This window comes from Maricaulis sp. (genome assembly GCF_017642925.1).
GTDB lineage: Bacteria > Pseudomonadota > Alphaproteobacteria > Caulobacterales > Maricaulaceae > Maricaulis.
This window is the reverse complement of sequence record NZ_JAEPOL010000012.1, coordinates 1-55,406: the sequence shown is the minus strand read 5'-3', so window position 1 is coordinate 55,406 and position 55,406 is coordinate 1. Positions and strand designations below refer to the sequence as shown.

Here is a 55,406-nt window from a genome sequence, read left to right as displayed (position 1 = left end):
GCGCTGGACGCGGGCAACAGCCTCGCCGACTTCGGTCACCGCACCGGACCCGGCACCGGTCACCCCTGTCGTGGAAACGTAATAAACGAAGCCCGACGTGTTGGCGACAACGGTCGCCAGACGCTTGTCGTCGGTGGTCGGGGTCGCCAGGCGGATCAGGGCGATGGAGTATTTGCCCAGTGCGGCGCGCAGCTCGTCGTCTTCCTCCGGCGGCACGTCGACGCAGATCAGCCCGTCCACACCGGCCTTTGCCGCGGCCTTGGCAAATGCCTCCCAGCCCATGTGATGGATCGGGTTGGCATAGCCCATCAGGACGATCGGCGTGTCCTTGTCGGTCTTCCGGAATTCCGCCGCCTGGGCGAGCGTGCCCTTCAGCGTCATGCCGGCTTCCAGCGCCCGCAATGCGGAGGCCTGGATCGCCGGGCCGTCAGCCATCGGATCGGTGAAGGGCATGCCCAGCTCGATCACATCGGCGCCGGCCGCGGGCAGGGCGTTGAGCAGCGCCTGGCTGTCGCCGTCGCCGGCCATCATGTAGGCGACGAAACCGGCCCGGTTATAGGCAGACAGTTCGGCGAAGCGGGTGTTGAGGCGGTTGGTCATCTAGAGCTCCACCCCCAGCATGCGCGCCACCTGGGGCACGTCCTTGTCGCCGCGGCCGCACATATTCATCAGGATGACGCCATCCTTGCCCAGCTCCTTGGCGAGATCGCGGACGCGCGCCAGGGCGTGGGCGGGTTCCAGGGCCGGGATGATGCCTTCCAGCTTGGTGCACAGCTGGAACATTTCCATGGCCTCGGCGTCGGTCGCCGAGACGTATTCGGCGCGCTTCATGTCGTGCAGGAAGGCGTGTTCCGGACCGATGCCCGGATAGTCGAGCCCGGCCGAGATGGAGTGGGCGTCGATGATCTGGCCGTCATCATCCTGCAGAAGATAGGTCTTGTTGCCGTGCAGGATGCCCGGCTTGCCGCCCTTCAGCGAGGCGGCGTGCTTGCCGGTCTCCACGCCTTCACCCGCGGCCTCCACGCCGATCAGGCGGACTTCCTCATCCTCGATGAAGGGGTGGAAGAGGCCCATCGCATTCGATCCGCCGCCGATACAGGCGACGCAGGCATCCGGCAGGCGTCCCAGGCGTTCCTTCATCTGGGCGCGTGCCTCACGGCCGATGATCGACTGGAAATCGCGCACCATGGCCGGATAGGGGTGCGGACCGGCGACCGTGCCGATGACGTAGAAAGTGTCCTTCACATTCGTCACCCAGTCGCGCAGCGCCTCGTTCATGGCGTCTTTCAGCGTGCCCGTGCCCGAAGTGACCGGCACGACTTCCGCGCCCAGCAGCTTCATGCGGAAGACGTTCGGTGCCTGGCGCTCCACATCCGTGGCACCCATGAAGACGGTGCAGGGAATGCCGAAACGTGCGGCCACCGTGGCCGTCGCCACACCATGCTGGCCGGCGCCGGTCTCGGCGATGATGCGCGTCTTGCCCATGCGGCGGGCCAGCAGGACCTGGCCGAGACAGTTATTGATCTTGTGGCTGCCCGTATGGTTCAGCTCGTCGCGCTTGAACCAGACCTGGGCGCCGCCGAATTCTTCGGTCAGGCGTTCGGCGAAATAGATCGGGCTGGGCTTACCGACATAATCCTTCAGGAAGAGGTCCATCTCGGCGCGGAAGTCCGGATCCGCCTTGGCGGTCTCATAGGCCTCTTCCAGCTCCAGGATCAGCGGCATCAATGTTTCGGCGACAAAACGACCGCCATAATCGCCAAACCGGCCACGCGCATCCGGCCAGGCCGAGAGCGCATTGGGACGTGTATCGGCGGACACGGGTTCGCTCATGGCTCGGCTCCTTGGTTGGTGCGCACTGGCGCGGTCAGACCGCCAGGGCTGCGGCAAAAGCTTGCATCTTCGCGGCGTCCTTGACGCCCGGTGCGCTCTCTATGCCGGAAGACACATCGACCGCGCCGGCCCCTGCAGCCGCGACAGCGGCGCAGACATTGGTTGCATCCAGCCCGCCGGACAAGAGCCAGGGCACGGAAATCTGCAGCGATTTCAGCAGAGCATAATCATAGCCCGTGCCGTGGCCGCCCGGACGGTCGGCGCCCTTCGGCGGTTTGGCATCGAACAGGATCATGTCGGCGATGCGGTCAAAGGCTTTCACGGCCTCCAGATCGGCCGCCTCGGCGACGGGCAAGGCCTTGATAACGCCCCGCTTTGCGTAGGCGCGGGCCTGCACGACGCGTTGCGGTGTCTCGGACCCGTGCAGCTGGATCCAGTCCGGATGCATGGCGTCGCGAATACGCGCCAGGAGATCGTCATCCGGATTGACGGTCACCGCGACCGTTTCGCTGGCTTTTGCCAGATGGGCCAGTTCGCCGGCCAGCGACGGGCTGACATGGCGCGGGCTCTTCTCGAAAAAGACATAGCCGGTCCAGCGCGCTTCGGCCTGCTCGGCCGCAGCGACATCCCGCCCCGTCTTCAATCCGCAGAACTTGATATCCGTCATGCCAGACCGGTTAGCGCGTCAAAGGGCCGTTGGGAAGCGCGACACAGCGTTGCGCTACACGGTCTCCCCCGCATCGGGGAAGGCCGGGGCGGGCTGGTTGAGGCAGAAAGCCATCGGCTGGAACAGCATCCACTCCACGAAGGACCGGATTTTCGGCTCCCGCGCGCGATTGCGGTCATAGACGAGATAGTGGGCCACCTTGTGGTCCAGCTCGGCCTCGAAGGGCCGCACCAGTATCCCGGCCGCGATCTGTTCGGCGAAGTAGAGGGGCGACACGGCAACGGCGGCATCTCCGGCCGCAATCGCTGCCGCAATCTCCATCGACTGGGTTTCCAGCTCCAGCGCGGCACGTTCGGGCAGGCCCGATGGATCGGCACCGGCATTGTCGAACCAGTCGCGCCACCAGGACATCGGCCCGAACAGGCGCAGTTTCAGGAGGTCGGCGGGTGTGTCGATCGGGCCGAACCGCTCGACGGCGCGGGCCGGAACCAGCGGGGTGATTGTGTCGGCGAACAGGAAGCGGGCCTCCAGCCCGTCCCAGCGGCCATGGCCCAGCCGGATGCCGATATCGGCGTCGCCGCCGGCGATGTCGACCACTTCGGAGCGGCTGTCGATGCGCACCGCGAATTCGGGATGGGCGATCTGGAAATTGCCGATCCGGGGGACGAGCCAGTTCGAGCAGAAGGTCGGCAGAGCTGTGATGGTCAGTACGCTGTCACGATCCTCCCGCACCTCGCGGAAGGTGCGTTCGAGCATGCGGAAGGCTTCCGACGTGCCCTGCGCCAGCTGGCGGCCGCGTGCCGTAAGCTCCACATGCCGCGCTTTGCGCTCGAACAGGGCGAAGCCGAGCCGGTCTTCCAGCAGCTTGATCTGATAGCTGACCGCAGCCTGGGTCATGCCGAGGGCTTCGCCGGTCCGGGTGAAGTTTCCCAGCCGGGCGGCGGCCTCGAACACGCGGATGGCGTGGATGGGCGGAAGGTGGTGCGGATTAGTCATAAGTTCACCTTATCAAAGCCCATCAAAATCGCGTTGGTCAAGGGCGTTGCGGGTGCCTAAATCATGGTCACGCTTATGACGGAGATGGTCATGACCCTCGCTGAACTGATGATTGAACACACCCCGCCCCGGATTGTGGGCAGTACGCACGAACGCCGCAGCATGAGCTGGACCGGCTGGCTGGTGCCCCGCTTTGAATGGCTGTCCGGCCATGAGGACTGGAACCGCAAGATCTGACGGCTTGCCGGTGGCCCGATGCCGATGGGCTGCCGGCCGGGGCGGCGGGATCCGGACTTTCGTGATGCCGATGACGAAGGCCGGTGTTCTGCCCGGATGCCGGAGACCGGACCCGCCGCCAAATCCTCCCGACCCGAAAAGCTTCGTTCCCCCGAAGAGTTCCCGCCTACGACAAAGGGCCCGGCAATCTGCCGGGCCCTTTGTTCATGCAATCGGATTGTCGTTTATTCGGCGAGTTCGGGATGGGTCTCCCGGGACGCATCCACCCGCTCGCGCAGCTCCTTGCCGGTCTTGAAGAAGGGTACGTGCTTCTCCTTCACGGCAACGCTTTCGCCGGTCCGCGGATTACGACCGACGCGGGCCGGGCGGTGCCGCACCGAAAACGCACCGAAACCACGCAGCTCCACGCGATCACCCTCGGCGAGCGCGTCCGTGATCCCGTCGAGGATCGTGTTGACCACCCGCTCCACATCGCGGTGGTAAAGATGGGGATTGGCTTCGGCTAGTTTGTCGATCAATTCCGATTTGATCATTGAGCACCTCCGCACCAGAAAATCCGATCCTTGCGCCTGCGGACCCAGCCGTCAATGCGCAGCCACAAAAAAACGGCCGGAGCGTGAGGCTCCGGCCGTTCTTTCTGGTTGGATCAGGACGACTAGTTGTCGCCCTTCTCGCCCTCTTTCTCGCGCAGCGCGGCGCCGAGAATGTCGCCGAGCGAAGCGCCGGCGTCAGAGGAACCGTACTGTTCGACGGCTTCACGCTCTTCGGAGATCTCCAGCGCCTTGATGGACAGGGAGATGCGGCGCGAGGCCTTGTCGATGTTGGTGATGCGGGCATCGACCTTGTCACCGACCGCGAAGCGTTCCGGACGCTGTTCCGCACGATCGCGGGACAGGTCGGACTTGCGGATGAAGGACTTCATCGAGCCGTCGTCGCCGAAGGACACTTCGATACCACCCGAGGTGATTTCGGTGACCGTGCAGGTCACGGTGTCGCCGCGGGACACGCCGGACGAGTCCATCGGGTCGCCGCCGAGCTGTTTGATGCCCAGGGAGACGCGCTCCTTCTCGACGTCGACGTCGAGCACCTTGGCTTCGACGACATCGCCCTTCTTGAAGCTCTCGATGGCTTGCTCGCCGGACTGCTCCCAGGAGATGTCCGACAGGTGCACCATGCCGTCGATGTCGCCTTCCAGACCGACGAACAGACCGAATTCGGTGATGTTCTTGATCTCGCCCTTGATGGCCGTGCCGGACGGGTGCGTTTCCGCGAAGACTTCCCACGGATTGCGCTGGGTCTGCTTCACGCCCAGGGAGATGCGGCGCTTCTCGGCGTCCACGTCGAGCACCATGACCTGGACCTCTTGCGAGGTGGACAGGATCTTGCCCGGATGGACGTTCTTCTTGGTCCAGGACATCTCGGACACGTGGACGAGGCCTTCGACGCCCTCTTCCAGCTCCACGAAGGCACCGTATTCGGCGATATTCGTGACGCGGCCCTCGAAGACGGCACCGACCGGGTATTTGGCGGCAACGCCTTCCCACGGGTCGGACATCAGCTGCTTCATGCCGAGCGAGATGCGCTGGGTTTCCTTGTTGATCTTGATGATCTGGACTTTGACGGTCTGACCGACTTCCACCACTTCGGACGGATGGCCGACGCGGCTCCAGGACATGTCGGTGACGTGCAGCAGGCCGTCGATACCGCCCAGGTCAACGAACGCACCATAATCGGTGATGTTCTTGACCACGCCGTCGCGGGCTTCGCCCTCGGCCAGCTGGCCGACGAGTTCGGCGCGCTGTTCGGCACGGCTTTCTTCCAGCACGGCGCGGCGCGAGACCACGATATTGCCGCGCGGACGGTCCATCTTCAGGATCGCGAACGGCTGTTCCTGGTTCATCAGCGGGCCGACATCGCGCACGGGGCGGATATCCACCTGCGAGCCCGGCAGGAAGGCCGAAGCGCCGCCCAGATCGACGGTGAAGCCGCCCTTGACGCGGCCGACAATGGCGCCGTTGACCGGTTCCTTCTTGTCGAAGGACTTCTCGAGACGATCCCAGCTTTCTTCGCGGCGGGCTTTGTCGCGCGACAGAATGGCATCGCCGAGCGCGTTCTCGATGCGCTCGAGGTAAACTTCGACTTCGTCACCCGCTTTGGGGGCTTCCGAGCCCGGGCCCGTGAATTCGCGCAGCGGGATACGGCCTTCGGTCTTCAGGCCGACATCGACCACCACGAAATCGTTTTCAATCGCGGTCACGGTACCTTTGACGACCTGGCCTTCCGCGAGATCGCGGCCGGCGAGGCTCGCCTCAAGCATTGCGGCGAAATCGTCGGTCGTCGGGGTGAGAGATTCTGTAGACATGTTAAAGGGTTGCTCCGATGCAGCGACAGTATTGTGTCTGTCTGTCCTGTCGCCGCTTGGCCGTTTCCGGCCGGTTGGACGTTGTACAAAAGGGCGCCAGTCCGGACCGCCACAACGATCGTCGTCACGGAAATCGCGTCTGGAACACCCGGCTATTTCGTTGCGCTAGCGGTGGAAGCGTCACGCCTTTTGGCGCTTTTCCACAATACGGATCGCTGTTGCAACGGCCGCGTCTATACTCAAGGAAGACGTATCAAGCAAGGTCGCGTCGTCGGCGGGCTTCATCGGTGCGTCGGTGCGCTCGGCATCGCGGGCGTCGCGCTCGCGCGTCTGTTCGAGCATCGTCTCGAAATTCAGCGTCTCGCCCTTGGCCCGCAATTCCTCCCAGCGGCGGCGGGCGCGGGTCTCGGCATCGGCCGTCACGAAGAGCTTCACCTCGGCATCCGGACAGATCACCGTACCGATATCGCGGCCGTCCAGGATCGCCCCGCCCGGCTGTGTCGCAAAGGCGCGCTGCAGGTCGAACAGCGCCTCGCGCACTTGCGGAATGGCCGCCACGCGGGACGCCATCGAGCCGGCCTCGGCCGTGCGGATCCGGTCCTCGTCGATTGCGGCCAGGTCGAGCTGTGCGGCCAGCCGGGCGCAGGCTTCGGCGTCTTCCGGGTCGATCCCGGCCTCGATGACGGCCAGACCCGTCGCCCGGTAGAGCGAGCCCGTGTCCAGATGCGGCAGGCCGAAATGATCGGCCAGCGCCCTGGCGATCGTGCCCTTGCCCGAGGCGAGTGGTCCGTCGACGGCGATGATCATGTCACGCCGGCTCCAGCTGCACGCCCAGCTCGGCCATGTGCGCAAAGAAATCGGGATAGCTCGTGGCGATCATGGCGACATCGTCGACCGACGCGCCCTCGCGCGAGGCCAGGCCGAGCACCAGCCCGCTCATCGCCAGGCGGTGATCGTGATGCGTGACCGTGCGACCGCCGCCCTTCACGCCGCCCAGGCCTGCGCCATGGACGGTCAGGCTGTCCTCACCCGTCTCGACGTGGACTCCGCTGGCACGCAACAGCTCTGCCGTTCCTTCGAGGCGGTCGCTTTCCTTGGCGCGCAGCTCGGCCAGGCCGGGCATGAAGGTCGTGCCTTCGGCAAAGGCGGCGGCGACGGCGAGGATCGGGTATTCGTCGATCATGGCCGGTGCCCGTTCGGCCGGGACCTCGATACCGCGCAGCGCGCTGGTGCGTGCCGTGATCGTCATTGTCCGCTCGCCGGCCATGTCGGGACCCGGCTCGACCGTCAGCTCGGCTCCCATCTCGCGCAGCGTCTCGATCAGGCCCGTGCGCGCGGGATTGTCCATCACGCCGGTCAGCGTGACCTCCGAGCCCGGCGTGATCAGCGCTGCCACGATCGCGAAGGCCGAGGAGGACGGGTCGCCGGGGACATCGACATCGCAGGCGGTCAGCGCCTGCGGGCCGGCAAGGCGGATGGTGGAGGCCGGGCCGTCGCGCTGTACGTCGATCGAAGCGCCAAAGGCGGCGAGCATGGTTTCCGTATGGTCCCGCGTGATCTGCGGCTCGTGTACGCGGGTTTCACCGTCAGCGCTCAACCCGGCCAGCAGGATCGCCGACTTTACCTGCGCGGAAGCGACCGGCGGCGTGTAGTCGATACCGCGCAGCTTGCTGGGCGAAAGACGAGCCGGCAGCCGGCCGTCACTGGTCTCGAACAGGGCGCCCATGGTTTCCAGCGGATCGGTCACCCGGCGCATCGGGCGCGAGGACAGGCTTTCATCGCCGATAAACTCCGCGGCCACGCCACGGCCCGCGACCGCCCCCATCACCAGGCGGACCCCGGTGCCGGAATTGCCGAAATCGAGCGGTGCGTCGGGCGTCGCAAAGCGGCCGCTGGTGCCCAGCACGGTCCAGGCGCCCGGGCCCGTTCGCTCGACACCGGCGCCGAGCGCGGCCATGGCTTTTGCCGTGTTCAGCACATCTTCGCTCTCGAGAAGCCCGGTGATCCGGGTTTCGCCGCGGGCGAGGGCGCCGAGGATCAGCGCGCGATGCGATACGGATTTGTCGCCGGGAGCCTTCAGGCGGCCGGACAGCGCTTTGGCCGGCAAGGCCGCAAAAGGCCCGCTTCGACGGGACGGAATTTCGCTCATGAAAGGAAAAACTGGGTTTGAGGTGACAAGACGGCGATCAGGTTTTGACAGAGCGCGATGATCGTGGCAACGGGTCCGGCCGAAATTCGAATCTGGTTGTGAAGGGAAGTCATGGCCAAGCCAGAACTGGGAAGTAAGCGCGCCTGCCCGAGCTGCGGCGCCAAATTCTACGATCTGGGCCGCCGGCCGGCCCGTTGTCCGAAGTGCGAGACCGAGTTCGATCCCGAACTCGAGGATCCGCGTCTGAAGTCAGCGCCGGCCCCGGAGCCGGAAGACGACGAGACGCCGGTCAAGAAGGCGCCTGCCGATGATGACGGTTATGGCGACGAGGACGACGACACGCCGGAAGTCGACGCCGAAGCCGATCGCATCCCTGATGATGACGACGATGATGACGACGAGAACGGTTCCGGCCTCAGCGACGATCTGCCGGACGATTTCGACGATGACGATGTCAGCGACGATGATGATGACGATGACTCGACCAAGGTCCTGATCGACGACGAAGACGACGAGGATTTCGCCGGCTTCTCGATCGAGGATGAAGAGGATATCTAGGTCGTTCCGGTCATCTGCATTTGACGCGCACAAGAGGCTTGATCCCGGGGAAAACCGGGACTAGTTTCCGCGCTCCTCGCCGGGACCCAATCCGGCGGACGGGATAAGGGGCCATAGCTCAGTTGGGAGAGCGCTTGAATGGCATTCAAGAGGTCGGCGGTTCGATTCCGCCTGGCTCCACCACCCTCCTGATCTCACGGCAGTCCGCTTCGCGGACGCCTCCGATGGGGCGGCCTGACCGGCCGGCGCGCGGTCGCGCTTGCGAACCCTGCGGGTTCGTACCTGGTCGTCCAGCTCCACCATCCTTCGCTCCCCCGGACTTGATCCGGGGTTCGGCTAGGCAAGCCGCGCAGTTTCCTCGAGCGAAGGATGCCACGCCGAAGCCTTGGCGTAGGAGGCTAGAGGAAAAGTCCTAGCACCATCAAACCCCGCCCTCCGGCGGGGTTTTTGCGTTTCCGGCCTCGAGTTCCTGTTTGAGCTGCTGCCGCTGGCCTTCCAGCCCTTCGGGATAGTCGGCGACATCGCCGTATTCGAGAAAACCGTCATAGCGCCGGTGGGTCCCCGCCACCCGTGCGGCATGTTTGATGGGGCACCAGTACTGTTCGGTCCGTGACGCGATTTCCGCCACATAGGCCAGCACGCCGTTGGCGTAGGCACAGTAGAGGCAGTTCAGCTTCTGGATCACATTGAGGTAGGGCAGCTTGTGCCGGTCGAAGACGACATAGTCGCGCCGGCGGACACGGGCGAGGCCGTAAACCCTGAAGCAGATGGACTGGTACAGGCTGGCAAAGGCGTCGAGCGCCGTAATCGGCAGGACGACGGCGTAGATGAAGGGCGCCGTGAGCACGGCCATGACGCCCGAGGCAAAGAGATAGCGGTGCAGTCCGATCTTCAGTGCCTGCTGCCGCTTGCGCACGCGGCGCGAAATCACGATCCGCCCCTGGCGCATGCGGTACCCGAAGGCGCGACGCCGTTCGGCGAGCCGGTCCTCCAGCTCCGTTTCAAGCGTGCGAATTCTGGCAATCAGGTCGTCGATCTCGGCTCTCATGGCGATCTCCGCAGCGTGGCGGCTCGCATGATAGCGTGATCGGGCTGGCTTGTCTGACGTCCAAACGGGCTGTGACAAAAAGCCTGACGGCCCGGACGAGGCGAACTCCGTCCAGGCCGGTTATCAGGCTGCGTCTGTCGCCGGCTCGCCAGCGAGAACGGCATGGATCGCCTCGCTGTCGGGCGCGGCGCGAAGCCGCTGACGCACATCCTCGCGGCGCAGGAGCCGGGAAACCCGGGCCAGGGCCTTGAGGTGTTCCGCGCCGGCTTCTTCCGGCGCGATCAGCATGAAGATGAGATCGGCAGGGCGGCCGTCGATCGACTCGAAATCGACCGGCGTCCGCAGGCGCGCGAAGATGCCGACCACGGAATCAATGCCGGCCAGACGGGCGTGCGGAATCGCAACGCCCTGGCCGACACCGGTCGAGCCGAGCCGTTCGCGCTGGAGGACCGCGTCGAAAATCGCGCGGGCCGGCTGACCGGTCAGGTCAGCCGCCAGCTCGGACATGGCCTGCAGGGCCTGTTTCCGGCTGGACGCACCCAGATCGACATGCACCCCCCCGCTGGGGATCAAATCAGCTAACGCCATGCTTCGCTTCTCGTTGCTGGGCCGGTTGCTACTCGGCCGGCTCCGGTCGGTCAACTCGGGAGGGGTCGACCCAGCCGATATGCCCGTCAGGGCGGCGATACACGATGTTCAGACCGCCATTGGCCGCATTGCGGAACATCAGGAAGGGCGAGTCCGCCGCATCCAGTTCCAGCGAGGCCATGCCGACCGTCAGCGTACGCACTTCGCCCGGCCGCTCGGCAATCACGATCGGCTCCGGTGCACCGTTTGCAGGCGCGCCGTGATCCTCGTCATCATCGAAATCATCGTCATTCCAGGTATCGGGACTGCCCTTGAGCACGACAATCTGAAGCGACTCGGCCGGCAGTTCGGCCTTGTTCGCATTGTGGTGGTTCTTCAGTTTCCGCTTGTAGCGGCGGAGGCGCTTCTCCAGACGCTCCATCGTGTTTTCCGCTGCCTTGTAGGCGTCGTCGGCTTCGCCGTGAGCCTGCAGCATGGCGCCCGAGGGCAGATGCACCGAGCAGTCGACGCGAAAGCCGATGCCTTCGCGCGAGATCGATACATAGGCTTCGCCCGGACGATTGAAGTATTTGGATACGCCGTCTTCAACCCGCGACAGGATCTGTTCCCGCAGCGCGTCGCTGACGTCGATACCCTTGCTGACCACCTGTATTTGCATGCGCTCCTTCCCGCTGGCCATACACCAGCACGTGAGGCGTTGACATCACGGTGCCGCCCCTCCCCGGAAAGCGGGCGGAACCTAGTCGCGGGGTGGGCCGGGAGTCAATGCGTGTGTGCTCCGGTCAGCCGACGAACCGCGACTGCGGCGGACGGGGGTCCGCCGGGGCGCTTGTTCAGGCCTTCCCTAGCCAGCACGTTTCAAAATTCGACGACGCTGGACCGAGGAGGGGATGTTGAGCGCCTCCCGGTATTTGGCCACAGTCCGGCGTGCGATTTCAATCCCTTCGTCACGCAAATGTTCGACGAGCTTATCATCAGATAATACGTCTTCGGCGGTTTCCTGGTTGATCATGGTCTTGATCCGGAAACGGACGGCTTCGGCCGAGTGGGCGTCCCCGCCGCCTGCAGACGGGATGGCGGAGGTGAAGAAATACTTCATCTCGAACATGCCGCGCGGTGTGGCGACATACTTGTTCGAGGTGACGCGGCTGACGGTCGACTCGTGCATGCCGATCGCATCGGCCACCGTCTTCAGGTTCAGCGGACGCAGATAGGCGACGCCGTGGGCCAGGAACATGTCCTGCTGGCGCACGATCTCGCTGGCGACCTTGAGGATGGTGCGGGCGCGCTGGTCGAGGCTCTTCACCAGCCAGCTGGCATTTTGCGAGCACTCGGTGATGAAGGTCTTGTCGGCTTCCGAGCGGGCGACGGCCGTGATCTCGTTATAATAGCGGTTATTCACCAGGACGCGCGGCAGGGTGTCGGAGTTCAGCTCGACCTGCCAGCTGCCGTCCGGCGACTGGCGGATGAACACGTCCGGTTCGACGGCGCGGGTCGTGTCCGACGAGAAGGCCAAGCCCGGCTTGGGCGTAAGGTCGCGGATCTCCGCGATCATCTCGTCCAGGTCCTCATTGTCGACGCCGCACAGGGATTTCAGGGCGGCATAATCGTGCTTGGCCAGGCGCTCGAGATTGTCCAGCAGCGTCGCCATGGCCGGATCGAGCCGGTTCTTGTCCTTCAGCTGCAGGGCGAGGCATTCGGTCAGGTCGCGGGCCATCACACCCACCGGGTCGAAGCCCTGGGTCAGTTCGAGGACCGACTCGATCCGCGCGCGCTCGACACCGAGCTGTTCGGCGATCTCGTCGAGATCGGCGCGCATATAGCCGTCATCATCGGCCAGATCGATGAGGTGGGCACCGATCAGCTTGTTCACCGGATCCGCGGTCGCCGTCGCCAGCTGGGCGTGCAGATGTTCGGACAGGGACAGTTCGCGCGAGGAATTGGCAATCGCGTCATAGTCTTCGCCGGGCGCACCGCCGCCGCTGCTGCCCGTGGGAGACCAGTTGCCGGCACCCAGCGCATCGCCGGTGCTGCCCGTGCTGTCGACACCGGACAGGTCGGACTTCGAGTCATCGCCATGGATGACGTCCGAATCGGCATCGATGGAATCATTGGCATCGGCAGACGGGGACGACAATTCCAGCTCGCGCGGCTCGCCTTCGCCTTCCTGGCGCAGCGATTCGGTCGAGCTTTCGCTTTCGTCGCGTTCGAGCAGCGGATTGCGTTCCAGTTCGCCTTCGACGAACTCGGCCAGCTCGATATTGGAGAGCTGCAACAGCTTGATGGCTTGTTGGAGCTGGGGCGTCATCACCAGGGACTGGCCCTGGCGCATGTCCAGCTTCTGCATCAATCCAGCCATGTGAACCTCTGTTTGGTACGTTTCCTGCAGAGGTTAATCAGGCAAAACTTTCTCCGAGATAAACGCGACGCACGTCCGGGTCGGCCCGGATCTCCGCCGGCGAGCCCTCGAACAGCACTTCACCCTCGTGGATGATCGTTGCTCTGTCAGTGATTTCAAGGGTTTCGCGGACATTGTGGTCGGTAATGAGAATCCCGATTCCGCGCTCGCGCAGGAAGCGGATCAGGTCGCGGATATCGGTGATTGCAAGCGGATCGATGCCCGCGAAGGGCTCGTCGAGCAGCATGAAGGCGGGGCGAGTCGCCAGGGCGCGGGCGATTTCCACCCGCCGTCTTTCACCGCCCGACAGCGAGGGCGCCGGGGCGTCGCGCAGGTGGGCGATGCGCAGTTCTTCCAGCAGCTGGTTCACCAGTTCGTGGCGCGCATCCCGATCTTTTTCAACGACTTCCGCGACAGCCAGCACGTTCTGCTCGACCGTCATGCCGTGAAAGATCGACTTTTCCTGGGGCAGATATCCGATGCCCAGCCGGGCCCGCTGATACATCGGCAGACGGGTGATGTCCTCGCCGTCAAGGAGAATTCGGCCGTAATCCGCCGCCACCAGTCCGGTAATCATATAAAAACACGTGGTCTTGCCGGCGCCGTTCGGGCCGAGCAGTCCGGCGACCTCGCCGCGTTCGAGCGAGACCGATACGCCTTTCACGACCGGGCGCTTGCCATAGGCCTTGCCGATCTTCTCGACAACGAGGCCGTTGCCGGTGGCGGTTTCGGGCGCAGGGGCCGGATGGAATTCGCTGAAGGCCATGCCGGTTCTATCCGTCCGTCTCTTCGGTGCCGCCGCCATTGCCTTCACCTTCATCCGGGGTGGCGGTCTCTTCATTGCCGCGCGGATGGATAACCATGCGCACACGGGCGCCGTCGCCGGCCTCGCCGAAGGAGGAATTGCCGGTCACCAGATCGGTCACGAACCGCGTTGCGGTAAACACGTCCTCGCCCTGGGTGATGACGACATCGCCGGTCAGGGTGATGGTTTCCTCGGCCAGAAGATAGACGCCGCGATCGCCGCGCGCCCGCTGTTCCGGCGTGGTGTAGAAGACATTCCCGGTCGCCACGATGCGCTCGATATTGCCCAGATTCCCCGTCGGGCCCGCGCCGGTGCTCTCGCCGTCGAAGAACACCTCGATCCGGTCGGCCCGCAGGCTGCTGGTCCCCTGTACGACATTGACATTGCCGGTCCACACGGCCCGGTTCTCCGGATTGAACAGTTCGGAATGGTCGGCCTCGATGTCCAGCGGCAGGCGGGAATCGCCGATCTGCGCCAGGGCGGACGATGTCAGGGCGCCCGATGTCAGTGCGGCCAGGACGAGGGCGACCCGTGCGGCGGCGCAGGCCCGGAGTGCTGTCAGTCGCATCATTCGCTTCCTTCTTCTTGCGCGGTGCGCGACAGGTCGGTGCGCTCCTGAACGAGAGTCATGCGGACGTTTCCGTCAAAAATCAAAAGATCCCCGCCGTCGCGGATTTCATAGCTGTCGGCGCGGATCGTGCCCATGGGCCCGGATCCCTCGACCGGACGCTCGCCGACGACACGCGCCTCGCGCAGGAAAATCCGTGCATGCTCGGAGGCGAAGCTGTAGCCGTCCTCTGTGTCCAGATTGACGTCGGAATAGAGATCCAGCACCCGGTTGTTGGCATCGTACCGGCCGGTCTGCGCCAGGACGCTGGACGCATCGGTCTCCAGAAAGTCATAGTCGAGACGGGGACGTTCCAGATCGGTGATGTCCGGCGCCCCGCCGCGCTGACGGATCGCGGCATCGGCCGTCAGCACATAGGGGATGAGCGCGTCGTCACGCCCCACAAAGCGCGGATTGACCATGCGGCTGTCCGAACTGACCATCTCGGTCTCGCCGGAGACCGTGCCCTGGCTGCCCATGATCAGCTGCACGACCAGCAGGACCGCGATCGCTGCCGCAGCAATCATGAAGCCCAGACGCAGCCGCCGCACAAACGCCGTGCGCCGCCGGGCAACGCCGAGCGCCAGCGCGCGGCGCGGTTCCCAGCTGCCGTGATGCGGGGGCTGAAAGGCCTCAAGGCCGGGGTTGGCAGTCACGCTCATGAGCCGTCAATGGTTGGCGGCGTCCGGCGCAGTGCCGGGCGCGGCAGTAGAAAGACCAGTCTTCGCAGGCCTTTTCAAGGCAATCCGGTTCAGGAGTGCGCGAAAATGTCGGTTTCCGGCCAGCCGGCCAGATCGAGCCTTGCGCGCGTCGGCAGGAAGTCGAAACAGGCCTTGGCGAGCGCCATGCGGTCTTCGCGTTCCAGCATCATCGTCAGCCGGTCGCGCAGGGCATGCAGATGCAACACATCGGAAGCGGCATATTCCAGCTGTGCCGGGCTCAGCTCGTCGGCGCCCCAGTCCGAGCTCTGCTGCTGCTTGTTCATGTCGACGCCGATAAGCTCGCGCGTCACGTCTTTCAAACCGTGACGGTCGGTATAGGTACGGCACAGTTTCGAGGCAATTTTGGTGCAGAAAACGGGCGCCAGTGTCACACCAAGGTAGCGCTCGACCATCGCCACGTCGAAGCGGGCAAAGTGCAGGATCTTCTCGGTGCCCGGATCCGACAGCAGCGCTTTCAGGTTCGGACAGTCATAGGTCTTGCGGTCCATCTGCACGACATGGGCATCGCCATCGCCGGCCGACAATTGCACCACGCACAGCATGTCCCGCGTCAGCGACAGACCCATCGTCTCGGTGTCGATGGCAACGGCCTGGCCGAGGTCGAGGCCGGCGGGCAGATCGCCCTTGTGGTAGTGCACGGTCATGATCGAATTTCCTTGCTCGTGAAGACCGGTCCTAGCGCCGCGACGCCGCCGGCGCAATGCGCTCGAGCTTGTCGTCCAGGCTGCGCCCGTCGTCGCGGTTGAGGAATTGCGGGGGCGACACCTCGGGCTCCGGCCGGGTCAGCTCCAGATCGTCGAACATGGCGGTTGCCGCCTGCCCGTCCGGCCGCTCCAGCCAGGCCTGGCGCCGCTCACGCAGCGCATCGGCGGTCGAGGCGACGGTTTCGGGCGTCAGCCTTATACCGAAGGGAACGGTACCCGAGGGCGCTTCCATCCGTTCCAGCCGCATGCGCTCCAGCATCGCCTGGCCGACATGCGGCAGATAGTGCGAGGGCTCGTAGAAGGCCGGGTGTGCGCCGGTCTGTTCCGGTCCCGGTGCCGGTTGGCGGGCGAAGGGCTGGAAGCCCGAAAAGTCCCACAGCACGGCGCCGCCGCCCGGAACACAGGCTTCGACCGGTTCGCGGTCGGCATAGGCTTCGAAAGTCTCTGCCAGCAATTGGCGGAAGGCGAGATATTCGTCCAGTTCGCCGGAGCGGACCAGCGCTTCTTCGCGCCAGGCATGCAGGGGGTGAATGAAGCCCGTCACCTGGATGCCCGAAGCGGTGAGTGCATCGAGCACGTCCTGGAACATCATCAGGCGTTCCGGGTCGAAAGTGTAGCCCTGGTACCAGGAATAGATGCCGCGCGCGCCACTCTCATAGCGCTCGCGCTGGGCGCCGGCCGGATAGGTGTCTGCCCAGGGCACGCGCGGTTCGCCGCCGGTCAGATTGTCGGCGATCAGCTGAAGCGAGGCGCCGAACGTGTTGGGCGACAGCGAGACGCGGGCGAGCGACAGCCAGCGGCGCCCGTCGGCCAGCGCCGACAGCCAGTAGGTCGCCTTGGCCTTGGAGTGGACGCCGAACTCGTCGAGATCGAGCCCGATCACCACGCAGCGCAGCTCCTCATTCCGCGCTGCCAGGGCGGCGGCTTGCGACAGTTCGAAGATATTCGTGCCGCGCATGCCGGCATTGTAGATACCGCCGGGCCAGTGTTCCGGCTCGTGCGGGAAACCGTCCACCGTGCGCGACGAGCCGAGGAGGATGGCCCGGGCGCCGCCGCGGGCCAGCCGGTCGGCAACATGCACCCGTCCACCGTCCTCCAGCAGGCGCGTATCGCGCGCCGTCAGGCCGGGAATGTCCGGCGCGCCGGTGATGCCGAACGGGTCGATGAGCGCGTTGAAGCCGCCGAACAGGGCCAGGCCGGCGAAAAGGGCGATCAGCAATGTCGAGGCGTAGCGCGTCATCCCTGTGCCCTCAGAATGTGTAATAGATGAATTCGGACGTCTTCCAGGCGTTTAGCACCGACAGGAAGAGCAGCGCCGCCGCGGCGATGGCCGTGCCGCGCGAGAATTTCCAGCGCGGACCGGGCTTGGGCCGGATTTCCGCATCCTTCATCGTCTGCTCGTCGATCGCGTCGGAGAAGACTTCCGGCGTATCCGGCAGCGACCAGACAATGCCCAGGCCCAGCACGATCCAGGCGATCGCCTCCACAGTCACACCGTCCAGCCCCAGACCGGAGAAGCCGAACATGCCGGCCAGGATGCGACCGGCACCGGACCAGCTTTCGGCGCGGAAGAAGACCCAGGCTATGGTCGTGAAGGCGAAGGTGAGACCGATTGCGATCACCTTGCGCCGGCCCGCGAACCAGTTCTTCGGGCCCCATTTGGCCCAGAAATGGTTCACCGTCAGGCCCAGCCCGTGCAGCCCGCCCCATATGACGAATGTCCATGCGGCACCGTGCCAGAGCCCGCCGAGCAGCATGGTGGCGAACAGGTTCACATAGCGGCGCACCTCGCCTTTGCGATTGCCGCCGAGCGGGATGTAAAGATGATCGCGCAGGAAATGGCTCAGCGTGATGTGCCAGCGCCGCCAGAACTCCACCACCGAGGCCGACTTGTAGGGGCCGTTGAAGTTCACCGGCAGGCGGTAGCCCAGGCATCGAGCCAGGCCCAGCGCCATGTCGGAATAGCCCGAGAAATCGAAGAAGATCTGCAGCGCATAGGCCACCGCGCCGATCCAGGCGGCGATCAGGCCCGGCTCTCCGCCGCGCTCGGCCATCGCGAACAGCGATGAGGCGAAGGGTTCGATATTCTCCGCGATCAGGACTTTCTTCGCCAGGCCGATCGAGAAGATGGTCAGGCCGATACCCAGATTGGCGGAGAGGTCGTCCTTGCGCTTGTCGTCGGCAAACTGCGCCGCGATCTGGTGGTGCTGAACCAGCGGGCCGGCGACGATATGCGGGAAGAAGCTGACGAAGAGCGTGTGCGAGAAGATGTGGCCCGGAGCCGTCTTCTTGCGGGCGATATCCACCAGGAAGGAGATCTGCTGGAAGGAAAAGAAGGAGATCGCCAGCGGCAGGCCGACATTGAGCAGCGGTAGTTCAAGCGGGGTCAGTGCGTTGACATTGCCGATCAGGAAGTCGGCGTATTTGAAGAAGCCCAGCAGGGCCAGGTTGAAGATGATGCCGATGGCGAGGAAGGGCTGATTGCCCCATCGCGCCATGGCCCGCGCGACGATGTGGTTCATCGCCACCGAGAACAGCAGCAGCGGCAGGTTCCGCACATCCCACCAGGCATAGAAGACCAGCGAGGCGAGGTTCAGGATGAACAGCGCTGCCAGATGGCTCAGATAGCGCCGCGCCAGATAGTAGGCCGCGAGCACGCCGGGCAGGAAAAGAAACAGGAATTCGAACGAATTGAAGAGCATGTCGCAGCCCGGCCCCCGAGGTGCGGGGACGCTAGCGGCCCGGGCCCGGTGCGGCAAGGCAGGCCTGCACGCGGCCGGAGCTCCCGGGGGCGGCGCCACCGCCATGCAGTTTTGTGACAACGAGGTGACAAACGGGCGCGAACCCAAATCTTAATTCATCGTAAAATCACGAAATGACTGTCATATTACCTTTAAAAATCAGCGCATGCAGGGGTTTGCGTGAAATCACGTATGATCCGTGTACGGACTTTACAGGGATTGTGGGTTCTGTAACATTAGCGTCATACAAACGCTGTTTCAGATTCTCACAGGAGGAGAAGTCATGAAAAAGACAAGCATGATGATCGCTGCTTCCCTCGCTGGCGCCCTCGCCCTGGCCGGTCAGGTCACGGCTCAACGCGCCCCGATCCAGGGTGAAGCCTTTGTTCTCGAAATGCTCGGTCAGCGCAGTTGGGAAGTATCCTGCCGCCTGACCCAGGGTGATGGTGATGCCATCGAAACCCGTGAGGCCGGCCGGGGCCTGCATGACAATGGCCGCTTCGCCATCGGCGATGTGACCGGTGGTCTGTGCTCCTACTCCGTGCCCGAACGCGGCGAGCTGCGCCTGACCATGGATGTCGAGCACACGGCTTTCAACTGCCCGTTCACGGTGACCGAGGCCGGCTTCTGCCGCGCCTATCTCCAGCCGGGCGATAGCGGCAGCTTCCAGATCACCCGCCGTTCGGCCGGTGCGAGCGCTGTCACCGGTTCGTAAGCGACCGGCGCAAGTCCCCCAACCTGTACGAAGCACTTACAGGTCAATGAAACGCCCGGCCGGGACATCGGCCGGGCGTTTTGCTTTGTGTGCGGTGTGTTCGCTGCTGCACGCGTTTCCGACTGACTGGCGCAAAGCATGGGGGATGTCCTGCAGCCCGTTCAAACCGGGCGACAAAGGCACCGGTGTCCGGCGTGTTGACGCACGGGAAGAGCCGGGGACGAAACTGTGCGTGCCGATTTGAGGACACACCTGCTCCGCAGGCGCAATACAAGTCTGCGAGGGGAGTGACCCGGTTCAACGCCAACGAAAAGCTGGCATCGCGTCACAATAGCGGTCCGGAGAGGATGGTGCCCAGGAGAAGACTCGAACTTCCACTCCCTAACGGGAACTGGCACCTGAAGCCAGCGCGTCTACCAATTCCGCCACCTGGGCAGGTGTCGAGGCGCGGTTCCTAAAGCCGCCATGCCGCCAAGTCAACGGGGCATGCGCAATTTGGCGGCGCTTTTTGCAGCCTGTGCCGATGCCCGCTGGATCGTGTCGTGATCGCCCCCGCCGTGTGCGTCAGAAGATGCTGGACATGACCGTTGTGCGGTCCGGAAATTGGCCAGAATTCCCGCGAGAGGCAGCAGTCGGGGACGTGGGGTGTGCTTCTCCCTTCTGAGCTTCCCCCGGCGCGAGGCGGCGGGGGAAGCGTAGGCCGGCGGAAAGCGACAGCGACCAGGGCCGGGTGCCGTTCAAGCGCAATGCCGCATGGACAGGCGGGCGGTTTTTTGGTCTATCCCCAACAAGCCCAGTTTGCAGGGGACAGCCATGCTGCGAGACGAAATCATCACCGTGTTCGGCGGATCCGGCTTTGTCGGACGCCATGTGGTCCGGGCGCTGGCCCGTGAAGGCTATCGGGTCCGCGTCGCATCGCGGCGGCCCCACATCGCCCAGGACCTGCGCGTGATGGGCGTGGTGGGCCAGGTACAGCTGGTCCAGGCCAATCTGCGCGTTCCCGCCTCGGTCGAACGCGCGCTGGAAGGCGCCAGCGGTGTGGTGAACCTTGTCGGCGTGCTGAACGAGAACGGCCGCCAGACCTTCACGCGCCTTCATGCCCAGGGCGCGAAGACGGTTGCCGAAGCCGCCGCTGCGGCGGGGATCGAGCGGCTGGTGCATATCTCCGCCATTGGCGCCGATGCCGAAAGCGCGTCGCGCTATGCCCGCACCAAGGCGGACGGCGAAGCCGCCGTGCGCAAGGCGCTTCCGACCGCGACCGTGCTGCGCCCGTCCATCGTGTTCGGAACGGATGACGGTTTCTTCAACCGTTTCGGCGCCATGGCGCGCTTCGTGCCGGCCCTGCCGCTGTTCGGCGGCGGCAAGACCCGTTTCCAGCCGGTCTTTGCCGGCGACGTGGCAGCCGCGGTGGTCAAGTCTCTGCAGAGCGATACGGCCCGTGGCGAGACCTTCGAGCTTGGCGGACCGGGCATTTACACGTTCGAACAGCTGATGCGCTTCATCCTCGACGAGATCGACCGGCCGCGCCTGCTGCTGCCGCTGCCCTGGGCGGCTGGCCAGGTGATCGCCATGCTGTCCGAGATGGCCGCGATCCTGCCCTTCGTGGAGCCGGTCATCACCCGCGACCAGCTTACCCAGCTCAAGCGCGACAATGTCGTTGCTGACGGTGCGAAAACGCTGGCGGATCTGGGCATCGAGCCGGAAACAGTGGACGCCATCGTGCCGTCCTACCTGGTGCGCTATCGCCGCTACGGCCAGTTTCACGAGCGCCAGACGAGCTAGCCGGCCCCGCTAGAGTATCTTGTCGAGCAGGTCGAGCGCCTTGTCGAGCCAAGCCAGGCGCTCGGTGTATTGCGCCTGCGCCTTGCCGGCCTTTTCGACAGCCTCCTTGAACGCCGTCCGGTCAGGAAGGTCCAGCGTCAGGAAATCGTCGGCCAGCTGTGCATAGCCGATCAGGTCGATCTTCTGCTGCAGGTCCGTCATCCGAGTGCGGACGCCGGCTTGTGCCAGCAGCGGCAAGCTTGCCAGGCTGTCCTCCAGCGCCGTGATCTGGGCGCGCATCTCGTCTTCAGTCATCCGGGGTCACCTCGCGGGCGGGGTTGGGCGCGACCATGCTGTCGAGCAGGGCCTGGATATCGTCTGCCGTACTGCCGGCTTCTGCGCGGATGCGGGCCAAGCGCTCGGTGAGTGCGGCGATCGTGTCGGCATCGACAATCCGGCCGGTAATCCGTTCGAGCGCTGTGGGCGTCTGGATGTGGGTGTTGAGCAGGGCCTGCGCCGCCACGACCTCATCCATCAGGGCGTCCAGTTCGGCAGACTTGGCCACGATGCGGGCGTGAAGCGTATCCAGCGCGGCGATATTGGCGAGAATGCCGGCGCGTCCGAGATTGTGCTGTTCAATCGCAAAACGGGCGGTCTCGTCGTCGAGCGCAACGCCACCCGGCCCGTCCGATGGATTGTCGCAGTGGTCGTCGCTGGCCGGCGACAATACGCCCGCGGCGACATAGAACCGCGCATCGGCGCAGGCGAGTTCCGCTTCGAAGCGGGCCTTGCGTTGCAGTCTGAGCTGGTCGGCGTGCCGGACCAGCGCCTGCCCTTGTGCGCCCACGGCCGTTTCCATCGCCGTCAGGGTGGCAAGCTGGGTTGTCGACAAGTCCCGCACCTGGCGCGGGGTTCCGCAGGCGGCAAGGGCCAGAACGGTCAATAGCGCCAGGGCCATCCGCGCCCCGGCTGTCCGCGGAAAAACACGGTCGCGCATCGGTTGTCTCCTTCAGAAGGAAGGTAACCTTAAACTGCGCACACAGCAACTACACGTCCCCGTCGGCCGCTCCGATCTTGCCGCGGGCCTGCCGGTAGAGCGCGATCGGCACCAGGCCGGCCGCGAGTACCGCAAAGCCGCCCAGGCCCAGAAGCCCGTTCCACGGCCAGTTCTGGTCCGGCAGGAAGATGAGCCCGACGCCGGCGACCGCATTGATGGAGCCGTGAAAGGCGCCGGCGGCATAGACGCCGCCGCCCCGCTCGCGCGCCAGCGCGAGATAGGGCGTCAGGAGCACGGTGAAGAGCGTCATCGCGGCGACGCCTGTCCAGCCCAGGCCCGGATAATTGTAGCCCATCAGGACAAGCGGGGCGTGCCAGACGCCCCAGATCACGCCGATCACCAGCGACTGCACCCAGAAGCCCAGACCGGACAGCCGCGGTTGCAGCCAGCCGCGCCAGCCCAGCTCCTCGCTGATGGTCAGCAGCACGGTATTGATCAGGATGCCGACCGGCACGCCGATGGCCAGCTGCAGGGTGAGCAGCATTTCCGGCGACATCGGCACCTCCTGGCCCGAGGCTTCGACCACGGCGGCCAGGGCCGCTGCGGCATCGGCCGGTTCGGACCGGGTCAGCACCAGGGTCACGATCGAGGCCAGTGCTGCCAGCACAACGGGAACAAGCCAGCCCCAGATCGTCCAGACGACAACCGGGCCGGCGCGGCCGGGCCTGAAGCCCAGAGCGGTCAGGGCGCGGTTGCGATCGAACAGGATGGTGGCCACGATCGCACCGATGGCCGGTCCGAACATGAAGCCCGTCATGTAGAGGGTGGCGAAGGCACCGGCGCCCGCAAGGCCGCCCTCACTGTACAGCCAGGCCCCGATCGCCCAGCTGACACCGAAACTCACAACCAGAAAAACCCCGATGGCCCGCATGTCGTCCCCCCGCGCTGAAGCGTGCCGGCTTACAGTGCCCGGGAAGCTAGAGGATAATCAAGCCGATCAGAATGAGGCCGAGGGCCAGCCGGTAGAGCACGAAGGGCAGGAAGCCGATCCGGTCGACGAGTTTCATCATCACGGCAATCGACGCCCAGGCCGCGAAGAAGGACAGCACGGCCACGATCAGGCCGGCTTCGAGCGAGGCGCCGGCATCGTCCGCCCCCGCAAGGTCGATCACGGATACCAGGGCAAACGCGGCGATCACCGGGATGGCCATCAGCATGGAGAAGCGAGCGCTTTCCGAGCGTTTCAGGCCCAGCGCCCGGCCTGCCGTCATGGTAACGCCGGAACGGGACGCGCCGGGGATGAGGGCGAACAGCTGGGCGATGCCGATCAGGGCGGCGTCCTTGAAGCTGAGCGTCTCCAGCGTGCCGGTCTGCTTGCCATAGCGGTCGGCCAGCCAGAGCGGCAGGGCAAAGACCAGCGTGGCCCCGGCAATCACGGCCGGCGAGCGCAGGGCATCGACCAGATCGAAGGCGTAGAGCGCGCCGGCGAAGATGAAGACCGGCGGCATCGAAGCAGCCACCAGGATGGCGATCCGTCCGCCCGGCGTGATCCGTCCGGTCAGCAGGGCCAGCTTGCCGCGCGCCACATCGAATATGTCGCGCCAGAAATACACCAGGACCGCAACCAGCGACCCCGCGTGCGCCATCACATCGATCAGCGGACCCTGGTCCTCCACGCCCAGCGCACCCGGCGCCAGGATGAGGTGAGCCGAGGACGAGATCGGCAGGAATTCGGTGAGGCCCTGGACGAGCGCGAGAACAATCAGCTGAATGAGTGGCATGTGGGTCTTCCCCTGGACGGGCCGGCGGCATATTCCGCCAGTTCACAGTGCTTGGCCAGTGGGCGACTGCGCAGGCAAGCGGGAGACGGGATGCGGATCTGGATCGATACCGATGGCGGCGTGGACGATGCGTTGGCCCTGGTCTGCGCCCTTGCGGTTTCCGAAGGGCGGCTGGCTGGCGTATCGACCGTGTTCGGCAATGTCTCGCCGCGCCGTGCAGCGCGCAATGCCGCCCTGGTCCAGGCCTTCTATCCCGGCAAGTCCGCTGCGGTCCATGTCGGCGCCGACCGCCCGTTGACGGGACATCCCTGGCAGGATGCGCACGCAATCCATGGCGAGGACGGTCTGGGCGGTGTGACGGCAGATCATGCGCTGGCCTTCGAAACCGGGGTCGTTCGCGAGGCCCATCCCGACGAGACGGCCGACGCGCTGGCCGCCTTCGCGCGTGAGGCCGGTGCAGCCGGACGCCTGGTGTGTACCGGTCCGATGACCAATCTGGCGCGGGCACTCCTGCGCGACGCCGAAGCCTTTGCCGGAATTGGCCGGATTGTGTGCATGGGGACAAGCCTCAGCGTTCCCGACGTGCGGCGGGACCGGGCCGAATTCAATGCCAGTTCCGACCTCGAGGCCGCCCGCATCGTGATCGAACAGGCGCCGAATCTCCTGGTCATGCCGCTCGATACCTGCCGCCGCGTCGTGATGGAGCGGGCCTGGCTGGCCCGACTGGCAGACCGGCATGACCGGCCGGTGCTGACTTTCCTGCGCCGTGCGCATGCCCACTACATGGATGCCTACCAGGCCATGGAAGGGATTGATGGCTGCTATCCGCACGACGCCCTGGCGGTGGCTGCAGCGCTGGCGCCCGAGGCCGGCCTGTTCGCCGTCGAGCCGGGCCGCTACGTTCTGGGCGAAGACGGGGCGTTCACCGGGCTGCTGCGACCGGATCCGGCGGCGCGGTGCATCGAGGTGGCGCGCGATGTCGATGCCGTCCGGGCGCTGGACTGGATTGAATCCTGCCTGACGGTCTCGGCGGAATTGACGCCGCTTGGCGGCCGGCCCTACACCGGCAGCGGGAAGGACAATACCAATGCCCCATGATCATGTCGGTTCACCGGGCGGGCCCGGGCGTCTGGAGCCCCGGGAAGCGCTGAGCCATACGGGCCGCGCGACGGCGGCGTCCGTTGCCGTGGCGCTGGTCCTGACAATCACCAAGGGCATCGTCTGGTACCTGTCCGGTTCGGTCGCGCTGCTGGCCTCCGCCGCCGACAGCCTGCTCGATCTGACGGCATCCCTGACGGTCTATTTCTCGGTGCGCTATGCCGCCGAGCCGGCGGATGCGGAACACCGCTTCGGTCATGGCAAGGCGGAAGCCTTTGCCGGCATCCTGCAGGCGATCCTGGTCGCGGTCTCCGCTGCGCTTCTGGTGCGCGAGGGGATCGCCCACCTGATCGAGCCGCAACCGATCGAGGCGAGCGGCTGGGCGCTGGGCGTGATGGGGCTGTCCATTGCACTGACCCTGGTTCTGCTGATCGTCCAGACCCGGGCCCTGGAAAAGACCGGCTCGATAGCGGTGGAAGGTGACCGGGCGCACTATTTTTCCGATCTCGGTTCGAACATTGCCGTGATCGCGGGTATCGCAGGCGCCACGCTTCTCGGCTGGCTCTGGCTGGATGCGCTTGCAGCGCTCGGTGTGGCGGCCTGGCTGGGATGGACGGCCTGGGGCGTGGCCCGCGGGGCCGGCAATCAGCTGATGGACCGGGAGCTGCCCGAGGAAGAGCGCGACCGCATCATGCACATCGCGGCTGAAGATCCGCGCATCATCAATATCCATCAATTGCGCACGCGGGCGGCCGGCCCGCTGCTGCACATCCAGTTCCATATGGCGTTGAAGCCGGACATGAGCCTGCGCGACGCCCATTCCATCCTGGTGGATTGCGAGAGGCGCATCCTGGCCGCCTATCCCGCTGCCGATATCATCATCCACGCCGACCCTCACGGCGCGGCCGAGCCGCATGGTGCGGAATTCTTCAAGGGCGACGATCCGGTCGAAGCACATGACCCTTAGACCGCGCGCCGAAACAGGCTAGCCTCGCACCATGCGCATCCTGCACTTCTGGCCCCTCGATCCGTTTTCCCGCCAGGTCCGGCTGGCGCTGGAGGAGAAATCCCTGCGGCACGACCTGCAGCTGGAGGTTCCCTGGGAGCGTCCGGACGATCTCGTTTCGCTCAATCCGGCAGGGACGACGCCGGTGCTGATCGACGAGTCCGGCGGCGGCCGGCGGGTGATCGTGGAGAGCCGCGCGATCCTGGAATACCTGGAAGAAACGACGCCGACGCCCTGCCTGCTGCCCGGCGGTCCGGCCGAGCGCGCCGAGGCGCGGCGGCTCGTCGACTGGTTCGACCGCAAGTATGACGGCGAGGTCAACGCCTACCTCCTGCATGAAAAGCTGGAAAAGCGCGCCCAGGGCCTCGGCTCGCCGGACCCGGCTGCGCTCCGCGCGGGGCGCGACCATCTGCGCTGGCATCTCGAATATATGGCCTGGCTTCTGGAAAGCCGCGACGGGCTGGCCGGCCCGCGCTATACGCTGGCCGATATCGCCGCTGCGGCCCACCTGTCCTGCGCCGACTATCTCGGCGACGTCCCGTGGGACGCGTTCGAGCCGGTTAAGCACTGGTATCAGCGCGTCAAATGCCGCCCGGCCTTCCGCGGTCTCCTGACCGACAAACTCCCGGGCACCCCGGCCTCGACGCACTATGCGGATCTGGATTTCTAGGGCAGGCCAGCATGCACGTCGACACCGTCAAATCCCTCGCCACCGGACTCGGCTTCACGGCCGTGCGCATCTGCCGGGCCGATGAGGCCTGGGAGGCGGGGGAGCGGCTGGCGCAGTTTGTCGGCGAAGGGCTGCACGGCTCGATGGCGTGGATGGAAGACACGCTGGAGCGGCGCAAGCATCCCACTGCCATGTGGGACGCGGCGAAATCGGCTGTTGTCGTGGCGATGAATTACGGGCCCGGTTTTGACCCCCTGCCGCTGCTGGAGCGCCGGTCCGAGGGCGTGATCTCGGTCTATGCACAGAATGCCGACTATCACGACCTGATGAAGAAGCGCCTCAAACACCTGGCGCGGGCCTTTGCGCAGGACACCGGCGAGGATGTGAAAGTCTTCGTCGATACCGCCCCGCTGATGGAAAAGCCGCTGGCCGGCAAGGCGGGCATGGGCTGGCAGGGCAAGCACACCAATCTGGTCAGCCGCGAGCACGGCTCCTGGCTGTTTCTGGGCGTCATGCTGACCACGGCCGACCTGCAGCCCGATACCGCCGAGACGGATCATTGCGGCTCGTGCCGGGCGTGTCTCGATATCTGCCCGACGAACGCCTTTCCGGCCCCCTACCGGCTCGATGCGCGGCGCTGCATTTCCTATCTGACGATCGAGCACAAGGGGCCGATCCCGGAGGAATTCCGGGAGCCCATGGGCAATCGTATCTATGGTTGCGACGACTGTCTGGCGGTCTGCCCGTGGAACAAGTTCGCGGCCGTCGCCGAGGAGACGGCCTTCCATCCGCGGCCCGAGCTGAAAGGGCCGCTGCTGGCCGAGCTGGCGGCGCTGAACGATGCGGAATTCCGGCAGGTCTTCACCGCCTCGCCGGTGAAACGGATCGGACGCAACCGGTTTTTGCGTAACGTGCTTATAGCGATTGGCAATTCCGGTGACGCTGCGCTTGTGCCTGTGGTGCTGGAGCGCCTTGGAGACGCGGCCCCCGAGGTGCGCGGCATGGCCGTCTGGGCCCTTGGCCGGCTCGATCCGGAGGCAGCTCTGCGGGCGGCGGCACGGCATGCAGAAAACGAGACCGATCCGCATGTCCGCGAAGAATGGGCGCGCGTGAATAAGAAACTTACCTCGGGTTGAGGGCTTGTTAGTTTTTGAGGTCTAAGGCTCCGCCCCTTGGAGGGGCTGACGCATGGGGAGCGTCTGACACAATGCAGGTCGACAGGCCGAGCGGGGACACGCATCTGGCAGGACAGGTTTTCTCGGACCGGACATCCGTCCTGGTGTGCGAGAACAGCCAGGTGCAATTGCGCATATTGAGCGAAGCCGTGCGCGATGCCGGCTATGAAGTGCACACGGCGAGCAATGCCGAGGATGCGCTGACGCTGCTGAATCTGATGCCGATCGATATCTTCCTGACGGGGATCGAGGTCGGCACGACCAGCGGGCTGGAAGCGTGCTGGCTGCTCAAGTCCAATCCGGAAACCGAGACGGTCTATACCATTGTCGTAACGGCATCCGGTCAGGAAAAGCGCCTTGAGGAATCGCTGGATGCCGGGGCGGACGATTTCATCCGCAAACCCGTCAACATGACCGAGCTGCGGGCCCGCCTGCGGGCGGCGACGCGCCTGGTGCGGATGCAGAAACAATTCCGCCACATGGCCGAGACCGATGCGCTGACCGGCGCCGCCAATCGCCGCGCTTTCATGCAGTATCTGGACACGCTGGTGGATCGCGCCCGCCGTCAGGATGCGCCGCTGGCCGCCGTCATGGTCGATCTCGACCATTTCAAGCGCACCAACGACACTTATGGGCACGCCGTCGGCGACAAGGTGCTGGTCCAGACCGTGCGCCAGGTCCAGTCCTGCCTGCGCGATTGCGACATGCTGGGCCGGCTGGGCGGCGAGGAGTTTGCTGTCGTCCTGCCCGGCGCTACGGCGGCGTCTGCCGTGGCCGCGGCGGAACGCATCCGCGAAGCGATAGCCGCTGTGGATGTGCGTGTGGACAATGGCGACCGGATTCCGGTCACGGCCAGTCTCGGTGTTGCGGTGCTGGAAGGCGACAAGATGATGGAGACGGCCGAAGGCCTGTTGCATGCAGCAGACGAGGCGCTCTATGCCGCCAAGGCTGGCGGCCGTAATCGCGTGGTCGAGGCCGCCTCCTGCCGCGAGGACGCGCCGGTGCGTGCTGTCGGCTAGGAACTAGCCGCCGCTCGCGGCGAGCCGGCGCGCTTCATTGATCTGTCCGCGCAAAACCAGGATCTCGATACGCTCGGGAGCCCGTTCGCGGGCCGCCTCGATGTCGGAGGCTGCGTCATCCAGATTGCCCGTGTTCAGGTGGAAGGCGGCGCGCAGATACCAGCCCTCGGCGCTTTCCGGCACCAGGTCGACCAGGCTCTGGGCGTCGCGCGCCAGACCGCCCCAGTTTTCCTCGGCCAGATACAGGCGTCCCCGGCCGGACAGGGTGAGGATGGAAAACGGGTCCAGGGCCAGGGCGGCCGCGTAATTGTCGAAGGCTGCGTCTGCATTGCCATTGCGTGCGCGGGTCTCGCCAGCCAGCGTCAGGAAGTCGACCCGTTCGGCATCGACCATGCCGGCGCGCCGTTCCGATGCCAGTTCTTCAAGAATGCCGGCGGCGACGTCGAAATCGCCGAGCGCGATATAGGCGTGCGCCTCGCACACCTCGGCCGGCCAGCCGCCGCCCTCGATGCGCCAGATCTGGGCCTCCTCCAGCGCCTCGGCCGGATCGTCGCCGCTCATCGCGATACAGGACTGGTAGCGCATGCGCTCTGCGTGGCGCACATCGTTCTGGGCCGATGCCGGCATGGCGCACAGGACGAGAAGGAGGGGGCTCAGGACCAGACGCGACAACATGGGAATATCCTGCGACGACAGACGCCGCCACGCTAGGGCGTGCGCGCGGCGGCGTCCATCGGCTTGCGCGTTACAAGGCTGTCAGGCCTTGGCGAAGTGCAGGATACCCCAGTTGAGATAGCCCTTGTCGGCGCCGTCAACCCAGTGTTTCAGCCCGTCGATCATGCCGTCGACATACCCGGCGCCGGACAGGCGGGTGAGCTCCTCGCGGCGATCCAGCAGAACCTCGCGCACCCGGTTGTAGTGCGTGCGCAGATTCATCGGCGTCTCGTCGAGATCGAGCGCTTCGAAACCGCGTTTCTCCGGCGCGTGGCGGTAGAAGGCGACCGAGCCGAAGGTCTGCAGGTGGATACGGCGCAGGATGTGATCCAGCACGCCGTCCGGACAATCGTCCGCCTGCATCGGGTCGGTAAAGATCAGCTCGCCGCCCGGCCGGATGATGCGGGCGATCTCGTCCATCACTTTCAGGCGTTCGCCCGAATGCAGGAAGGAGTCCTGCGACCAGACGATGTCATAGCTGTCGTCCGGATCGTCGAGTTCTTCGAAGGAGCCGTAGACCACATCGATCTTGTCGTTCATGCCGGCTCTGGCCGTAAGCTCCCGGTTGAAGGCGTTCTGGGTCTCCGACAGGTTCAGGCAGGTGACGTGACAGCCGAAACGGTCGGCGAGATAGCGCGCCGAGCCGCCGAAACCGGCACCCAGATCGATCACCTTGCTGTCCGGTCCGATCGTCTTGAGACGGTCGGCCATCGTGGTCACGGTGCGGCGGCTGGCCCGGGCGATATCCTCGTCCGGTGTCGCATACATCCCGACATGGATGTCCTCGCCGCCCCAGACAGCGCGGTAGAAGGCATCGGCCGGCGCACTGTCGTAATAGGTCTCCGCCTCGAGGACGGCTTGGGACTTACTGCTCATCTTCGAGTTTCTCCGCAACATGGACGAAAAAGTCCGGATCGTTTTCCTGGTAGGTCTCCTGGAAATCGCCGTAGGTCTTCACCTTCTTGAACCCGACATCGGTCAGCAGCTTGCGCGTATAGGCCTTGCGCAGCGGGAACATGTTGAGGTGGTAGACGGCGCCGTCCGGGAAGGCGTAGCGGAAGCGCGCCAACCCGTCATCGACATGCTCGGGCTCGGCCACGACCTGGTCGCCGCAATAATAGTATTTGTGCTTGGTCGAGAAATCGCCGTCGAGGATCGAGTCGTAATTGCGCTGGTCGATGATCAGGATGCCGTCCCATTTCAGGGCCGCATAGAACTCCGCCAGGGCACGGCGGCGATCATGCTCGTCGAACAGGTGGGTGAAGGAATTGCCCAGGCAGATGATGGCGTCGAACTTGCCGTGGACGTCCTTGTTCAGCCAGCGCCAGTCGGCGTGGACGGTATTGAGAACGAGATTGCGCCGGCGGCCGTTTTCAAACGCCTTGCCCAGCATTTCCGCGCTGCCGTCGACGGTCGTCACATCGAAACCGGCCTTGAGCAGCTGGATCGAGTGAAAGCCCGTGCCGGCCGCGGCATCGAGAACCTTCTTCTTGTCACGGGCTTTCAGGATGTCGATGAAGAAGCGCCCTTCGCTTTCCGCGCGGGCGTCCCAGTCGATCAATTCGTCCCACTTGTCGACAAAGCCCTCGATATATTCCTTCTGGTAGTGGTCGGTTTCCCGGGTGGCGATGGGATCCGCCCCGAAATCCTGAACCAGCGTGCCGTCGGTCATTCACATCAGCGCCGAACTGCAGGCACAGCTCTCCCGCAGCTTTTCAGCGTCCCTGTTTGAGCTTTTTCGCCCGCACGCATACCGGCCGCGTGCAGATACACGGCGGGCGAATTATCGTCTTGATCGGTTTCGGCGGTTACGGGGGCTGGGGGATCTGGTCTCCCCGGCCGCACCCGCAGGCACGTTCGTCATTCTTGTGTGCGTGGCTTCCGGTCACAGACCGGACCGAAAGGTCACGCCGCACCCACCGCTCAGGCTAGCCACACCGCAGCCGGTGGCCGTCGGAGGCCTGCCTTGCCTGACTGGCCTAACAAACTTCCGGTAGAGCCGCAACAGCTGCCGGGGCGCCACAATCTTCGCTGGCAAGGCTCCCGCGTTTGTTTTCGGCGCCAAGGTGTGAAAGAAGAGGGGGAATTCAGGTCCGGCCCGGTTTCCCGCTCCCATGATCGTTCTCCAGGTTATTCCCGAACTCGATGCCGGCGGCGCCGAGCGGACAACGCTCGAGATCGCCGAAGCGGTGATCGCCGAGGGCGGCCGCGCGCTGGTCGCTTCGGCCGGCGGGCGGCTGGAGGACGAGCTGGCTGCGCTGGGGGGTGAACTCATCCGCATGCCGGCGGCCTCGAAGAACCCGCTCGATCTCTGGCGCAACATGCACAGGCTGATCGCGACGATCCGCAGCCAGGCCGTCGACATTGTGCACGCCCGCTCGCGCGCACCGGCCTGGAGCGCGAAATGGGCCTGTGACCGGACCGACGCGCATTTCGTCACCACCTATCACGGCACCTACAACGCCCGCTCGACGCTGAAGCGGCGGTATAATTCCGTGATGGCGCGGGGTGAGCGCGTGATCGCCAATTCGGAATTCATCCGCGATCATATTGCCGCCGAACACCCGTTCGCGACGTCACGTGTCCGCGTGATCCCGCGCGGTGTCGACCTGGTGCGCTTCGATCCGGAAGCGGTCGGGGAAGACCGGCTCGCCGCCTTGCGGCAGGCGTGGTCTCTGGATCCGCAGGATCAGAGCCCGCTTCTGCTCCTGCCGGCCCGGCTGACCGGCTGGAAGGGCCAGCGCGAGGCGATCCGGGCGCTGGGGCGCCTGCAGGACGATCCGGAAGTGCAAACGCCGCGCCTGGTGCTGGCCGGCGACGCCCAGGGACGCCAGACCTATGTCGAGGAGCTGCAGGCGCTGGCGGCATCCGAGAATGTCGCCGAGCGGGTTTTCATCGTCGGGCACTGCAGCGACATGCCGGCCGCGATGATGCTGTGCGATCTGGTGCTGACCCCGTCCAATGAACCCGAAGCGTTCGGCCGCACGGCTGCCGAGGCCGGGGCGATGCTGAAGCCGGTGATCGCGGCCGATCATGGCGGCGCCCGCGAGGTGGTGCTGCATGGTGAAACCGGCTGGCGCGTGTCGCCGGGCGATGCCGCGGCGCTTGCGGCGGCGATCGCCGGAGCGCTTGCACTGACGCCGGAAGACCGTGCAATTGTGGGCGAGCGGGCCCGGGCGCATGTGATTGCGGAATTTTCTACCGTCAGCCTGCAAGCTTCGACTTTGCGCGTCTATCACGAGGTCCTAAACTCACAGTCATGAGCGAACCGCAGCGCGACATCACCTATATCCTGCATTGGGGCGATCTGGCCTCGACCGTACGGATGCTGGCGGCAGCCCGGCTGCTGCGCGACGTGCACAAGCGCGACCGCATCATCCTGCTGACGAAGCCGGACTTCGAGAGCTTTCTCAAGCACTGCCCCTATTTCAACCTGATCGAGACCGATGCCCTGCCGGATGCGCGGCCGATGGCGGGGCTGCGCGACAAGCGGATCAAGCTGAACAAGCCGGTCCGCGTCTACGATCTTGTGGGCGATGCCGACAGCCGCAAGCTGAAACGTCTGTTCCGCTTCTCCAAATGCCGCTGGACCGAGATAGCGGCCGATCCGCGGACGGGCGAGCATCCGGTGGATGCGGTCGCCGGCCGTCTCAACGCGGCGCTGGGCTTGTCGCCGGAGCACTTCCCGCTCGGCGCCGCGCCGCCGCCGGATACCAGCTGGGTCGATTATCTCGCCAAGCAGTCCCGCATGCTGGACCCGGAATATTTCGGTCTGAATGGCCGTTTCGCGCTGCTGGCGCCGTCGGGTGACAGTGTGAAACCGGCGCTTCGCTGGCCGCAGGAACGCTGGGCAGCCCTGGCGCACGAACTGCTGCAGTCAGGCGTGACGCCGGCGCTGATCGGCGGGCCGGATACCCGCGAAGTCGGACGGTATGTGGCCCACGTCACGCCGGGCGCGCGCGATCTGACCGGCAAGGCCAAGCTGGCCCAGCTGGCAGGCCTCGCCCGTCATGCCCGTTTCGTGTTCAGCGAGGACACGCCGCTGCTCCACCTGCTTGTGGCGTCGGGGCCGCCCGCTCTGGCGCTCTACGGCGATGTGGGCGATCCGGCGCTGATCGCACCGCGCGGTCCGAGTCCTGTCATTCTGATGCACGCGCCGACGCTGGCCCAGGTGACGCCGGAGGAGGCGGTTGCCGCGATGCGCTTCGCCGGCGGTTTCGATCGCGAGCCGGAAGCCGCCTGACCGGTTGAATTCGGGGGCAGCGTCCCCCATATGCGCGTCTCGCGCGGCGCTGTTGCGGGGAAGTTTTCCGGCCAGTCGGGGTTTCCGACAGTGCGCCGTGCTTGCCAAATGTGATCATTTGACCATAGTGCGCCGCTCCCGTCCGGACAGGCGCCTGTTGTGCCCACTTTGGGCTTGATCCGGTCCTGCCGCCGGGAGATTACTAAGTTTCAGTATGTGGGCCACAAGGGAGAAGAGGCCATAGCCCGTAGACCGCACGCCGCGCAACCGCCCAAAAAGGAAGGGCCGCGCACCAACAGGGATATCCGCGTTCCGCGGGTTCTCTTGATCGACGAACATGGCGAGAAGCAGGGCATCATGCCTGTTGAAGCTGCTCTGGAAGCCGCTGAGGAAGCGGGACTCGACCTCGTCGAGGTGTCTCCCAATGCCGATCCGCCCGTGTGCAAGATCGTCGACTACGGCAAGCTGAAATACCAGGAACAGAAGAAGAAGGCCGAGGCGAAGAAGAAGCAGAAGATTGTCGAGATCAAAGAGATCAAGATGCGTCCGAACATCGATGTGCACGACTACCAGGTGAAAACCAAGGCGATGCACCGCTTCTTCGAGGCTGGCGACAAGGTGAAGGTCACGCTGCGCTTCCGCGGCCGCGAGATGGCCCACCAGGATCGCGGCATGGATATCATGAACCGCGTGAAGCTGGATTTTGCCGACGTGGCCAAGGTCGAGTTCGAGCCGAAGCTCGAAGGCCGCCTGATGGTCATGGTGATGGCGCCGCGCTGATCGCGTCGCCTGTCATCTGACGGCTTTGCAAGACGGCGCCTCTCGGGGCGCCGTTTTTCGTGGCCGGATGGCCGCGAAGTGCACCACAAGATCGAAAGCCAAGATCGACAATTTTTCCTGCACGACTCGTCTTTTTCATTGTGCTACAAGGATAGTTCAATATCGAAAGATCGACAAAATTGATCGAGACACCCAATCGGATCGAGCCGTGCCTCTTTGATGACAGGGTCCCTGCGGACCTGGCGGATCTGGCTGTCGAGTTGCGCGCCGCGGCGCAGGGGCTGGGGGTCGGGCTGCATCCGGACAGTGCTGCAGAACTGGCAGACCTCGTCCGGGTGATGAACTGCTACTATTCCAATCTGATCGAAGGGCACAATACACGCCCCCGGGATATCGAGCTGGCCCTGATGGGGGCCGAGATCGATGAGGCGGCGCGGCCGCTGGCGCTTGAGGCGCGGGCCCATGTCGTCGTCCAGCGTCTGATCGACCAGCGGTTCCGGGAGGGCAAACTCGACAGGCCGACATCGCCGGAATTCCTGTCCTGGGTGCATCGCGAATTCTACAACAACATGCCCCCCGAATTCAGGTTCGTGGAACATCCGGATGGCCGGAAAGAGGAGATCCGTCCCGGCGCTTTCCGTGCCGAGGGTGATGGTGAGGTTTCGGTCGGTCGGCACCGTCCGCCGTCCGGAAAGCACGTGGTCCGCTTTCTCGAACATTTCGACATGCGCTACCGCTCGGTCGAGACATCGGCCAGCGGCCGTATCATTGCCATTCCCGCTGCCCATCATCGTTTCAACTACATTCACCCGTTTCCGGACGGAAACGGTCGGGTGAGCCGGCTCATGTCGCATGCCATGGCGTTGCGCGCCGGCCTCGGCGCGGGCGGGCTCTGGTCGATATCCCGCGGCCTGGCGCGCGGGCTCGAAGACCGCGGCGAATACATGCGCATGATGGACCTGGCCGACGCCCCCCGCCGGAGTGATCATGATGGGCGGGGCAATCTGTCCGAAGCGGCGCTGCATGAATTCTGCCGATGGTTCCTCAAGGTCGCACTCGACCAGATCGAGTTCTCCGGCCGGCTGTTCGATCTGGCCGGTCTGGACGCGCGCTACAGGCGACTTGTCGCCGATGTCAGCGAGGACAAGCGGGCTCCGGATCTCGTCTCTGCTGTTCTGCGCTATGGCGTGCTGGAGCGTGGCGAGGCCGCCACGGTGCTGAAGACCTCAGGCGTGACCGCACGCAAGACCCTGAACCAGCTGGTCAGCCAGGGTTTCCTGACATCGCCGTCGCCGAAAACGCCGGTTCGTCTTGCCTTCCCGCTGGCCTATCGCGAACGCCTTTTTCCAAACCTGTTCACTGACGCCGCCTTGCCCTGACGAAGGTTACGGCGCGGCCGGGCGGCCCTGAGTGTTCGCGCCAGGCGCCGGCACGGCTTCTTCCTCGACTTCGTCCAGCGCGTCGGTCTTCGCCAGTTGCGGGAAGAGGCGGAACCAGGCGGCGGCCGTGACCAGCGCCATGACGCCGCCCAGCAGGACGGCGCCGATCGGGCCGAGGAAACGCGCGGCGACACCGGACTCGAACTCGCCCAGCTCGTTCGAGGCGGAAATGAAGATGAATTCCACCGAGGAGACGCGGCCGCGCATCGCGGTCGGTGTGGCGAGCTGGATGATCGACTGGCGGATGAAGACCGAGATCATGTCGGCCGCGCCGGTCACCGCCAGGGCGATCAGCGACACCAGCAGGATCTTGGACAGGGCAAAGCCCAGCATCGCGACGCCGTAGACGGCGATGGCGCCCAGCATCCAGGCACCGATGCGGCGGGTCAGCGGCCGTGTTGCCAGCATGAAGGCGATGATGGCGGCACCGATGGCCGGCGCCGTGCGCAGCAGGCCCAGCCCCACCGTGTCGGTGTGCAGCACGTCGCGCGCGAAGACCGGCAGCAGCGCCGTCACACCGCCGAACAGCACCACGACGAGGTCGAGCGAGATGGCGCCGAGCACGACCTTGTTGTGCCGCACATAGCGCAGCCCCTCGATCGCCATGCGCCAGCCCGACTGGCCGTGCACCTTCTCGTGCGCCGGCGTCCGTGCGGTGGCGATGGCCAGGGTGGCGAAGACCAGCAGGGCAGCGCTGGTCAGATAGACCGCCTCGGGGCCGGCGATATAGAGGAGGCCGCCCAGCGCCGGGCCGCCGATTGCAGCGCCCTGGAAGCCCAGCGAGTTCCAGGCGATCGCCTGGCGCAGATCGGCCCGCGGCACGATGCGGGGCAGCAGCGCGCTCGCCGCTGCGGGCGAGAAGGCGTGCATGCAGCCCAGAATGATCGCCGCCGTGAACACGATCCACAGCTGCACCGGGCCGGAGAAGAACGGGCTCGCCGCCAGCGCCAGGGCGCAGATCACGCGGACCACATTCGTCACGACGAGTATCAGGCGCCGGTCGAGCCGGTCTGCCGCCTGTCCGCCGACAAGCGACAGCAGGAAAACCGGTGCGAACTGGGCAAGGCCGACAAAGCCCAGCATCAGCGCGCTTTCCTCGATCGAGCGGGTCTCGCGCGCCACGTCATAGACCTGCCAGCCGATCGCGACCGCCTGCATTTGCCGTGCAGCGGAGATCGATTGCCGCATCGCCCAGTAGTGGCGGTAGGGCTGGTGGCGGAAGATGTCGAGAGACGGGGTCAGCACCGCGGGAGGGATAAGCAGGTTCGTGGCCTCCGGCAATCCGCTGCAGCGGGCACGCCGCGAAGATGCCGCATGTCGGGCGGATTGCAGGCTACCCTGTTCAGGCGATATTCAGCGGCTAGGATTTGTGATGAAATTACTTGAAACTCATGGGCGTATTCGCGCTGTGCTCTGCTGGGGCCTTTGCGCAGGATGCGGCCGAACAGTCCGACAGACATCCGACAGACAGGGGGAATGACATGAACAGCAAGCTTCTGGCCGGTGTGGCGCTTGCGGCGCTGATCACGGGCGGCGTCGCCCAGGCCCAGGATCCGGCGCTGCCGCCGGCCTATGGCTCGGTGCGCCTGTCCTCGGGCTTCGAGCCCGATCCGGCATCGGTCGGTGTACGTGCAGGCGGCGCCATCTATGCCGGCAATGCGTCCGACTACTGCTCGGGCTATATCACCCCGCAAGCGTCCTACGCCTTCGACTACGAGGCCGGCAGCTACGACCTCTTTGTCTCGGCCGCGTCCGATGTCGATGCGACCCTCCTGGTTCGCGCGCCGGATGGCAGCTGGCACTGCAATGATGATGGCGAGGGGATCGGCCTCAATCCGGGCCTGCGCTTCGACAATCCGCAGTCGGGCGACTACCAGGTCTGGGTCGGCACGCTGAGCCCGGGCGTCGGATACGAGCCGGCCATGCTGCACATTTCCGAGGTCGGCTTCTCGTCTGCGAACGCCTATTCGCGGGCGCCGAACCCCAATCTGGCGCCGGAATCCGGCTCGCTCGACCTGCGCGCAGGCTTTGCCGACGATCCGCGCACGGTGCGGGTGACGGCAGGCGGCGAAATCAGCGCGGACCGCGGGACCTCGCCGATGTGCCGCGGGCACGTGAATTCCGCACCGGACCTCTGGGTGAACTATACCGGCCGCGGGGATTTCGACCTCTATCTGTCGATGGAGGCGGACAGCGACACCACGCTGCTCGTCCAGGACCCGAACGGCAACTGGCTGTGTGATGACGACACGGCCGAGAACCTCAATCCGGGTCTGCGAATCGTGGATCCGGCGGCCGGACGCTATGCGGTCTGGGCCGGCCGCTTCTCGCGCGGTCCGGACGTGCCGGCCACGATCTATGTGTCGGAACTCGGCTTCCTGGGGAATATCGATACCCCGGCCGAACTCGACTACGCGCTACCGTCCAATTACGGCTCGGCCGAACTGGTCTCCGGCTTCACGCCCGATCCCTACACGGTCAACCTCATGGCCGGCGGCGATGTCGATGTGAACGAGGCGGTCGGGCAGAATTGTCGCGGCTATGCCACGACGGCGCCCGACTTCGACATCACCTATGACGCGGACAATCTGGACCTCTATATCTCCGCCACTTCGGATGGCGATGCGACCCTGGTCGTCAATGCCCCGGACGGGACCTGGTGGTGCGATGATGACAGTGCGGGCAGCCTCAATCCGGGCATCCGTTTCGATAATCCGCAGGATGGCCGCTACGACATCTGGGTCGGCACCTACAGCGAGGGCACGCCCGAGCCGGCGACGCTGCACATTTCCGAACTCGGCTTCGGCGACGAGTTCGTGGGCGGCGGCTCTTCGCTCGATGTCTCGCTGGAGGCCAATTACGGCTCGGTCAGCCTGGAAGGCGGCTTCTCGCCCGATCCCTACACGGTCGACCTCGTCGCCGGCGGTCCGCTCGATGCCGGCGAAGCGGCGGACCAATTCTGCCGCGGCTATGTCACCGAAGCTCCCGATTTCGAGCTGAGCTTCGAGCCGGGCGCGCTGGACCTGTTCATCTCGGTCCTGGCGGATGCCGACACGACGCTGGTGATCAACGATCCGTCCGGCCGCTGGATCTGCGACGATGACGGGGCGGGCAGCCTCAATCCGGGTGTCCATTTCGAAAACCCCGAGGCCGGCGTCTACGACATCTGGGTCGGCACCTACTGGTCCGGCGACGGACAGCCGGCTCGCCTGGGCATTTCGGAGCTGGGCTTCCAGGAAGACTAGCCGCGCATCAGTGACCTGAATTGCCAAGGGGCGGCTCATCCGGGTCGCCCCTTCGTATGTCTTATGAGTGGTTTGTGTATCCCATATGCAGGATTCACCCTTCCGTTATGGTGGGTGTTACACTATATCATCTTCCGGCAGCCCGATCCGCAGGTGTTAGATGAAAATGACCGCCCACAGGCATAAATCCCTCGACGCGACCGGCGTCGGCCTGTCGGTGCTGTGCATCCTGCATTGCCTGCTTGTCCCGACGGCGGCATCCGCCGCGCCGCTGCTCTCGCCGGAGCTGGGCTCGCTGTTCGGTCTCAGCCATGACTGGCACATCGTGATGCTGGCGCTGGCGGCGCCGGTCTCGCTGGTGGCGCTGGGCTGGGGCATGAAGACGGTGGAGGCCGGCTGGCAGATCTTCACGGCAGGCCTGTTCGGCCTTGTCCTGATGGCGATCGGCGCCTCGCATGTCTTCGGTTCGCTGGCCGAGACCGTGCTGACCCTCACCGGCGTTACGGTTCTGGCCGGCGCCCACCTGGTGAACTGGCGCGCCCGGACCCGGGCCGGTCATGTCCATCGCCGCGATTGCGGCCTGTGCGAACACGAGCCGCACGCCTGAGGCGGAGTCAGCTTCGCCCTTGCAATAGCGCTGTTTCCGCGTATAAGACCCCGCTTCCAACTCCAGCCTGACGGGCCCGTTCGACATGCCCGCTGGCTGCAACATCCACAAGACCGCTCCGGCGGTCCTGCAAAGGAGATGAAAATGTCGAAGATGAAGACGAAGAGCGGCGCCAAAAAGCGCTTCAAGCTCACTGCCACGGGCAAGGTGAAAGCCGGCCAGGCCGGCAAGCGCCACGGCATGATCAAGCGGACCAACAAGCAGATCCGCAACAAGCGCGGCCTGACGACATTGTCGCCCCAGGATGCGCGGATCGTGAAAAAATACATCCCGAACGGCCTGTAAGCCGCGGCAGCTGAGTTAGGAGCACACCATGTCTCGAGTTACGTCCGGACCGGCGACCGCCAAGCGCCACAAGAAAGTCATCAAAGCGGCCAAAGGCTATTACGGCCGCCGCAAGAACACCTTCCGCGCTGCCGTACAGGCTGTGGAGAAGGCCGGCCAGTACGCCTATCGCGACCGCCGTGCCAAGAAGCGCAATTTCCGCGGTCTCTGGATCCAGCGCATCAATGCCGGTGCCCGCGAGCACGGCATGACCTATTCGGTCTTCATGAATGGTCTGAACAAGGCCGGCATCGAAGTTGACCGCAAGGTCCTGTCCGACATCGCGATCCGCGAACCGGAAGCCTTCAAGGCGCTCGTCGATCAGGCGCGCGCTGCGCTGGGCTAATCCCGGTCACACCGATCCGATTGAAAAGGCCCGCCAGCGCACCGCCGGCGGGCCTTTTTCTTTCTACGCAGCGGTTAGTAGTCTCCGGGGCGCCGAACCACGCCGATCACTGCTTCATCCAAGACCCTCAGAAAGTCCTGGATAAAATCCGTTTGTCCAGACTTCAGTGCGGGCCAAATATACGGGTTGGCAACTGTCGCCCTCAGAACGCTGAGACCGTGTTGTTCATACTCTGCCGGGTCGGTGTCCAGCCCGGCCCGCTTGCGGAAATCGGCTGTCGTTGCCGCGCTGTAGAGTGGCGCGTGTATTTTCGTCCGTGACAGGAAAAACGGCTGGGAGTAGCTATGTCTGCGATCGCCGTCCTCGCTGAGAATGCTGAATGATTTGTATACCTTGTCATTGAGGCGGTTGAAGTCGCCGATGTTTGAGTTGTTCTTCTGCTTGACGGCGAAGATAACGATATTGGTATCGGGTCCGCCCGGGCAGTAGGGCCGCAGTTCATAGAGCTTGTCGACGCGTGCTCGCTCATGCAGGCCGTCCCACCGGTTGAGCCATTCGTAGAGCGAACGAGCGGCGAGGAGTGATGCGCGCACCATTTCGCCGTGGTGCTCGCGGTCAAACGGCATGGCGCGTGATGCGAGCCATAGCGAGCAGGCCGCTGACCCGGGGCGCGATCCTTCGATGGTAAAGGGCGCAGCCGCAGCGGTGGAGGTCCTGTACTTCGGCATTGGGTCGTCGCTTTGCTCCACATGCCGGATCGGCATGTGGAGCTGGGTATCGGCCGAAGTCGATGTGATGTAAGGCGCCTCCTGCCTGACAAAATGCCGGATACGGTCATTGCGGAATGCGATCGCGCCACAGGGATAGGGCGTGTAGCCCATTTTATGCGGGTCGATCGTGATCGAGTTGGCGGCAGCAGTTGCGAGCATGGCAAGACCGACATCATCGCTGGGCCATTGGATGTCGATCTCCTCGGATGTCGGATGCAGCCCGACCGATACATTGTCTCGGACGAATTCCTTTACCTCGGCCACACGATCCAGTTGCGTGATTGCGAAGAGGGTGCGGGGATCGTCTATGCCCTTGAATGACAACCGGCCGAGCTTGGTCTGGTGCACGAGTTGTTGCAGAACTTTCTGGTAGTCGCCATCAACGATCCCGTCCTCAAGGCTCTCCAAAAGCACAGCGGGAATGCCCTCTTCGGGCGTTGTCGCGTGCCTGATCCACAGGGTGTTCAGCCACGCACCCAGCTTGTCCGGTGTTTCAGGCGCCGGATCTGGCATTTGAAGTTCGCGATTGAGGTCAAAGACGCGCCGGGAGAACAGGGAAAATGGTACGCGTCGCGTTCCGGAGACCGACGCATCGACAAACAGGCTGCGGATGAAACCGCCCCAGGCACCGTCGACATGAAGCCAGAAGCTCTGGCGCTTTTCAGTCTCGAACATCTTGCGGAGGGAGAGGATGTCGTGGATCGGTTCGACGGACCCTTCCTCGGTTGTGCCGATCATGCCAACGACAGCGATGATGGCGCGCTTCTTTCGGATCGCATCTGTGATCTTGCTGCGCAGATCTGGGATGCTCAGGCGGAAGTGTTCATCCATGTCCACCCGAACCACAGCATCCGAGCCAATGCCCAGGAGTTCGGCCGCCTTCTGGATGCTGTAGTGAGCTGCGCCCGACGTGAAAATGACCGGCGTGTGCTGCTTGGCAGCATCCTGAATGCCCTTTGCCGGGGCAAATGGGCTTTCGTTGAGCAATTGCCAAGCGAGCGAGCTGACGCTGCCATTGTGACCGTTCGATGTGGCGACGTCCGAGGCCTGGACGGCGCTGGTGAAGCGTCCCAGAAGATAGATGGACTCATTCGGCTTGAGGCCAAGGAGGTCCATCGCGTTGGCGTCTCGGATGTCGGATTCGGTGCCGTCGGCTAGCTTTATGCCCAGGGCAATCCCGTGTTTGATGCAGGCGTCTTTCACCGCCAGCGGAAAATAGGTCACGATTCTAGCGACCCACAGAGCTTCGATGTTGGCTAGCGTCCCGCCTGAGGTCAGATGGCACCATCCGAACTCGTGGCGCAGTTGCTCCTCATATTGTTTGAACGCGTCCGGCGTATCGACGCTGTGCGGATTGGGAGACGGGCGAAAGCCCAGCATGCGAAGTAATGCATTGCAGGCATCGACTTCCCAGTCGACCGTTACAGAGCCGGATTCGGGCGTGACGATATTGGTGTTGTAAAGCGTGCCCAGAAACAGGCCCAGCAGCGATGGAAGCGTCGTTTCCGATTGCTGATGGGCGATATAGCGCGGACTGTGGAATGGAAAGCTGCGACGCATTTCCGACAGTGCAATATCGAGTTCGTGCATCAGCCGTTCGGTTTCTTCCTCGAACTTGCGCTTGATTTTCGGGCCAAAAGCGATCGGGTCGTCCGGAAAGTAGTTCCGGCGCCAGTGAGCGTAGTCGGTGATGACGCGTCTGGTAAGGTTGAGAAGAAGGTCCTCGTTCTCGCTTTTCGGTCCGAGAAGTTGTGTGAGATATCGGTAGCGTTCATCCATGAAATCGTGACGGTCGCCGCATATCGACCGTTCTCCCCCAAACAGTTTGAATTTTCCAAAATTTGTGTTGTTTGTCTGCCCGATGCAACCATAAAGCGGTTCTGCTCGCGAAGTCGCTCCCTAATGACGGTATCTGAGGGGGGCTTGCCTTGGTGCGCCGCCCAAGCCGGTCGACAGTCCTGTCCCTAAAGGCTAAATCCACCTCGGCCGCGAGGGACTGAGAACACCATGACCGACACATCCAATCTCGACACGCTGGAAGCCGAGGTCCGCAGCCAGATCGATGGCGCGGCCGACGAGGCGGCGCTGGACGCCGTGCGCGTGTCCGCCCTGGGCAAGAAGGGCTCGGTTTCGCTGATGATGCGCGAGCTGGGCAAGATGAGCCCGGAAGAGCGTCAGGTGATGGGCCCGGCGCTCAACGGTCTCAAGACCCGCCTCAACGACGCCCTCGAAGCACGCAAGGCCGATCTGGAAGCCAGGGCGCTGGACGCCGCCCTGGCCTCGGAAACGGTCGACATCACCCTGCCGGTGCGTCCGGAACCGCAAGGCTCGCTGCATCCGATCACCCAGGTGATGGAAGAGCTCGCCGTGATCTTCGCGGACATGGGCTTCGAGGTCGCCGAGGGCCCGGACGTGGAGGACGACTTCCACAATTTCACCGCGCTGAACTTCCCGCCCGGCCACCCGGCGCGCGACACCCAGGACACTTTCTTCATGCAGCCGGACGAAAACGGCGAGCGCAAGGTGCTGCGCACCCACACCTCGCCGGTGCAGATCCGCACCATGCTGAAGGGCAAGACGCCGATCCGCATCATCGTGCCGGGCCGCGTCTATCGTTGCGACTGGGACCAGACCCACACGCCGATGTTCCACCAGGTCGAGGGCCTGGTGATCGATCGCGAGGCGAATATGGGTCACCTCAAGGGCACGTTGCTGGATTTCATCGCGGCCTTCTTCGAGACCGACCAGGTGGAAGCCCGCTTCCGGCCGCACCACTTCCCCTTCACCGAGCCGAGCGCCGAGATGGATGTGCGCTATGAGCGCGTCGGCGATGCGGTGAAAGTGGGCTCGGGCGACAAGTGGATGGAAATCCTCGGCTGCGGCATGGTCCACCCGAATGTGATCCGCAATTGCGGCCTCGACCCGGACGAGTTCCAGGGCTTTGCCTGGGGCATGGGCGTCGACCGTCTCGCCATGCTGAAATACGGCGCGCCGGACCTGCGCGATTTCTTCAATTCCGACAAGCGCTGGCTGAACCATTACGGCTTCTCGCCGCTGCTGCAGGCCAATCTGGCGACGGGGCTGAGCTAGGCCGGTTCGATGTGGCGCTGGCTCTCCCATAACCATCAGACGCTGACGGCGGTCGGCGCGATGCTCGTGGGCATCGCGGCGCTGTTTGTCGCCTGGGATCAGGGGCGGGTGATGCGGGCGCAGCAGCACGGGGCCGTGGTGCCGGTGCTGCAGATCGACGGTTTCCTGGTCACGCGGCCGGAAACCCGCTCGATCGGCCTGCGCGTCTACAATAATGGTGTCGGTCCGGCGATGATCGAGAGCGTCACCCTGCGCCGTGACGGTGTGGAAGTGCAGGACTTTGCGGCGCTTATGGAGGTGCTGCCGGCAGACCAGGACCGTTCCTGGGCCACCCTGGCCGGCCGCACCCTTGCGCCCGGCGGCGAGGTCGAGCCGATCATGATCCAGTGGCCGCGCTCTTCGCTCGAAGGCCCTGCCGTCACCGCGCTGCTGGCGGAGTGGGACCTCTGGCAGGTCGAAGCCTGCTATTGCTCGGTCTTTGATCGCTGCTGGACCACCCAGACGTCCAATGCCCGTCCTGTGCCCGTGCGCCGTTGCGAGGCACAGCGGGACGATGTTTTCCAAACTCTCGGATCCGTGCCCGACACGGAGGAGCCCGACCAATGAAATTCCCGCTTTCCTGGCTGAAATACCATCTCGAGACCGACGCTTCCCTGGAGGAGATCGCCGAGGCCATGACCATGGCCGGGCTGGAGATCGAGGAGATCGACAATCCGCTGGAAAAGTTCGCGGATTTCTCGGTGTGCCATGTCATCGAGGCGGTGCAGCATCCCGATGCCGACAAGCTGCGGGTCTGCCGCGTGGCGACGAAGGACGGCGAGAAGCAGATCGTCTGCGGTGCGCCGAATGCCCGCACCGGCATGTATGCCGTCTATGCCCCGCTGGGAGCCTATATCCCGGGTCTCGATTTCGCGCTGGACAAGAAGCCGCGCAAGATCCGCGGCGTGGAAAGCCATGGCATGATGTGTTCGGCCCGCGAGCTGGAGCTGGGCGAGGATCATGACGGCATCATCGATCTGCCCGAGCCCTTCGAGGTCGGCACCCCAGCCGTGGTGGCGCTGGGCATGGCCGACCCGGTCATCGATTTTGAAGTGACGCCGAACCGGCCGGACTGGCTGGGCGTGCGCGGCATTGCCCGCGACCTTGCCGCCACCGGGATCGGCACGCTGAAAACCCATGACATCGAGAACATCCCCGGCAGCTTCCCCTGCCCGGTGACGGTCGAACTCGACTGGCCGGAAGCCTGTCCTGTCTTCGCCGGCCGCGTGATCCGCGGCGTGAAGAATGGCGAGAGCCCGGACTGGCTGAAAAAGGCACTGAAGGCGATCGGTCTGCGTCCGATCAACTTCCTGGCCGATATCACCAACATGATCTCCTACGACCGCTGCCGGCCGCTGCACGTCTATGATCTGGCCAAGCTGGACGGGCCGATCCGGGCCCGCCGCGGCAAGGGCGAGGCCGACCGGTTCGAGGCGCTGGACAACAAGGAATACGTGCCGGGCGAGGATCAATGCGTCATCGCTGACGACACGCATTGCCTCGGCTTTGGCGGTATCATGGGCGGCACGTATTCCGGCGTGACATCAGAGACAACCGATGTCTTCATCGAAAGCGCCTGGTTCGATCCGCAGACGACCCGCGCGACGGGCAAGGCGACGGGTATCGACTCGGACGCGAAATACCGTTTCGAGCGCGGCGTCGATCCGGCCTCGCCAAAGGCCGGTATCGAGCAGGCCAGCGAGCTGATCCTGAAATTCTGCGGTGGTGAGGCGTCCGAGACGATTGTCGTCGGCGAGCCCCCCGCGCCGCCTGCGGATATCGAATTTCCGCTGGCCGAGGTAAAGCGTCTGACCGGGCTCGACCTGCCGCGTGACGAGATCGTGCGCATTCTCGAAGCGCTGGGCTTTGCACCGAAGGGCGAGGGCGATGTGCTGACGGTGGGCGTGCCCTCCTGGCGCATGGACTGCACCCAGAAGGCCGACCTCGTCGAGGAAGTCGCACGCATCCACGGTTTCGACAAGCTGGACGCGGTATCCCTGCCACGCCCGCCCGTGCGCCGTGAAGCGCCGGCGACGGTGATGCAATTGCGCGCCCGCTATGCCCGCCGGGCGCTGGCCGGCCGCGGTTATTCGGAAACCGTCACCTGGTCCTTCTGCGAGACGAAGCAGGCGGCCCTGTTCGGCGGCCATGGCGAAGGCCTGGCGCTGGAAAACCCGATCTCATCGGAACTCGACGTGATGCGGCCGACGGCGCTGATCCACTTGCTTACCGCGCTGCAGGCCAATGCCGATCGCGGCCAGGCCGATCCGCGCCTGTTCGAGGTCGGGCCGGTCTATCTCACCGACAAGCCGGACGGGCAGCGTCTCGTGGCAACCGGTGTGCGCCGTGTCGAGGCCGGCCGTCACTGGGCCGGAACCCGCATGCCCGACGTGTTCGATGCCAAGGCCGATGCGCTGGCCGCGCTGGCTGCGGCCGGAGCCCCGGCCGACAGTCTCCAGGTCGCGGCCGAGGCACGGGAATGGTGGCATCCGGGCCGGTCCGGCGTGCTGCGTCTGGGCCCGAAGAATGTGCTGGCCGAGTTCGGCGAAATCCATCCCGGCATCCTCAAGGCGCTGGATATCGACGGACGCGTGCTCGCCTTCGAGATCGTGCTCGACAATATCCCGCAGCCCAAGAAGGCGTCCGGCCTGAAGGCGCGCGGCCAGCTGGACCGCGCCGAGCTCTTGCCGGTACATCGCGACTTCGCCTTCCTCGTCGGCAAGGACGTCCCCGCCGATACGCTGATCCGGGCGGCGAAGGGCGCGGACAAGGCGCTGATCTCCGACGTCACCGTGTTCGACGTCTATGACGGCAAGGGTGTGCCGGACGGCCAGGTTTCGCTGGCCCTTGAGGTAACCCTGCAGCCGCGCGAGAAGACGCTGACGGACGAGGAAATCGATGCCGTTGCGGCCGCGATCGTGTCCAAGGTCGAAAAGGCGTCCGGCGGTACACTGCGCGGCTGACCGGCCAGAATTCGCGTCTGAAGAGAATGTATTGGCGCCACTTTCCCCATATAGGGGAAAGTGGCGTTTTCTTGTGCCGGGAGATCGGAAAAATCAAAAATCGCGCCTCAGGCGTATGGTCGCGGAACGCTACAGCCGCTAGTATGGTTAATGAAATCTTGCTAGCGGCAGAGGCGGTGGGGGCCTCGGAGAGACGGACCGAATGCTTGAAAGAGTGACGGCCCTGCTGGCCCAGTCTGCGGCGACACTCCTTGTCGTCATCGGGCTCGTGGCCATTCTCGGCTTTACCCATTCGCGGGCCTATCGGGCCGGCTATTGCGCGACCCAGTATTGTTCCGACGAAGGCCGCAGCTGGTGGCCCTTCGGCCGTGATCGCGACCGCCACTACAGCGGCCCGACACGCGTGACCGCCGGTCCGCCGGACCGGACACCGTCCAGCCCCTCCTACACCCCGGGATATCCGGACTATACGGATGCGGGCAGCAATCCCTATGCGGAAAGTCCGGCCTATCCATACGGCGAGACCGGCCCCACGGGTCTGCCGCTGTCATCGACCGTCGCCGGTCCGGCCACGGCTGCGGGCGCGCCGCGCTATCGCTATGGCGGGCCGGGCTTCGGCTTCCGGCCGGGCCGGCAGATCTGCGCCGTGCGCGGTCCGGAGATCGAGGATGCCGATATCGCCCGCTGCTGGCTGCGTGTCGGCGATGCCTACCAGGCCGTCGGCCAGATCGAGCGCGCCCGCGAAGCCTGGGACGAGGCCCTGCTGGTGGGATCGTCCGTTGGCGGCGCCCAGGCGTCGCTGGTTGCTCACCGCCGCTTGCAGGCCGCCATCCTGGAACGCTCCTGCCCGACCAGCCAGCGCAGTCTGGAACGCATCGCCTATGGTTTCAGCGCGACCGAGGACTCCGGCGATATCGTCGATCTCGACCTGCGCCAGCGGGCCCTGTCGGCGCTGGGCTATTACAATGGCGTGATCGACGGCACCTACGGTCCGATGACACGCCGTTCGGTGCGCGATTTCCAGGGCGATATGGGCTTCGACCAGACCGGCGCCCTGACGCCGGCGCAGACGGTTACGCTGGCCTGCCACGCCGCCCTGACCGCGCGCGACACCGACGCCCAGAACCTGGTGGGCATCATGTTCGCGACCGGGCTGGGTCTGGAACAGAATATCGATACGGCGCTGGAATGGCTGGAAGAGGCCGCCGAGCGCGGTCATGGCGGCGCCAATTTCAATCTCGCCCTGATCTATGGCACCGGCACGGTGCAGGGCAGCTACCGGCTGTGCGGCATCGTGGAGAGTCCCGAGCGCGCCGACAGCTATCTGCGCCGCGCGGCCGATCTCGGCCATGACCGGGCGATCGCCCTGCGGCGCTTCGCCGGCCGTTCCGAAGCCCCCGCCGAACGCTGGTCGCGGTTATCCGACCAGCTGCTGCGGGAGGCCGAACGCAATGGCGACCGTTTCTATCTGGCCTGGCAGAGGCGGGTCGACGAGATGCGCCGTGCCAACGGCCAGCAGCTCGACCAGCCCGGCTGTTACCAGGCCGCACTCGACGGCACCCGCTCCGCCCAGGGCGGCAGCGGCACCCGGCGCTGAGGCCGGCCATGCGAATTGACGAGAGGAAAAGTGCAATGAAAAAGGCGGCAGTCCTGCTCCTCGCGGCCACGGCCCTTTCGGCCTGCGGTCACGGCTATTCCGGACATCACGGCCCGTCGGCGCCCTATATTCCGCCGCCGCCCGATCATTTCCGGCCGATCGACACGGTCAGCCCCGCCATTGCCATGTGCGAGGTCGACACGCTTGCCGAACAGCGCCTGGCGATGCTGGAGGAGGTGCATGGCTATCGCGAGGCGATCCGTGCCGAGCCGGGGCGTCGTTCCGACATGGCCGATACCGAGACCCAGGAAATCATCGCCGCTTTCGAGACCGATCTAGACGCGTCCTACCGGTTCGCCACCGCCTCCTGCCGCACCTATAATCGCTGTCTGGAAGAGAACCGGTTTGCCGAGGCCGCCTGTCAGGACTCCGCCGCGATGTGGCATGACGGCCAGGACCGGTTCCACGGATTGTCCGAGCGCCTGTCCATCGTGCGCGAGCGGATCGCCTCAGATTGCAATGATTGCCGTCCCGGGCACTGGCGCGACCGTGACCGCCATGGACGCCGCGATCACGGGCACCGCCGGGATCATCGCCACCATGACCGCGACGATCTGATGGGTTCCGTCTTCTCGACCAGCGATCACTGAAAATGCGACCTCTAAAGCCTCGGGAGGTAGCTACTCGCCCGGGGCCGCGTGGGCCGCTGCATGGCGGCGTTCCGCCAGCGCGCGGGACAGGATCTGCGTCGCCGACCAGACGAACAGCCCGGCCATGCCGGCTGCGACGATCACGTCGGGCCAGTGCGTACCGGTAAGCGCAACAAGGCCCGCGGATCCGAACACGGCGACATTGCCGATCGCATCATTGCGCGAGCACAGCCAGACGGATCGGACATTGGCGTCGCCTTCGCGCCAGCGCATCAGGATCACGACACTCGCCAGATTGGCGGCCAGAGCAAGAATGGCGATCGAGCCCATCAATGTGGCGTCCGGCTCCGTCTCGAAAAAGGCGCGGTAGAGCGCCAGCGCCAGGATGAAGCCGCCCATCACAAACAGGCTGCCCGCCTTCACCAGCGCCGCATTGGCCCGCCACATCAGCGGCTTGCCGATCACCCAGAGTGACAGGCCATAGGTCGCCGCATCGCCGATAAAGTCCAGCGCGTCGGCCTTGAGTGCCTGCGAGTGAGCCGCGGCACCGGCCAGCATCTCGACGGCGAACATGCCGGCATTGATCGCGATCACCACCCACAGCGCGCGGCGGAAACCGCGCGACGTGCCGTCGAATTCCTCATTGTGGCAGCATCCCGCCGACATGGGCGTCTCCTGACTTGTCACCTGTCGATTCGAACCCTAATTCCTATAGCGACTAGAGGTTCAAGGCGAAAATGACAGATCTCTCCATCGGCCGTCTGGCAAGGCTCTCGGGCGTCAAAGTGCCCACCATCCGATACTATGAGTCGATCGGCATGCTCGATGCGCCGCCGCGTTCACCCGGCGGACAGCGCCGCTATGGCGATGGCCATCTCGAGCAATTGCGCTTCATCCGTCACGGCCGCGAGCTGGGCTTCGGGCTGGACGATCTGCGTGCGTTGCAAGACCTGTCCGCGCGGCCGGACCGCTCCTGCGAAGAGGCCGACGGCATTGCCCGCAAACAGCTGGCCGAGGTCGAGCGCCGCATTGCCGGGCTGGAAGCGGTGCGGCGCGAGCTGGAGCGCATGGTCGAGCGCTGTTCGCACGGCGTGGTCGATGAATGCCGCGTGATCCAGACCCTCTCCGACCATCATCTGTGCGCCGGCGATCATGCGCCGGACCATCAGACCGTGCCACGGGACACGTGACGCCGCGTTCCCGCTGTCGCGCATAGCGCAGGCATGGCCTCCTGCCGCACGAAACCGGGAGGACGTATCCATGAAACATCTCGCTGCCGGCCTGGCGCTGTTTGCACTGGCCGCACCGCCGCTCGCTGCACAGTCCGGCGATACAGGCGATCTTGAAACGGTCTTCGATACGCTCGACCGGCGCCTGTTCGATATCGGCTTCAACACCTGCAATCTGGACGAGTCGGCATCGCTGGTCGCCGAAGACCTCGAATTCTACCACGACCAGGGCGGCGTGACGCACGGCCGCGATGCCTTCATCGCCACGATGGAGCAGAATATCTGCAACGGGCGGCAGACCATCCGGCGCGAGCGCGTGGACGGCAGTCTCCGCCTTGAGCCGCTCTACGAAAACGGCACGCTCTACGGCGTTATCCAGTTCGGATCCCACCGCTTCCTGATCGTCGACGATACCGGCCATGCCGAGCCGACCGGCCTGGCCGAGTTCGCGCATCTCTGGCTGCTCACCGATGATGGCGCGTGGGAATTGTCGCGCGTCCTGTCCTACGCGCACCGGCCACCCGAATAGGAAGGCTCAGACCGTATCGAAAGCCGGATGATAGTGGACCCGGCAGGGTCCGGCAGCGGGATCGGCCGGGCGGTCACCCAGGGCCAGGCGCTGGAAGGCGCCGGCGTGTTCGCCTTCGGGATCGCCGCTCCAGTACCAGTCCTTGCGCGCGGCGGGCTCGAAACCGAAGCGGCTGTAATAGCCCGGATCGCCCAGCACGACGCACCAGGGCACGCCCAGTGTGCGCAGATAATCCAGCCCGGCATTGATCAGGGCCTCGCCGATGCCGCGCTTCTGGTGTTCCGGCGTCACGGCGACGGGGGCCAGGCCGATGCCATAGGCCTGCGAGCCGTTTGCCGCGATCGCCGTCACCGGCGAGAACATCACCGTGCCCACGACCTGTCCGTGATCCTCGGCGACGAGTTCCAGCGTGTCGGCATCGGCGGCGCGCAGGGTGACAACGAGCTGGGCTTCAGCGGGCGTGGGGAAAGCCGCTTTCAGAACGGCGTCGACCCCGGCGTGATCGCCGGGGTCGCAGCTGCGGATCTGCATGTACCGGTACTCCCTAGAAGGGCAGCCAGGCCCGGCGGCGCGAATAGGCCAGATAGCCGACATTCGCACCGGCGCGCAGGCCGACACCCGAGCGGATCGGGGCCAGGGTGACGTCATCGGCGCGCTGGTAGTTCACGCCCATGCCGGCGACCAGATAGGCCGAGCCCTCAACGCCGGGATAGCGCTGGAAGAGGCGGTCCGGATCGTCCAGATTATAGACCAGCACGAAGACACGGCTGGCATTGCCGCCGGTGTCGAACCCGATCGACGGGCCGCGCCAGTAGACTTTCTCCCGCACGCCGTTCTTCATCGTCAGATAGCCTTCGCCATAGCGCAGGCCGACACCGACCGCACCGGCAACTTCCTCGCCGGCGACATAGCCGACCGGCCGGCCCAGGTCGGAAAAGACGCGTTCGAGTACGCTCGCCGCGGCTTCGGCCGTGACACCGAAAAAGTCGGACACGGCATCGACAAGCTCGTCCTGGGAATAGGTGTCGACGGGTTCGGAATACTGGCTCGGCTGTCCGTACTCGGGATCCTGGGCCAAGGCCGGGCCGGCTACGCCGAGGGCGAGGCTGGCGGCAATCGTCAACAGGGCACGCATGGGCATCTCCGTTCAGATCTGCGGTCCCGCCGAATGTGGTGACCGAATAGGGCGAGACAGCGGCGAAACGCTTTACGTCCGGTTAAGTTGCATACGGACGCTGTTGTCGGAACGGTGTATTTCGCCTGCCGGGGGGCGCTGCGGCAGCGATGCAAGATGGTGAATTCTTCATTTTTACGAAAGGCGCGCACCCGTTAGGCTGCCGGCTGAATTTCTTCTTGGGGAGACCAGACATGCGCAAGATTCTCATGCTCACGGCCAGCGCGGCGGCAATTTTCGTTGCCGCCTGCGCGCCGCAGGGTGCCGACACCGAAAACGAGACCGCGACGAGCGAGCAGGCCCAGCCGGACGCCGGCGCCCCGGCTGCCGAAACCGAAACGGCTGCGTCCGATAATCCGCTTCTGGCGGAATGGACCGGCCCCTATGGCGGTGTGCCGGACTTCCAGTCGGCCAGCCTGGACGATCTGATCCCGGCGCTCGAGGCGGGCATGGCCCAGAACCTCGCCGAGATCGATGCCATCACGGCCAATCCGGAACCGGCGACGTTCGAGAACACGATCGTGGCGATGGAACGGTCCGGCGAAGCGCTGAACCGCGTCTTCTCCTATTGGGGCATCTGGTCGTCCAACATGTCCTCGCCGGAATTCCGCGCGATCCAGGCCGAGATGGCTCCGCGCCTGTCGGCCTTCTCCTCGCAGATCACGCAGAACCAGGACCTGTTCGCCCGTGTCCGCGCCGTCTACGAAGGCGAGGAAATGGCGACCCTGCGTCCGGACCAGCAGCGTGTCGTGCAGCTGACCTATGACGGTTTCGCCCGAAATGGCGCCACGCTGGAAGGCGAGGCTGCCGAGCGCTACGCCGCGATCAACCAGCGCCTGGCCGAACTGCACACGGCCTTCTCCAACAATGTGCTGCACGACGAAGAGAATTACGTCACCTATCTGGGCGCCGACCAGCTGTCCGGTCTGCCGCAGGGCTTCATCGATGCCGCGGCTGCCGCTGCCACCACCCGCGGCCGTGAGGGCGAGTATGCGATCACCAATACGCGCTCCTCGATGGATCCCTTCCTGACCTTCTCCGACGAGCGCGATCTGCGCGAACAGGTCTGGCGGAACTATTACAATCGCGGTGACAATGGCGGCGAGTACGACAACAACGCCATCATCATGGAAATCCTCGAACTGCGCGACGAGCGTGTCGAGCTCCTGGGCTACGACAATTACGCCCAGTGGCGTCTGGAAGACCGCATGGCGGGCAATCCGGAAAACGCCATGGGCCTGATGGTTCCGGTCTGGCAGGCGGCCGTCGGCCGGATCGAGGAAGAAGTCGCCGACATGCAGGCCCTGGCCGATGAGCGTGGCGACGACATCACCATCCAGCCCTGGGACTACCGCTACTACGCCGAGAAGGTCCGTCAGGCCCGTTACGAGCTCGACAGCGACGAGGTGAAGCAATACCTGCAGCTGGATAATCTGCGCGAAGGCATGTTCTACGTCGCCGGCGAACTGTTCGGCTTCGAATTCCGCGCCCTGCCGGAAGGCGAGGTCTCGGTCTGGCACCCCACCGTGCGGGTCTGGGAAGTGACCGACCGCGAGAGCGGCGAGAATATCGGCCTGTGGTATCTCGACCCCTATGCCCGCCAGGGCAAGCGTTCGGGTGCCTGGGCGAACTCCTTCCGCTCGCACACCACGTTCGATGGCGAGGAAAACGTGCTCGCCACGAACAACTCCAACTTCATCGAACCGGCGCCGGGCCAGCCTGTCCTGGTGTCCTGGGACGATGCGACGACCTTCTTCCACGAATTCGGTCACGCCCTGCACTACCTGTCCTCGAACGTCGCCTATCCGACGCTCAATGGCGGTGTGCGCGACTACACCGAATTCCAGTCGCAGCTGCTCGAACGCTGGCTGATGACCGATCCGGTGATCGAGAATTATCTGGTGCATGTGGAGACCGGCGAGCCGATCCCGCAGGAATTGATCGAGCGCATCCGCGCGGCGGCCAATTTCAACCAGGGCTTCTCGACCGGCGAGTATCTGGCCTCGGCGCTGATGGACATGGTCTATCACACCACGCCGCCGGAAGAGATCGGCGATCCGGATACGTTCGAGCGCGAAACCCTGGCAGAGCTGGGCATGCCCGACGAGATCGTCATGCGTCACCGCTCGCCGCACTTCGGTCACGTCTTCTCCGGTGAAGGCTATTCGGCCGGTTATTACGGCTATATGTGGGCCGATGTGCTGACCTCCGACGCTGCCGAGGCCTTCGAGGAAGCCCCGGGCGGCTATTACGATCCGGAAGTGGCCGGCCGCCTCGTCGATTATCTCTTTGCTCCGCGCAATGCGATCGACCCGGCTGACGCCTACCGCCAGTTCCGCGGCCGCGATGCCGACCCGGCCGCCCTCATGCGCGACCGCGGCTTCCCGGTCCCCGAAAGCATGGGCGACACCGAATAGGCGCCTGCCAGTTCGATGCATGACAAACGGCCGGCGGAGCGATCTGCCGGCCGTTTTTCTTTTTCCTCCTCCCCGATGGGAGAGGAGGTGTCCGCAGGGCGGATGAGGGACACTCCCCACCTTGAACACCACACCCGTTTTTCCCGGCTGCAAGCCCGGCGGAGGCCGGGCGGAGCGCCGGGATCTACGGGAAGCTCATCGCTTGAAACGATCTTCGGTCGGTCCCGGATCTGCAGCCTGCCTTCGCAGGCCTCCGTCCGGGAAAAGTGAGGCAATTGGGAGAGAAGGTACCAACGCTCCACCAAACACCGTCACCCTGACGAAGGTCAGGGCCCAGTTCATAGGGCGCGGTGACGGCGATCGCTCACTTATCCCCCATGATGGCGTAGTACGATCCGAGCCCGCCTGGCGAAAATCTCCCTTTGCGATCTGGGTCCTGACTTTCGTCAGGATGACGGTGCGTGGGGCCGGGTCGGGAAACTTATCCCCGCCCGTTCAACTGGGCGTATGCTCGTCAGCGGTTTCCGGGATGGGAGGCATGAGCTCAGTCCCT

55 protein-coding genes and 2 tRNA genes (1 of these 57 running past the window's edge) are annotated in these 55,406 nt (G+C 64.9%); 26 read left to right on the top strand and 31 right to left on the bottom strand.

From position 1 onward, the window contains the following. The 4 genes in view from trpA to JJ918_RS11125 are tightly spaced (at most 54 nt apart) and all read right to left on the bottom strand, a layout consistent with a single transcriptional unit that may run on beyond the window. Nucleotides 1-600: the 5' portion of a tryptophan synthase subunit alpha gene (gene trpA / locus JJ918_RS11140; RefSeq protein ID WP_291887109.1), read on the bottom strand. The gene continues 189 nt to the left of window position 1, outside the view; the window shows 600 of its 789 coding nt (coding positions 1-600); its start codon is at nucleotides 598-600; its stop codon lies beyond the left edge, outside the window. Next, on the bottom strand, nucleotides 601-1,833 hold the full coding sequence (gene trpB / locus JJ918_RS11135; protein ID WP_291887106.1) for a tryptophan synthase subunit beta: 1,233 nt from the start codon (nucleotides 1,831-1,833) through the stop codon (nucleotides 601-603). A gap of 34 nt (nucleotides 1,834-1,867) precedes the next feature. Continuing rightward, nucleotides 1,868-2,500: a phosphoribosylanthranilate isomerase gene (locus JJ918_RS11130; protein WP_291887104.1), complete on the bottom strand. Its 633-nt coding sequence runs from the start codon at nucleotides 2,498-2,500 to the stop codon at nucleotides 1,868-1,870. A gap of 54 nt (nucleotides 2,501-2,554) precedes the next feature. After that, nucleotides 2,555-3,496 carry a LysR substrate-binding domain-containing protein gene (locus JJ918_RS11125; protein WP_291887101.1) on the bottom strand — a complete coding sequence of 314 codons (942 nt, stop codon included), beginning with the start codon at nucleotides 3,494-3,496 and terminating at the stop codon, nucleotides 2,555-2,557. Between the two features lie 90 nt (nucleotides 3,497-3,586). On the opposite strand from JJ918_RS11125, the gene JJ918_RS11120 reads away from it, so the two are divergent. Further along, on the top strand, nucleotides 3,587-3,733 hold the full coding sequence (locus JJ918_RS11120; protein WP_291887098.1) for a hypothetical protein: 147 nt from the start codon (nucleotides 3,587-3,589) through the stop codon (nucleotides 3,731-3,733). Between the two features lie 224 nt (nucleotides 3,734-3,957). Here JJ918_RS11120 and JJ918_RS11115 read toward each other — a convergent pair whose 3' ends face one another. From JJ918_RS11115 to aroA, 4 genes are all read right to left on the bottom strand, one after another. After that, the gene (locus JJ918_RS11115) at nucleotides 3,958-4,266 is read right to left on the bottom strand and encodes an integration host factor subunit beta (protein ID WP_291887095.1); all 309 of its coding nucleotides are present in this window, start codon (nucleotides 4,264-4,266) and stop codon (nucleotides 3,958-3,960) included. A 122-nt stretch (nucleotides 4,267-4,388) separates the two neighbouring features. Further along, nucleotides 4,389-6,251 carry a 30S ribosomal protein S1 gene (gene rpsA, locus JJ918_RS11110; RefSeq protein ID WP_291887323.1) on the bottom strand — a complete coding sequence of 621 codons (1,863 nt, stop codon included), beginning with the start codon at nucleotides 6,249-6,251 and terminating at the stop codon, nucleotides 4,389-4,391. A 24-nt stretch (nucleotides 6,252-6,275) separates the two neighbouring features. Next, entirely contained in the window at nucleotides 6,276-6,902 is a 627-nt protein-coding gene (cmk, locus tag JJ918_RS11105) for a (d)CMP kinase (RefSeq protein WP_291887092.1), read from the bottom strand. Nucleotide 6,903: 1 nt separating this feature from the next. Further along, nucleotides 6,904-8,244: a 3-phosphoshikimate 1-carboxyvinyltransferase gene (gene aroA, locus JJ918_RS11100; protein WP_367277694.1), complete on the bottom strand. Its 1,341-nt coding sequence runs from the start codon at nucleotides 8,242-8,244 to the stop codon at nucleotides 6,904-6,906. A 111-nt stretch (nucleotides 8,245-8,355) separates the two neighbouring features. Between aroA and JJ918_RS11095 the strand changes: the two genes are divergently transcribed. Together JJ918_RS11095 and JJ918_RS11090 are read left to right on the top strand one after the other, a co-directional pair. After that, a complete protein-coding gene (locus JJ918_RS11095) occupies nucleotides 8,356-8,802 on the top strand; it encodes a TIGR02300 family protein (protein ID WP_291887086.1) in 447 nt (148 codons plus the stop codon). A 107-nt stretch (nucleotides 8,803-8,909) separates the two neighbouring features. Next, nucleotides 8,910-8,985 (top strand) — tRNA-Ala (locus tag JJ918_RS11090). 238 nt (nucleotides 8,986-9,223) lie between these two features. Here JJ918_RS11090 and JJ918_RS11085 read toward each other — a convergent pair. The 10 genes from JJ918_RS11085 to JJ918_RS11040 all read right to left on the bottom strand — a co-directional run bounded on the left by JJ918_RS11085 (nucleotide 9,224) and on the right by JJ918_RS11040 (nucleotide 18,376). Next, entirely contained in the window at nucleotides 9,224-9,850 is a 627-nt protein-coding gene (locus JJ918_RS11085) for a hypothetical protein (protein WP_291887084.1), read from the bottom strand. Nucleotides 9,851-9,973: 123 nt separating this feature from the next. Further along, entirely contained in the window at nucleotides 9,974-10,438 is a 465-nt protein-coding gene (gene ptsN, locus JJ918_RS11080) for a PTS IIA-like nitrogen regulatory protein PtsN (protein WP_291887081.1), read from the bottom strand. Nucleotides 10,439-10,466: 28 nt separating this feature from the next. Continuing rightward, complete coding sequence (raiA, locus tag JJ918_RS11075) at nucleotides 10,467-11,096, bottom strand: ribosome-associated translation inhibitor RaiA (RefSeq protein ID WP_271187510.1); 630 nt, start codon at nucleotides 11,094-11,096, stop codon at nucleotides 10,467-10,469. Between the two features lie 186 nt (nucleotides 11,097-11,282). Continuing rightward, the gene (gene rpoN / locus JJ918_RS11070) at nucleotides 11,283-12,797 is read right to left on the bottom strand and encodes an RNA polymerase factor sigma-54 (protein WP_291887076.1); all 1,515 of its coding nucleotides are present in this window, start codon (nucleotides 12,795-12,797) and stop codon (nucleotides 11,283-11,285) included. A 37-nt stretch (nucleotides 12,798-12,834) separates the two neighbouring features. Then, nucleotides 12,835-13,602, bottom strand: a complete 768-nt coding sequence (lptB, locus tag JJ918_RS11065) for an LPS export ABC transporter ATP-binding protein (protein ID WP_291887072.1) — start codon at nucleotides 13,600-13,602, stop codon at nucleotides 12,835-12,837. Between the two features lie 7 nt (nucleotides 13,603-13,609). Beyond that, the gene (locus tag JJ918_RS11060; protein ID WP_291887069.1) at nucleotides 13,610-14,212 is read right to left on the bottom strand and encodes an LptA/OstA family protein; all 603 of its coding nucleotides are present in this window, start codon (nucleotides 14,210-14,212) and stop codon (nucleotides 13,610-13,612) included. Continuing rightward, nucleotides 14,209-14,910 (bottom strand): LPS export ABC transporter periplasmic protein LptC, encoded by a 702-nt coding sequence (lptC, locus tag JJ918_RS11055; protein ID WP_291887066.1) that lies wholly within the window; start codon nucleotides 14,908-14,910, stop codon nucleotides 14,209-14,211. The genes JJ918_RS11060 and lptC overlap by 4 nt, the downstream gene beginning before the upstream one ends. An 89-nt stretch (nucleotides 14,911-14,999) precedes the next feature. Beyond that, on the bottom strand, nucleotides 15,000-15,614 hold the full coding sequence (locus JJ918_RS11050) for a ribonuclease D (protein WP_291887062.1): 615 nt from the start codon (nucleotides 15,612-15,614) through the stop codon (nucleotides 15,000-15,002). A 31-nt stretch (nucleotides 15,615-15,645) separates the two neighbouring features. Continuing rightward, nucleotides 15,646-16,914, bottom strand: coding sequence for a hypothetical protein (locus tag JJ918_RS11045; RefSeq protein WP_291887059.1), 1,269 nt, complete (start codon nucleotides 16,912-16,914; stop codon nucleotides 15,646-15,648). A gap of 10 nt (nucleotides 16,915-16,924) precedes the next feature. Then, on the bottom strand, nucleotides 16,925-18,376 hold the full coding sequence (locus JJ918_RS11040) for an MBOAT family protein (RefSeq protein WP_291887057.1): 1,452 nt from the start codon (nucleotides 18,374-18,376) through the stop codon (nucleotides 16,925-16,927). Nucleotides 18,377-18,698: 322 nt separating this feature from the next. On the opposite strand from JJ918_RS11040, the gene JJ918_RS11035 reads away from it, so the two are divergent. Next, entirely contained in the window at nucleotides 18,699-19,130 is a 432-nt protein-coding gene (locus JJ918_RS11035; protein WP_291887054.1) for a hypothetical protein, read from the top strand. 348 nt (nucleotides 19,131-19,478) lie between these two features. On the opposite strand, the gene JJ918_RS11030 is transcribed toward JJ918_RS11035, so the two are convergent. Continuing rightward, nucleotides 19,479-19,565 (bottom strand) — tRNA-Leu (locus JJ918_RS11030). A 378-nt stretch (nucleotides 19,566-19,943) separates the two neighbouring features. Between JJ918_RS11030 and JJ918_RS11025 the strand changes: the two genes are divergently transcribed. Then, nucleotides 19,944-20,912: a complex I NDUFA9 subunit family protein gene (locus JJ918_RS11025; RefSeq protein ID WP_291887052.1), complete on the top strand. Its 969-nt coding sequence runs from the start codon at nucleotides 19,944-19,946 to the stop codon at nucleotides 20,910-20,912. A 9-nt stretch (nucleotides 20,913-20,921) separates the two neighbouring features. Here the strand turns inward: JJ918_RS11025 and JJ918_RS11020 are convergent, their stop codons facing one another. Genes JJ918_RS11020 through JJ918_RS11005 form a run of 4 tightly spaced genes read right to left on the bottom strand, consistent with a single transcriptional unit; the run spans nucleotide 20,922 to nucleotide 23,669 of the window. After that, complete coding sequence (locus JJ918_RS11020; RefSeq protein WP_291887049.1) at nucleotides 20,922-21,206, bottom strand: hypothetical protein; 285 nt, start codon at nucleotides 21,204-21,206, stop codon at nucleotides 20,922-20,924. Continuing rightward, complete coding sequence (locus JJ918_RS11015; RefSeq protein ID WP_291887046.1) at nucleotides 21,199-21,888, bottom strand: hypothetical protein; 690 nt, start codon at nucleotides 21,886-21,888, stop codon at nucleotides 21,199-21,201. The genes JJ918_RS11020 and JJ918_RS11015 overlap by 8 nt, the downstream gene beginning before the upstream one ends. Before the next feature lie 49 nt (nucleotides 21,889-21,937). Next, a complete protein-coding gene (locus tag JJ918_RS11010; RefSeq protein ID WP_291887043.1) occupies nucleotides 21,938-22,819 on the bottom strand; it encodes a CPBP family intramembrane glutamic endopeptidase in 882 nt (293 codons plus the stop codon). Nucleotides 22,820-22,865: 46 nt separating this feature from the next. Beyond that, entirely contained in the window at nucleotides 22,866-23,669 is an 804-nt protein-coding gene (locus JJ918_RS11005; RefSeq protein WP_291887041.1) for an undecaprenyl-diphosphate phosphatase, read from the bottom strand. 90 nt (nucleotides 23,670-23,759) lie between these two features. On the opposite strand from JJ918_RS11005, the gene JJ918_RS11000 reads away from it, so the two are divergent. From JJ918_RS11000 to JJ918_RS10980, 5 genes are all read left to right on the top strand, one after another. After that, entirely contained in the window at nucleotides 23,760-24,767 is a 1,008-nt protein-coding gene (locus tag JJ918_RS11000; protein WP_291887038.1) for a nucleoside hydrolase, read from the top strand. Then, the gene (locus tag JJ918_RS10995) at nucleotides 24,757-25,734 is read left to right on the top strand and encodes a cation diffusion facilitator family transporter (RefSeq protein ID WP_291887036.1); all 978 of its coding nucleotides are present in this window, start codon (nucleotides 24,757-24,759) and stop codon (nucleotides 25,732-25,734) included. Before JJ918_RS11000 ends, JJ918_RS10995 begins: the two co-directional genes overlap by 11 nt. A gap of 31 nt (nucleotides 25,735-25,765) precedes the next feature. Further along, a complete protein-coding gene (locus tag JJ918_RS10990) occupies nucleotides 25,766-26,443 on the top strand; it encodes a glutathione S-transferase family protein (RefSeq protein WP_291887034.1) in 678 nt (225 codons plus the stop codon). A gap of 11 nt (nucleotides 26,444-26,454) precedes the next feature. Further along, entirely contained in the window at nucleotides 26,455-27,579 is a 1,125-nt protein-coding gene (gene queG, locus JJ918_RS10985) for a tRNA epoxyqueuosine(34) reductase QueG (RefSeq protein ID WP_291887031.1), read from the top strand. A 71-nt stretch (nucleotides 27,580-27,650) separates the two neighbouring features. Then, nucleotides 27,651-28,637: a diguanylate cyclase gene (locus tag JJ918_RS10980; protein WP_291887028.1), complete on the top strand. Its 987-nt coding sequence runs from the start codon at nucleotides 27,651-27,653 to the stop codon at nucleotides 28,635-28,637. 3 nt (nucleotides 28,638-28,640) lie between these two features. On the opposite strand, the gene JJ918_RS10975 is transcribed toward JJ918_RS10980, so the two are convergent. The 3 genes from JJ918_RS10975 to JJ918_RS10965 form a co-directional block, all read right to left on the bottom strand. Further along, complete coding sequence (locus JJ918_RS10975) at nucleotides 28,641-29,312, bottom strand: hypothetical protein (protein WP_291887025.1); 672 nt, start codon at nucleotides 29,310-29,312, stop codon at nucleotides 28,641-28,643. Between the two features lie 81 nt (nucleotides 29,313-29,393). Then, nucleotides 29,394-30,227, bottom strand: a complete 834-nt coding sequence (locus tag JJ918_RS10970) for a cyclopropane-fatty-acyl-phospholipid synthase family protein (protein WP_291887023.1) — start codon at nucleotides 30,225-30,227, stop codon at nucleotides 29,394-29,396. Then, on the bottom strand, nucleotides 30,217-31,023 hold the full coding sequence (locus JJ918_RS10965) for a class I SAM-dependent methyltransferase (protein WP_291887021.1): 807 nt from the start codon (nucleotides 31,021-31,023) through the stop codon (nucleotides 30,217-30,219). The genes JJ918_RS10970 and JJ918_RS10965 overlap by 11 nt, the downstream gene beginning before the upstream one ends. A 442-nt stretch (nucleotides 31,024-31,465) precedes the next feature. On the opposite strand from JJ918_RS10965, the gene JJ918_RS10960 reads away from it, so the two are divergent. The 4 genes from JJ918_RS10960 (at nucleotide 31,466) to JJ918_RS10945 (ending at nucleotide 35,753) form a co-directional block, all read left to right on the top strand. Next, entirely contained in the window at nucleotides 31,466-32,614 is a 1,149-nt protein-coding gene (locus JJ918_RS10960; protein WP_291887019.1) for a glycosyltransferase family 4 protein, read from the top strand. Beyond that, nucleotides 32,611-33,594: a glycosyltransferase family 9 protein gene (locus JJ918_RS10955; RefSeq protein WP_291887016.1), complete on the top strand. Its 984-nt coding sequence runs from the start codon at nucleotides 32,611-32,613 to the stop codon at nucleotides 33,592-33,594. Before JJ918_RS10960 ends, JJ918_RS10955 begins: the two co-directional genes overlap by 4 nt. Before the next feature lie 240 nt (nucleotides 33,595-33,834). Then, complete coding sequence (infC, locus tag JJ918_RS10950; RefSeq protein ID WP_367277697.1) at nucleotides 33,835-34,374, top strand: translation initiation factor IF-3; 540 nt, start codon at nucleotides 33,835-33,837, stop codon at nucleotides 34,372-34,374. Between the two features lie 179 nt (nucleotides 34,375-34,553). Then, on the top strand, nucleotides 34,554-35,753 hold the full coding sequence (locus JJ918_RS10945; protein ID WP_291887014.1) for a Fic family protein: 1,200 nt from the start codon (nucleotides 34,554-34,556) through the stop codon (nucleotides 35,751-35,753). Nucleotides 35,754-35,759: 6 nt separating this feature from the next. On the opposite strand, the gene JJ918_RS10940 is transcribed toward JJ918_RS10945, so the two are convergent. Continuing rightward, on the bottom strand, nucleotides 35,760-37,058 hold the full coding sequence (locus JJ918_RS10940) for an MFS transporter (protein ID WP_291887013.1): 1,299 nt from the start codon (nucleotides 37,056-37,058) through the stop codon (nucleotides 35,760-35,762). Between the two features lie 236 nt (nucleotides 37,059-37,294). On the opposite strand from JJ918_RS10940, the gene JJ918_RS10935 reads away from it, so the two are divergent. The 4 genes from JJ918_RS10935 (at nucleotide 37,295) to rplT (ending at nucleotide 40,395) form a co-directional block, all read left to right on the top strand. Continuing rightward, nucleotides 37,295-39,058 (top strand): hypothetical protein, encoded by a 1,764-nt coding sequence (locus JJ918_RS10935; RefSeq protein ID WP_291887010.1) that lies wholly within the window; start codon nucleotides 37,295-37,297, stop codon nucleotides 39,056-39,058. Between the two features lie 160 nt (nucleotides 39,059-39,218). Beyond that, nucleotides 39,219-39,665 carry a MerC domain-containing protein gene (locus tag JJ918_RS10930; RefSeq protein ID WP_291887007.1) on the top strand — a complete coding sequence of 149 codons (447 nt, stop codon included), beginning with the start codon at nucleotides 39,219-39,221 and terminating at the stop codon, nucleotides 39,663-39,665. Nucleotides 39,666-39,809: 144 nt separating this feature from the next. After that, entirely contained in the window at nucleotides 39,810-40,010 is a 201-nt protein-coding gene (rpmI, locus tag JJ918_RS10925) for a 50S ribosomal protein L35 (protein WP_291887004.1), read from the top strand. Nucleotides 40,011-40,038: 28 nt separating this feature from the next. Next, complete coding sequence (gene rplT, locus JJ918_RS10920) at nucleotides 40,039-40,395, top strand: 50S ribosomal protein L20 (protein ID WP_271187543.1); 357 nt, start codon at nucleotides 40,039-40,041, stop codon at nucleotides 40,393-40,395. Nucleotides 40,396-40,469: 74 nt separating this feature from the next. Here the strand turns inward: rplT and JJ918_RS10915 are convergent, their stop codons facing one another. Next, the gene (locus JJ918_RS10915; RefSeq protein ID WP_291887001.1) at nucleotides 40,470-42,944 is read right to left on the bottom strand and encodes a pyridoxal-dependent decarboxylase; all 2,475 of its coding nucleotides are present in this window, start codon (nucleotides 42,942-42,944) and stop codon (nucleotides 40,470-40,472) included. Between the two features lie 228 nt (nucleotides 42,945-43,172). On the opposite strand from JJ918_RS10915, the gene pheS reads away from it, so the two are divergent. The 5 genes from pheS to JJ918_RS10890 all read left to right on the top strand — a co-directional run bounded on the left by pheS (nucleotide 43,173) and on the right by JJ918_RS10890 (nucleotide 49,504). Beyond that, nucleotides 43,173-44,255: a phenylalanine--tRNA ligase subunit alpha gene (pheS, locus tag JJ918_RS10910; protein WP_271187544.1), complete on the top strand. Its 1,083-nt coding sequence runs from the start codon at nucleotides 43,173-43,175 to the stop codon at nucleotides 44,253-44,255. 9 nt (nucleotides 44,256-44,264) lie between these two features. Then, nucleotides 44,265-44,861, top strand: a complete 597-nt coding sequence (locus tag JJ918_RS10905; RefSeq protein WP_291886996.1) for a hypothetical protein — start codon at nucleotides 44,265-44,267, stop codon at nucleotides 44,859-44,861. After that, nucleotides 44,858-47,257 (top strand): phenylalanine--tRNA ligase subunit beta, encoded by a 2,400-nt coding sequence (gene pheT / locus JJ918_RS10900; protein WP_291886993.1) that lies wholly within the window; start codon nucleotides 44,858-44,860, stop codon nucleotides 47,255-47,257. Before JJ918_RS10905 ends, pheT begins: the two co-directional genes overlap by 4 nt. 202 nt (nucleotides 47,258-47,459) lie before the next feature. Next, nucleotides 47,460-48,854 (top strand): peptidoglycan-binding protein, encoded by a 1,395-nt coding sequence (locus JJ918_RS10895; protein WP_291886989.1) that lies wholly within the window; start codon nucleotides 47,460-47,462, stop codon nucleotides 48,852-48,854. A gap of 35 nt (nucleotides 48,855-48,889) precedes the next feature. Continuing rightward, a complete protein-coding gene (locus JJ918_RS10890) occupies nucleotides 48,890-49,504 on the top strand; it encodes a hypothetical protein (protein WP_291886987.1) in 615 nt (204 codons plus the stop codon). 30 nt (nucleotides 49,505-49,534) lie between these two features. Here JJ918_RS10890 and JJ918_RS10885 read toward each other — a convergent pair whose 3' ends face one another. Next, entirely contained in the window at nucleotides 49,535-50,170 is a 636-nt protein-coding gene (locus tag JJ918_RS10885; protein WP_291886985.1) for a cation transporter, read from the bottom strand. A 71-nt stretch (nucleotides 50,171-50,241) separates the two neighbouring features. Here JJ918_RS10885 and JJ918_RS10880 point away from each other — a divergent pair, with 71 nt between their 5' ends. Continuing rightward, nucleotides 50,242-50,694, top strand: coding sequence for a helix-turn-helix domain-containing protein (locus JJ918_RS10880; protein WP_291886982.1), 453 nt, complete (start codon nucleotides 50,242-50,244; stop codon nucleotides 50,692-50,694). Between the two features lie 70 nt (nucleotides 50,695-50,764). Continuing rightward, a complete protein-coding gene (locus JJ918_RS10875; RefSeq protein WP_291886980.1) occupies nucleotides 50,765-51,262 on the top strand; it encodes a DUF4440 domain-containing protein in 498 nt (165 codons plus the stop codon). 6 nt (nucleotides 51,263-51,268) lie between these two features. On the opposite strand, the gene JJ918_RS10870 is transcribed toward JJ918_RS10875, so the two are convergent. Both JJ918_RS10870 and JJ918_RS10865 read right to left on the bottom strand, forming a co-directional pair. Then, a complete protein-coding gene (locus tag JJ918_RS10870; RefSeq protein ID WP_291886978.1) occupies nucleotides 51,269-51,793 on the bottom strand; it encodes a GNAT family N-acetyltransferase in 525 nt (174 codons plus the stop codon). A gap of 13 nt (nucleotides 51,794-51,806) precedes the next feature. Continuing rightward, nucleotides 51,807-52,397, bottom strand: a complete 591-nt coding sequence (locus tag JJ918_RS10865) for a DUF1134 domain-containing protein (protein WP_291886976.1) — start codon at nucleotides 52,395-52,397, stop codon at nucleotides 51,807-51,809. Nucleotides 52,398-52,630: 233 nt separating this feature from the next. Here JJ918_RS10865 and JJ918_RS10860 point away from each other — a divergent pair, with 233 nt between their 5' ends. Continuing rightward, nucleotides 52,631-54,853: a M3 family metallopeptidase gene (locus tag JJ918_RS10860; protein ID WP_291886974.1), complete on the top strand. Its 2,223-nt coding sequence runs from the start codon at nucleotides 52,631-52,633 to the stop codon at nucleotides 54,851-54,853. The last annotated feature ends 553 nt before the right edge of the window (nucleotides 54,854-55,406 follow it).

Coding starts and splice junctions, on each gene's coding strand:
- JJ918_RS11085 (WP_291887084.1), bottom strand. CDS start 9,850: ATGAGAGCCGAGATCGACGACCTGATTGCCAGAATTCGCACGCTTGAA.
- JJ918_RS11120 (WP_291887098.1), top strand. CDS start 3,587: ATGACCCTCGCTGAACTGATGATTGAACACACCCCGCCCCGGATTGTG.
- JJ918_RS10955 (WP_291887016.1), top strand. CDS start 32,611: ATGAGCGAACCGCAGCGCGACATCACCTATATCCTGCATTGGGGCGAT.
- JJ918_RS10880 (WP_291886982.1), top strand. CDS start 50,242: ATGACAGATCTCTCCATCGGCCGTCTGGCAAGGCTCTCGGGCGTCAAA.
- JJ918_RS10965 (WP_291887021.1), bottom strand. CDS start 31,023: ATGACCGACGGCACGCTGGTTCAGGATTTCGGGGCGGATCCCATCGCC.
- JJ918_RS11010 (WP_291887043.1), bottom strand. CDS start 22,819: ATGCGGGCCATCGGGGTTTTTCTGGTTGTGAGTTTCGGTGTCAGCTGG.
- JJ918_RS11020 (WP_291887049.1), bottom strand. CDS start 21,206: ATGACTGAAGACGAGATGCGCGCCCAGATCACGGCGCTGGAGGACAGC.
- JJ918_RS10895 (WP_291886989.1), top strand. CDS start 47,460: ATGCTTGAAAGAGTGACGGCCCTGCTGGCCCAGTCTGCGGCGACACTC.
- JJ918_RS10990 (WP_291887034.1), top strand. CDS start 25,766: ATGCGCATCCTGCACTTCTGGCCCCTCGATCCGTTTTCCCGCCAGGTC.
- ptsN (WP_291887081.1), bottom strand. CDS start 10,438: ATGGCGTTAGCTGATTTGATCCCCAGCGGGGGGGTGCATGTCGATCTG.
- queG (WP_291887031.1), top strand. CDS start 26,455: ATGCACGTCGACACCGTCAAATCCCTCGCCACCGGACTCGGCTTCACG.
- JJ918_RS10865 (WP_291886976.1), bottom strand. CDS start 52,397: ATGCGTGCCCTGTTGACGATTGCCGCCAGCCTCGCCCTCGGCGTAGCC.
- JJ918_RS10975 (WP_291887025.1), bottom strand. CDS start 29,312: ATGTTGTCGCGTCTGGTCCTGAGCCCCCTCCTTCTCGTCCTGTGCGCC.
- JJ918_RS10890 (WP_291886987.1), top strand. CDS start 48,890: ATGAAAAAGGCGGCAGTCCTGCTCCTCGCGGCCACGGCCCTTTCGGCC.
- raiA (WP_271187510.1), bottom strand. CDS start 11,096: ATGCAAATACAGGTGGTCAGCAAGGGTATCGACGTCAGCGACGCGCTG.
- JJ918_RS10870 (WP_291886978.1), bottom strand. CDS start 51,793: ATGCAGATCCGCAGCTGCGACCCCGGCGATCACGCCGGGGTCGACGCC.
- JJ918_RS11045 (WP_291887059.1), bottom strand. CDS start 16,914: ATGACGCGCTACGCCTCGACATTGCTGATCGCCCTTTTCGCCGGCCTG.
- rpoN (WP_291887076.1), bottom strand. CDS start 12,797: ATGGCTGGATTGATGCAGAAGCTGGACATGCGCCAGGGCCAGTCCCTG.
- lptC (WP_291887066.1), bottom strand. CDS start 14,910: ATGAGCGTGACTGCCAACCCCGGCCTTGAGGCCTTTCAGCCCCCGCAT.
- lptB (WP_291887072.1), bottom strand. CDS start 13,602: ATGGCCTTCAGCGAATTCCATCCGGCCCCTGCGCCCGAAACCGCCACC.
- JJ918_RS10915 (WP_291887001.1), bottom strand. CDS start 42,944: ATGGATGAACGCTACCGATATCTCACACAACTTCTCGGACCGAAAAGC.
- JJ918_RS10885 (WP_291886985.1), bottom strand. CDS start 50,170: ATGTCGGCGGGATGCTGCCACAATGAGGAATTCGACGGCACGTCGCGC.
- pheT (WP_291886993.1), top strand. CDS start 44,858: ATGAAATTCCCGCTTTCCTGGCTGAAATACCATCTCGAGACCGACGCT.
- rpmI (WP_291887004.1), top strand. CDS start 39,810: ATGTCGAAGATGAAGACGAAGAGCGGCGCCAAAAAGCGCTTCAAGCTC.
- JJ918_RS11060 (WP_291887069.1), bottom strand. CDS start 14,212: ATGATGCGACTGACAGCACTCCGGGCCTGCGCCGCCGCACGGGTCGCC.
- JJ918_RS11125 (WP_291887101.1), bottom strand. CDS start 3,496: ATGACTAATCCGCACCACCTTCCGCCCATCCACGCCATCCGCGTGTTC.
- JJ918_RS10935 (WP_291887010.1), top strand. CDS start 37,295: ATGAACAGCAAGCTTCTGGCCGGTGTGGCGCTTGCGGCGCTGATCACG.
- JJ918_RS10980 (WP_291887028.1), top strand. CDS start 27,651: ATGCAGGTCGACAGGCCGAGCGGGGACACGCATCTGGCAGGACAGGTT.
- JJ918_RS11040 (WP_291887057.1), bottom strand. CDS start 18,376: ATGCTCTTCAATTCGTTCGAATTCCTGTTTCTTTTCCTGCCCGGCGTG.
- JJ918_RS10905 (WP_291886996.1), top strand. CDS start 44,265: ATGTGGCGCTGGCTCTCCCATAACCATCAGACGCTGACGGCGGTCGGC.
- JJ918_RS11115 (WP_291887095.1), bottom strand. CDS start 4,266: ATGATCAAATCGGAATTGATCGACAAACTAGCCGAAGCCAATCCCCAT.
- JJ918_RS10970 (WP_291887023.1), bottom strand. CDS start 30,227: ATGAGCAGTAAGTCCCAAGCCGTCCTCGAGGCGGAGACCTATTACGAC.
- JJ918_RS10930 (WP_291887007.1), top strand. CDS start 39,219: ATGAAAATGACCGCCCACAGGCATAAATCCCTCGACGCGACCGGCGTC.
- JJ918_RS10875 (WP_291886980.1), top strand. CDS start 50,765: ATGAAACATCTCGCTGCCGGCCTGGCGCTGTTTGCACTGGCCGCACCG.
- JJ918_RS11130 (WP_291887104.1), bottom strand. CDS start 2,500: ATGACGGATATCAAGTTCTGCGGATTGAAGACGGGGCGGGATGTCGCT.
- aroA (WP_367277694.1), bottom strand. CDS start 8,244: ATGAGCGAAATTCCGTCCCGTCGAAGCGGGCCTTTTGCGGCCTTGCCG.
- JJ918_RS11015 (WP_291887046.1), bottom strand. CDS start 21,888: ATGCGCGACCGTGTTTTTCCGCGGACAGCCGGGGCGCGGATGGCCCTG.
- JJ918_RS11005 (WP_291887041.1), bottom strand. CDS start 23,669: ATGCCACTCATTCAGCTGATTGTTCTCGCGCTCGTCCAGGGCCTCACC.
- JJ918_RS11050 (WP_291887062.1), bottom strand. CDS start 15,614: ATGACCGTGCACTACCACAAGGGCGATCTGCCCGCCGGCCTCGACCTC.
- JJ918_RS10860 (WP_291886974.1), top strand. CDS start 52,631: ATGCGCAAGATTCTCATGCTCACGGCCAGCGCGGCGGCAATTTTCGTT.
- JJ918_RS11035 (WP_291887054.1), top strand. CDS start 18,699: ATGAAAAAGACAAGCATGATGATCGCTGCTTCCCTCGCTGGCGCCCTC.
- pheS (WP_271187544.1), top strand. CDS start 43,173: ATGACCGACACATCCAATCTCGACACGCTGGAAGCCGAGGTCCGCAGC.
- cmk (WP_291887092.1), bottom strand. CDS start 6,902: ATGATCATCGCCGTCGACGGACCACTCGCCTCGGGCAAGGGCACGATC.
- JJ918_RS10995 (WP_291887036.1), top strand. CDS start 24,757: ATGCCCCATGATCATGTCGGTTCACCGGGCGGGCCCGGGCGTCTGGAG.
- JJ918_RS11000 (WP_291887038.1), top strand. CDS start 23,760: ATGCGGATCTGGATCGATACCGATGGCGGCGTGGACGATGCGTTGGCC.
- JJ918_RS10960 (WP_291887019.1), top strand. CDS start 31,466: ATGATCGTTCTCCAGGTTATTCCCGAACTCGATGCCGGCGGCGCCGAG.
- rplT (WP_271187543.1), top strand. CDS start 40,039: ATGTCTCGAGTTACGTCCGGACCGGCGACCGCCAAGCGCCACAAGAAA.
- JJ918_RS11025 (WP_291887052.1), top strand. CDS start 19,944: ATGCTGCGAGACGAAATCATCACCGTGTTCGGCGGATCCGGCTTTGTC.
- trpB (WP_291887106.1), bottom strand. CDS start 1,833: ATGAGCGAACCCGTGTCCGCCGATACACGTCCCAATGCGCTCTCGGCC.
- JJ918_RS11095 (WP_291887086.1), top strand. CDS start 8,356: ATGGCCAAGCCAGAACTGGGAAGTAAGCGCGCCTGCCCGAGCTGCGGC.